This window comes from Mesorhizobium sp. M8A.F.Ca.ET.207.01.1.1 (assembly GCF_004794715.1).
GTDB lineage: Bacteria > Pseudomonadota > Alphaproteobacteria > Rhizobiales > Rhizobiaceae > Mesorhizobium.
In genome coordinates, this window is record NZ_SRUS01000013.1 from 1 (window position 1) to 55,081 (window position 55,081).

The 55,081-nt window shown below is 60.8% G+C and carries 60 protein-coding genes and 1 pseudogene (1 of these 61 cut by a window edge); 40 read left to right on the forward strand and 21 right to left on the reverse strand.

Annotation, left to right across the window (positions count from 1 at the left end):
- The 3 genes from EN850_RS28915 to EN850_RS28920 form a co-directional block, all read left to right on the forward strand.
- Nucleotides 1–194, forward strand: a 194-nt coding sequence (locus tag EN850_RS28915; protein WP_136090334.1) for an adenylyl-sulfate kinase, incomplete at its 5' end; no start/stop codon positions are given.
- A gap of 304 nt (nt 195–498) precedes the next feature.
- A complete protein-coding gene (locus EN850_RS37325; protein WP_246689302.1) occupies nt 499–831 on the forward strand; it encodes a hypothetical protein in 333 nt (110 codons plus the stop codon).
- Nucleotides 828–1,715, forward strand: a complete 888-nt coding sequence (locus tag EN850_RS28920) for a porin (protein WP_246689300.1) — start codon at nt 828–830, stop codon at nt 1,713–1,715. Before EN850_RS37325 ends, EN850_RS28920 begins: the two co-directional genes overlap by 4 nt.
- A gap of 328 nt (nt 1,716–2,043) precedes the next feature.
- Here the strand turns inward: EN850_RS28920 and EN850_RS37330 are convergent, their stop codons facing one another.
- Together EN850_RS37330 and EN850_RS28930 are read right to left on the reverse strand one after the other, a co-directional pair.
- The gene (locus tag EN850_RS37330) at nt 2,044–2,316 is read right to left on the reverse strand and encodes a hypothetical protein (protein ID WP_127275987.1); all 273 of its coding nucleotides are present in this window, start codon (nt 2,314–2,316) and stop codon (nt 2,044–2,046) included.
- Between the two features lie 93 nt (nt 2,317–2,409).
- Nucleotides 2,410–2,994: an alpha/beta hydrolase gene (locus EN850_RS28930; RefSeq protein WP_246689294.1), complete on the reverse strand. Its 585-nt coding sequence runs from the start codon at nt 2,992–2,994 to the stop codon at nt 2,410–2,412.
- Nucleotides 2,995–3,044: 50 nt separating this feature from the next.
- Between EN850_RS28930 and EN850_RS37335 the strand changes: the two genes are divergently transcribed.
- From EN850_RS37335 to EN850_RS28960, 7 genes and pseudogenes are all read left to right on the forward strand, one after another.
- Nucleotides 3,045–3,437, forward strand: a complete 393-nt coding sequence (locus EN850_RS37335) for a hypothetical protein (RefSeq protein WP_246689295.1) — start codon at nt 3,045–3,047, stop codon at nt 3,435–3,437.
- Nucleotides 3,347–3,814 carry a DUF1214 domain-containing protein gene (locus EN850_RS37340; protein ID WP_246689296.1) on the forward strand — a complete coding sequence of 156 codons (468 nt, stop codon included), beginning with the start codon at nt 3,347–3,349 and terminating at the stop codon, nt 3,812–3,814. The genes EN850_RS37335 and EN850_RS37340 overlap by 91 nt, the downstream gene beginning before the upstream one ends.
- A 126-nt stretch (nt 3,815–3,940) precedes the next feature.
- Nucleotides 3,941–6,024: pseudogene (locus EN850_RS28940) on the forward strand (mechanosensitive ion channel family protein); the annotation flags it as partial.
- 128 nt (nt 6,025–6,152) lie between these two features.
- Nucleotides 6,153–6,584, forward strand: coding sequence for a potassium channel family protein (locus EN850_RS28945; protein WP_127275975.1), 432 nt, complete (start codon nt 6,153–6,155; stop codon nt 6,582–6,584).
- Between the two features lie 208 nt (nt 6,585–6,792).
- Complete coding sequence (locus EN850_RS28950) at nt 6,793–7,761, forward strand: helix-turn-helix domain-containing protein (protein WP_127275976.1); 969 nt, start codon at nt 6,793–6,795, stop codon at nt 7,759–7,761.
- Between the two features lie 144 nt (nt 7,762–7,905).
- Complete coding sequence (adh, locus tag EN850_RS28955) at nt 7,906–9,423, forward strand: aldehyde dehydrogenase (protein ID WP_136092748.1); 1,518 nt, start codon at nt 7,906–7,908, stop codon at nt 9,421–9,423.
- A 62-nt stretch (nt 9,424–9,485) separates the two neighbouring features.
- Nucleotides 9,486–9,821: a DUF779 domain-containing protein gene (locus EN850_RS28960; RefSeq protein WP_127275978.1), complete on the forward strand. Its 336-nt coding sequence runs from the start codon at nt 9,486–9,488 to the stop codon at nt 9,819–9,821.
- A gap of 103 nt (nt 9,822–9,924) precedes the next feature.
- Here EN850_RS28960 and hemN read toward each other — a convergent pair whose 3' ends face one another.
- Nucleotides 9,925–11,274 (reverse strand): oxygen-independent coproporphyrinogen III oxidase, encoded by a 1,350-nt coding sequence (gene hemN, locus EN850_RS28965; RefSeq protein ID WP_127873535.1) that lies wholly within the window; start codon nt 11,272–11,274, stop codon nt 9,925–9,927.
- A 162-nt stretch (nt 11,275–11,436) separates the two neighbouring features.
- Here hemN and EN850_RS28970 point away from each other — a divergent pair, with 162 nt between their 5' ends.
- On the forward strand, nt 11,437–12,165 hold the full coding sequence (locus EN850_RS28970; protein WP_127275980.1) for a Crp/Fnr family transcriptional regulator: 729 nt from the start codon (nt 11,437–11,439) through the stop codon (nt 12,163–12,165).
- 1 nt (nt 12,166) lies between these two features.
- On the opposite strand, the gene EN850_RS28975 is transcribed toward EN850_RS28970, so the two are convergent.
- A complete protein-coding gene (locus tag EN850_RS28975; protein ID WP_127873542.1) occupies nt 12,167–12,577 on the reverse strand; it encodes a hemerythrin domain-containing protein in 411 nt (136 codons plus the stop codon).
- A gap of 248 nt (nt 12,578–12,825) precedes the next feature.
- On the opposite strand from EN850_RS28975, the gene ccoN reads away from it, so the two are divergent.
- From ccoN to EN850_RS29025, 10 genes are all read left to right on the forward strand, one after another.
- Entirely contained in the window at nt 12,826–14,436 is a 1,611-nt protein-coding gene (gene ccoN / locus EN850_RS28980; RefSeq protein ID WP_135884094.1) for a cytochrome-c oxidase, cbb3-type subunit I, read from the forward strand.
- A gap of 11 nt (nt 14,437–14,447) precedes the next feature.
- Nucleotides 14,448–15,179, forward strand: a complete 732-nt coding sequence (gene ccoO, locus EN850_RS28985; protein WP_135931010.1) for a cytochrome-c oxidase, cbb3-type subunit II — start codon at nt 14,448–14,450, stop codon at nt 15,177–15,179.
- Nucleotides 15,180–15,191: 12 nt separating this feature from the next.
- Nucleotides 15,192–15,341 (forward strand): cbb3-type cytochrome c oxidase subunit 3, encoded by a 150-nt coding sequence (locus tag EN850_RS28990; protein ID WP_127275983.1) that lies wholly within the window; start codon nt 15,192–15,194, stop codon nt 15,339–15,341.
- Between the two features lie 2 nt (nt 15,342–15,343).
- Nucleotides 15,344–16,207: a cytochrome-c oxidase, cbb3-type subunit III gene (ccoP, locus tag EN850_RS28995; RefSeq protein ID WP_136092749.1), complete on the forward strand. Its 864-nt coding sequence runs from the start codon at nt 15,344–15,346 to the stop codon at nt 16,205–16,207.
- Between the two features lie 178 nt (nt 16,208–16,385).
- Entirely contained in the window at nt 16,386–17,945 is a 1,560-nt protein-coding gene (gene ccoG / locus EN850_RS29000) for a cytochrome c oxidase accessory protein CcoG (RefSeq protein WP_136092750.1), read from the forward strand.
- Nucleotides 17,942–18,439: a FixH family protein gene (locus tag EN850_RS29005; RefSeq protein WP_135884091.1), complete on the forward strand. Its 498-nt coding sequence runs from the start codon at nt 17,942–17,944 to the stop codon at nt 18,437–18,439. The genes ccoG and EN850_RS29005 overlap by 4 nt, the downstream gene beginning before the upstream one ends.
- A complete protein-coding gene (locus EN850_RS29010; RefSeq protein WP_136092751.1) occupies nt 18,436–20,724 on the forward strand; it encodes a cation-translocating P-type ATPase in 2,289 nt (762 codons plus the stop codon). Before EN850_RS29005 ends, EN850_RS29010 begins: the two co-directional genes overlap by 4 nt.
- On the forward strand, nt 20,721–20,876 hold the full coding sequence (gene ccoS / locus EN850_RS29015) for a cbb3-type cytochrome oxidase assembly protein CcoS (RefSeq protein WP_127275575.1): 156 nt from the start codon (nt 20,721–20,723) through the stop codon (nt 20,874–20,876). Before EN850_RS29010 ends, ccoS begins: the two co-directional genes overlap by 4 nt.
- A 205-nt stretch (nt 20,877–21,081) precedes the next feature.
- Entirely contained in the window at nt 21,082–22,188 is a 1,107-nt protein-coding gene (nirK, locus tag EN850_RS29020; RefSeq protein WP_127275574.1) for a copper-containing nitrite reductase, read from the forward strand.
- A gap of 53 nt (nt 22,189–22,241) precedes the next feature.
- A complete protein-coding gene (locus tag EN850_RS29025; RefSeq protein ID WP_136092752.1) occupies nt 22,242–23,111 on the forward strand; it encodes an SUMF1/EgtB/PvdO family nonheme iron enzyme in 870 nt (289 codons plus the stop codon).
- 57 nt (nt 23,112–23,168) lie between these two features.
- On the opposite strand, the gene EN850_RS29030 is transcribed toward EN850_RS29025, so the two are convergent.
- Both EN850_RS29030 and EN850_RS29035 read right to left on the reverse strand, forming a co-directional pair.
- Complete coding sequence (locus tag EN850_RS29030; protein ID WP_136092753.1) at nt 23,169–24,344, reverse strand: NnrS family protein; 1,176 nt, start codon at nt 24,342–24,344, stop codon at nt 23,169–23,171.
- A gap of 99 nt (nt 24,345–24,443) precedes the next feature.
- Complete coding sequence (locus EN850_RS29035) at nt 24,444–24,881, reverse strand: pseudoazurin (protein ID WP_127275571.1); 438 nt, start codon at nt 24,879–24,881, stop codon at nt 24,444–24,446.
- 150 nt (nt 24,882–25,031) lie between these two features.
- Here EN850_RS29035 and EN850_RS29040 point away from each other — a divergent pair, with 150 nt between their 5' ends.
- The gene (locus EN850_RS29040; protein ID WP_135922201.1) at nt 25,032–25,733 is read left to right on the forward strand and encodes a Crp/Fnr family transcriptional regulator; all 702 of its coding nucleotides are present in this window, start codon (nt 25,032–25,034) and stop codon (nt 25,731–25,733) included.
- A 3-nt stretch (nt 25,734–25,736) separates the two neighbouring features.
- On the opposite strand, the gene EN850_RS29045 is transcribed toward EN850_RS29040, so the two are convergent.
- On the reverse strand, nt 25,737–25,952 hold the full coding sequence (locus EN850_RS29045; RefSeq protein WP_135861739.1) for a DUF1858 domain-containing protein: 216 nt from the start codon (nt 25,950–25,952) through the stop codon (nt 25,737–25,739).
- Nucleotides 25,953–26,121: 169 nt separating this feature from the next.
- On the reverse strand, nt 26,122–26,817 hold the full coding sequence (locus EN850_RS29050) for a VIT family protein (RefSeq protein ID WP_127873525.1): 696 nt from the start codon (nt 26,815–26,817) through the stop codon (nt 26,122–26,124).
- Nucleotides 26,818–27,144: 327 nt separating this feature from the next.
- On the opposite strand from EN850_RS29050, the gene EN850_RS29060 reads away from it, so the two are divergent.
- From EN850_RS29060 to EN850_RS29070, 3 genes are read left to right on the forward strand one after another with little or no spacing between them, the layout of a single operon-like run.
- Entirely contained in the window at nt 27,145–27,906 is a 762-nt protein-coding gene (locus EN850_RS29060) for an FMN-binding protein (protein ID WP_127275567.1), read from the forward strand.
- A gap of 25 nt (nt 27,907–27,931) precedes the next feature.
- On the forward strand, nt 27,932–28,654 hold the full coding sequence (locus EN850_RS29065; protein WP_246689297.1) for an FAD:protein FMN transferase: 723 nt from the start codon (nt 27,932–27,934) through the stop codon (nt 28,652–28,654).
- Nucleotides 28,651–30,162: an RnfABCDGE type electron transport complex subunit D gene (locus EN850_RS29070; RefSeq protein WP_135931003.1), complete on the forward strand. Its 1,512-nt coding sequence runs from the start codon at nt 28,651–28,653 to the stop codon at nt 30,160–30,162. The genes EN850_RS29065 and EN850_RS29070 overlap by 4 nt, the downstream gene beginning before the upstream one ends.
- A gap of 7 nt (nt 30,163–30,169) precedes the next feature.
- On the opposite strand, the gene EN850_RS29075 is transcribed toward EN850_RS29070, so the two are convergent.
- From EN850_RS29075 to EN850_RS29085, 3 genes are read right to left on the reverse strand one after another with little or no spacing between them, the layout of a single operon-like run.
- Nucleotides 30,170–31,513, reverse strand: a complete 1,344-nt coding sequence (locus EN850_RS29075) for a HAMP domain-containing sensor histidine kinase (protein ID WP_136092755.1) — start codon at nt 31,511–31,513, stop codon at nt 30,170–30,172.
- On the reverse strand, nt 31,513–32,178 hold the full coding sequence (locus EN850_RS29080) for a response regulator transcription factor (protein WP_127275563.1): 666 nt from the start codon (nt 32,176–32,178) through the stop codon (nt 31,513–31,515). The genes EN850_RS29075 and EN850_RS29080 overlap by 1 nt, the downstream gene beginning before the upstream one ends.
- A complete protein-coding gene (locus EN850_RS29085; protein WP_245464237.1) occupies nt 32,178–32,447 on the reverse strand; it encodes a hypothetical protein in 270 nt (89 codons plus the stop codon). Before EN850_RS29085 ends, EN850_RS29080 begins: the two co-directional genes overlap by 1 nt.
- Before the next feature lie 185 nt (nt 32,448–32,632).
- Between EN850_RS29085 and EN850_RS29090 the strand changes: the two genes are divergently transcribed.
- From EN850_RS29090 to EN850_RS29100, 3 genes are all read left to right on the forward strand, one after another.
- Nucleotides 32,633–32,866 (forward strand): hypothetical protein, encoded by a 234-nt coding sequence (locus tag EN850_RS29090; protein ID WP_127275561.1) that lies wholly within the window; start codon nt 32,633–32,635, stop codon nt 32,864–32,866.
- Between the two features lie 115 nt (nt 32,867–32,981).
- Nucleotides 32,982–33,449 carry a DUF2231 domain-containing protein gene (locus EN850_RS29095; protein WP_246689298.1) on the forward strand — a complete coding sequence of 156 codons (468 nt, stop codon included), beginning with the start codon at nt 32,982–32,984 and terminating at the stop codon, nt 33,447–33,449.
- A 135-nt stretch (nt 33,450–33,584) separates the two neighbouring features.
- Nucleotides 33,585–34,283, forward strand: a complete 699-nt coding sequence (locus EN850_RS29100; protein ID WP_127873541.1) for a CBS domain-containing protein — start codon at nt 33,585–33,587, stop codon at nt 34,281–34,283.
- A gap of 76 nt (nt 34,284–34,359) precedes the next feature.
- Here the strand turns inward: EN850_RS29100 and EN850_RS29105 are convergent, their stop codons facing one another.
- The 4 genes from EN850_RS29105 to EN850_RS29120 all read right to left on the reverse strand — a co-directional run bounded on the left by EN850_RS29105 (nt 34,360) and on the right by EN850_RS29120 (nt 38,826).
- On the reverse strand, nt 34,360–34,908 hold the full coding sequence (locus EN850_RS29105) for a hypothetical protein (RefSeq protein ID WP_135861757.1): 549 nt from the start codon (nt 34,906–34,908) through the stop codon (nt 34,360–34,362).
- Between the two features lie 107 nt (nt 34,909–35,015).
- On the reverse strand, nt 35,016–35,285 hold the full coding sequence (locus EN850_RS29110; protein ID WP_127275558.1) for a DUF6455 family protein: 270 nt from the start codon (nt 35,283–35,285) through the stop codon (nt 35,016–35,018).
- 113 nt (nt 35,286–35,398) lie between these two features.
- Nucleotides 35,399–38,017 carry a magnesium-translocating P-type ATPase gene (gene mgtA, locus EN850_RS29115; protein WP_245511862.1) on the reverse strand — a complete coding sequence of 873 codons (2,619 nt, stop codon included), beginning with the start codon at nt 38,015–38,017 and terminating at the stop codon, nt 35,399–35,401.
- Nucleotides 38,017–38,826, reverse strand: coding sequence for a universal stress protein (locus EN850_RS29120; protein ID WP_167531550.1), 810 nt, complete (start codon nt 38,824–38,826; stop codon nt 38,017–38,019). Before EN850_RS29120 ends, mgtA begins: the two co-directional genes overlap by 1 nt.
- 187 nt (nt 38,827–39,013) lie before the next feature.
- Between EN850_RS29120 and EN850_RS29125 the strand changes: the two genes are divergently transcribed.
- Complete coding sequence (locus tag EN850_RS29125) at nt 39,014–40,570, forward strand: PAS domain S-box protein (protein WP_127873518.1); 1,557 nt, start codon at nt 39,014–39,016, stop codon at nt 40,568–40,570.
- A complete protein-coding gene (gene fixJ / locus EN850_RS29130; RefSeq protein ID WP_127275555.1) occupies nt 40,557–41,171 on the forward strand; it encodes a response regulator FixJ in 615 nt (204 codons plus the stop codon). Before EN850_RS29125 ends, fixJ begins: the two co-directional genes overlap by 14 nt.
- A gap of 9 nt (nt 41,172–41,180) precedes the next feature.
- Here fixJ and EN850_RS29135 read toward each other — a convergent pair whose 3' ends face one another.
- Nucleotides 41,181–41,393: a hypothetical protein gene (locus tag EN850_RS29135; RefSeq protein WP_127873540.1), complete on the reverse strand. Its 213-nt coding sequence runs from the start codon at nt 41,391–41,393 to the stop codon at nt 41,181–41,183.
- Between the two features lie 4 nt (nt 41,394–41,397).
- Nucleotides 41,398–41,652: a hypothetical protein gene (locus EN850_RS36525; RefSeq protein ID WP_189591242.1), complete on the reverse strand. Its 255-nt coding sequence runs from the start codon at nt 41,650–41,652 to the stop codon at nt 41,398–41,400.
- 34 nt (nt 41,653–41,686) lie between these two features.
- Here EN850_RS36525 and EN850_RS29140 point away from each other — a divergent pair, with 34 nt between their 5' ends.
- Complete coding sequence (locus EN850_RS29140; RefSeq protein ID WP_135922207.1) at nt 41,687–41,926, forward strand: lipoyl domain-containing protein; 240 nt, start codon at nt 41,687–41,689, stop codon at nt 41,924–41,926.
- Nucleotides 41,927–42,025: 99 nt separating this feature from the next.
- Here the strand turns inward: EN850_RS29140 and EN850_RS29145 are convergent, their stop codons facing one another.
- Together EN850_RS29145 and EN850_RS29150 are read right to left on the reverse strand one after the other, a co-directional pair.
- On the reverse strand, nt 42,026–42,316 hold the full coding sequence (locus EN850_RS29145) for a cytochrome c (RefSeq protein WP_127275552.1): 291 nt from the start codon (nt 42,314–42,316) through the stop codon (nt 42,026–42,028).
- A gap of 76 nt (nt 42,317–42,392) precedes the next feature.
- On the reverse strand, nt 42,393–42,776 hold the full coding sequence (locus EN850_RS29150) for a phasin family protein (protein ID WP_127873514.1): 384 nt from the start codon (nt 42,774–42,776) through the stop codon (nt 42,393–42,395).
- 214 nt (nt 42,777–42,990) lie between these two features.
- On the opposite strand from EN850_RS29150, the gene EN850_RS29155 reads away from it, so the two are divergent.
- From EN850_RS29155 to EN850_RS29175, 5 genes are all read left to right on the forward strand, one after another.
- Nucleotides 42,991–43,815, forward strand: coding sequence for a universal stress protein (locus EN850_RS29155; protein ID WP_127275550.1), 825 nt, complete (start codon nt 42,991–42,993; stop codon nt 43,813–43,815).
- A 136-nt stretch (nt 43,816–43,951) separates the two neighbouring features.
- Nucleotides 43,952–45,229 carry a 5-aminolevulinate synthase gene (gene hemA / locus EN850_RS29160; RefSeq protein ID WP_136092756.1) on the forward strand — a complete coding sequence of 426 codons (1,278 nt, stop codon included), beginning with the start codon at nt 43,952–43,954 and terminating at the stop codon, nt 45,227–45,229.
- Nucleotides 45,230–45,413: 184 nt separating this feature from the next.
- Nucleotides 45,414–45,848, forward strand: a complete 435-nt coding sequence (locus EN850_RS29165) for a DUF2267 domain-containing protein (RefSeq protein WP_127280177.1) — start codon at nt 45,414–45,416, stop codon at nt 45,846–45,848.
- Nucleotides 45,849–45,851: 3 nt separating this feature from the next.
- A complete protein-coding gene (locus EN850_RS29170; protein ID WP_135920296.1) occupies nt 45,852–46,550 on the forward strand; it encodes a phosphoribosyltransferase in 699 nt (232 codons plus the stop codon).
- Complete coding sequence (locus tag EN850_RS29175; RefSeq protein WP_135861761.1) at nt 46,550–46,996, forward strand: pyridoxamine 5'-phosphate oxidase family protein; 447 nt, start codon at nt 46,550–46,552, stop codon at nt 46,994–46,996. Before EN850_RS29170 ends, EN850_RS29175 begins: the two co-directional genes overlap by 1 nt.
- A 74-nt stretch (nt 46,997–47,070) precedes the next feature.
- Here EN850_RS29175 and EN850_RS29180 read toward each other — a convergent pair whose 3' ends face one another.
- The gene (locus EN850_RS29180; RefSeq protein WP_135920298.1) at nt 47,071–47,907 is read right to left on the reverse strand and encodes a universal stress protein; all 837 of its coding nucleotides are present in this window, start codon (nt 47,905–47,907) and stop codon (nt 47,071–47,073) included.
- A gap of 175 nt (nt 47,908–48,082) precedes the next feature.
- Here EN850_RS29180 and EN850_RS29185 point away from each other — a divergent pair, with 175 nt between their 5' ends.
- On the forward strand, nt 48,083–48,481 hold the full coding sequence (locus EN850_RS29185) for a c-type cytochrome (RefSeq protein ID WP_136092757.1): 399 nt from the start codon (nt 48,083–48,085) through the stop codon (nt 48,479–48,481).
- Nucleotides 48,482–48,594: 113 nt separating this feature from the next.
- Nucleotides 48,595–50,088 (forward strand): bifunctional aminoglycoside phosphotransferase/ATP-binding protein, encoded by a 1,494-nt coding sequence (locus EN850_RS29190; RefSeq protein ID WP_245525137.1) that lies wholly within the window; start codon nt 48,595–48,597, stop codon nt 50,086–50,088.
- A gap of 19 nt (nt 50,089–50,107) precedes the next feature.
- Here EN850_RS29190 and EN850_RS29195 read toward each other — a convergent pair whose 3' ends face one another.
- The gene (locus EN850_RS29195) at nt 50,108–52,789 is read right to left on the reverse strand and encodes a bifunctional acetate--CoA ligase family protein/GNAT family N-acetyltransferase (protein WP_136092758.1); all 2,682 of its coding nucleotides are present in this window, start codon (nt 52,787–52,789) and stop codon (nt 50,108–50,110) included.
- A 165-nt stretch (nt 52,790–52,954) separates the two neighbouring features.
- Here EN850_RS29195 and EN850_RS29200 point away from each other — a divergent pair, with 165 nt between their 5' ends.
- Together EN850_RS29200 and trxC are read left to right on the forward strand one after the other, a co-directional pair.
- Complete coding sequence (locus EN850_RS29200; protein ID WP_136092759.1) at nt 52,955–54,808, forward strand: heavy metal translocating P-type ATPase; 1,854 nt, start codon at nt 52,955–52,957, stop codon at nt 54,806–54,808.
- Between the two features lie 28 nt (nt 54,809–54,836).
- Nucleotides 54,837–55,081, forward strand: partial view of a thioredoxin TrxC gene (trxC, locus tag EN850_RS29205; RefSeq protein ID WP_136092777.1) — the 5' portion only. It continues 205 nt past the right edge of the window; only the first 245 of its 450 coding nucleotides appear in the window; it begins with the start codon at nt 54,837–54,839; the stop codon falls past the right edge of the window.

Genomic DNA, 55,081 nt, shown 5'->3' on the forward strand with positions numbered 1-55,081 from the left:
TCTACGCCCGCGCGCTGAATGGCGAGATCAAGAATTTCACCGGTGTCGATTCTCCTTACGAAGCACCGGAGAAACCGGAGATCCATCTCAAGACGCTCGGCAAGTCGGCCGAAGAGATGGTAGATACCCTGGAACACTGGCTGGACGAGCGTGACATTGCCGAAGAGCAATATGACAATGGCGGCGGCATCTGACGCTTTTTGCTTTAGAATACGAGTGACGCGTCGATTGAAGGAGAACGCTGGCATGGTTCGGGTCGTTGGCTTCCTGCACTGGCGTGTGCCAAGCCCGGCATGCTGATTGGCAAGCGGAACCCGTCGCCAGTTGCGCCCGTGGCACGGTCGTTCTCGAACGCTGCAAGCCTTTCGCAGGATGACAAAGAGGGCCGTCGGAAGCTGGGCGTGTTACGTGCGCCTGGCTCATCCGTTGACGCAAACAAGTCGCATGACGGTGTGTCGGGATCCATGGGACTGCGCCAAAACTCCGGCGAGGTAGTATTTGGGCCACGTTCGCCGCTTTTGCATGATCTGCTTGTGTCTCTTTCGCTTGTTGTCGCCGGCCTTCGCGCAGGACGATGGCGAGGACGAGGACGAAGAAGATAGCGCCGTGTGCGACATCGATGTCGGCGGGTCCGGCTCGGAAAGCAAACCGCTCAGCGCAACCGATGGCACGGGGTCGCATCGCTACCTCGTCAACGGCGTTTGCTACGATCTATCCGGAAGCCTGCAGGGCACCCTGCAACACACCAATGCTCCGGAGCCGCATTTGGGACCTGGTTCAAGAACCGCCCGGACTTTCAGCTCCGAAGCGGATTTGCGGCTGCGCGGCTGACGGGATCCGGACCGTTCAAGTTCGTCTTCGGTACTTCCTGGAGCTATAACTCCGACGATGGTTTCGACGCAGCGCCCACCTTGTCCGAAGCAACAATCGAATACGCGGGGGTAAAAGTTGGCTACGCTGAATCCCTCATGAACGCCTGGTCGGGCGATTTCCAGTTCACCGCGTCGTCGCCGTCGCTGAGCAGTTATCTGGCTTCCTACAAATACGAGATCACCGACGATCTATCGTCCTCTGTGGCGGTCGAGGCCGGTCCTCCGACCAGCCGCGGTGCAACCACCTGGGAATTCCCCAAGACGCCGCCGTATTTCACGGCGCAGCTCCATTACGAAAAAGACGACTGGATCATGCAGGTTTCGGCGGCCGCTCGTCGGCAAGAGACGCCGGCCGCGCGCTTGCTCGATTTGTCGGCCGGCAGCCGATTCGGTTGGGCAGCGACAGCCGGCCTTACGGCGCCGGTTAGATTTGCCGGTGAAGACGATAATTTTAGCGCCGGCCTTGCCTATTCGGTAGACGCGCCTGCTTTCCTTGGCACCGAAGCCGACGCCGCCGCTTTCGCCGCGCGCTTCCCCACCGTCGGCCCGATACAGGGTTGGAGCGCCGTGGCTTCGTACCATCATGAATGGTCGGACAAATGGGAGTCGAACGCGTTCGTAAGCTATGTCGCGGTGAATCTCGACCTGTTCGCGACCAACCCCTCGATCAGAACGAAGCGATACGGCGTAAATTTGATCTATCAGCCCACGGAAAAGTGGACGATCGGCACGGAAGTGGATGCGCTTAGCACACATGTCGCGCTCAACGGCGCGGTCGGTCTTATTCCGGGTGCCGATTTGAAAGGGACGACGGACTTCCTGTGGGTTACACGTGAATTTTGATCGGTTCGATGTAAACACGATCATCAAAGCTGTTGCCTCGCGGGATCTTCGACTTTTCTCCGCGCTACGAGAGCAAGAAGCCCGACAAACCTATCGTGCTAATTAGTGGCCGTTTCGGATCGCCGGCTGAAGCTCCTGGGCGGCATCCCCGCCCAGGAGCGAAAGGCGCGCGTGAACGTCCCGTGATCAGCAACAGCGCTGCGCTCCGGAACAAATGGGGCTCCTTCGGCGCAAACTGGGACGGTGGGACCGCAGAAGGCTGGCACGGCCCCAACGGACAGGCGCATCGCGCCTGTCCGGGAGCACTATTGCCAGAAGCCACCCAAAGTCACTGTATGTTGACGACGACGTAGCGCCCGCTGGAGGCCTGATAATACCTGCCGCCACAGTGCCACAGTACGGGGCCGTAGACGGTGGTTTTCACGCATGCGGCCGGGAGGCTGTTCACGTAGACACTCGTCCGACGGATTGTTCGGCGGGTGGTGCGCCTCGCAACGCCAGCGACGCTGCCGGGCGTGAGCGGATGGCCAACTCGCGCCTGCGCGTCGCCGACGAAAGAGGGGAGCGGTACAACTGTGTCGATCAGTCCGCCAAAAATCATGGCGACGGCGATCGCAGCCGCACCACCGGCCAATCTCAAGCTAAGTCTTGTCATCGTTCATCCTCTCTATAAGTCAAATACCTGCGGCAAGCGCTACTTGGCCGTCAGGATCTTTATCGGCGCCGCGACGGGTAAAGTAAGAACGCGGGTCGTGGCGCCGGCCAGCCCGCCCTCTTCCTGATCTGGAATACCCTGCGCCAGGGCCTTGCGAAGATCCGGCGCAATTTCCGCGACTTGGGCGAACTTGCCGTGATTGGTCGCATCGTTGGCTTTCACATCAGGCAAGTCAACGACTATCGCGCCGAGTTCTGCGAGTTCCGCCGTGTTGCTGCTCGCCCCAATCCGATCTTTGCCGCCAGCGATAAGCCTCGACAGACCCAATGCTTTGTCGTCGCGCGAGACAATGATCAAAAACGGCTTTTTTGGTTTCCCAATTCGCTGCATTTCCGATTTGAATACGTCCTCGTCGATGTCGGGGGCGGCGAGTATCACCGTACCAAGCTTGCTGGCGGAAGTGAGGTTTCCCGATATCTTGATTTGCCGAAATGCCTCGACGGTCACCCAGTTGCCCATCGAATGCGCGAGGACGTTGATTTCATCGGCATCGCTGGCCAGCAAAAGGCGCAGCGTCCGCTCCAATCCGTCGCGAGCGATGGTCGCGCTGTTGTTGTCGTACACGCAGTCCAGCGTCTTGCCCCGCGAGGCCCAAACGCGATAACCCGCCGAAGATGGAATTCATCAGCGGATCGCGGAAGCCGGTGAACACCATCCACGCCATCGACTACGAGTTCTATGAAGAGCTCCACACGGTCATCGAGCGTGAGCCGAAGTCGATGCTCGATCCGGAAATGCTGGGCCTGTTTGCCTCCATCGGCATCCAGAAGGGCAAGCCCTTCGCGCCGGACGAGCGGATGAAGAAGCTGCTGGTCGAAGCGCTCGCTATCGGCAACGCAACCGCCCGCGCGCTGGCCTTCCGCCCTCGCCTCGACGGCGCCCAACTCTATCCAAACAGCTCCTGGAACGCGGCTTCGTGGACGGCAGCTATGAATGGCTCCGGGACGGCGGCGAGGGCGGCCGCAATCTCGACTCCAGGACCATGTTCTTCTACCAGGCGACGGTGAACACGCCCGCCATGGTGCAGAAAATGATCGGCGTCGGTTCCCAATACGCCTATGCCTCAACCGACGTGAACGGCGACTATCTGGACGGTGCCAAGACGTACAGCCTCCACATTCCCGCTAATCCGCCGGTCAAGGATTTCTGGTCCGTGGTGATCGGCGATCCGCAGACGCGCTCGGAGCTTGAGACGGGCCAGACCTTCCCGAGCAAGAACAACAAGCGCGACAAGCGCGCCGAGAACTCCGACGGTTCGGTCGATCTCTATTTCGGCCCGAAGGCCCCTGAAGGTAAAGAGGCGAACTGGGTCCAGACCGTCGCCGGGAAGGGATGGATGGTATCCGATTCTTCGGCTTTATGGCCCGCTCGAACCCTGGTTTGACAAGACCTGGCGGCCGGGCGAGTTTGAGGTGGTCAAGTAGCAGGGTTCCGCGTTCGATCCGGCATGGTTCGTTTGATTGCGGGAACGTCTGGTCGTACTGTCGATCGAAACTTGCCGGAGCGCTCGATGAGCAATGCACTGCCCACTCGAATTGGTCTTCTACTGTCGGCCGTCATTCCGATTTTCCTTTGGGTGCTCCTTGGAGCTTCCTGGGCCCAGCAGCCTCCGGACGGCGTGCCGCCCGAAAAGGCACGGCAATTCCTCGACCTGCTGTCCGATCCGGAGGTCAAGGTATGGCTCGAAGGAAAGATACCGGTAGCCGCCGAGGAACCGTCTGCCGCATCGCTGGCCGACGCAATCTCGAACTGGGAGCTGGCCGTTCGCGCACGTCTCGTCGCGCTCACCGATGCCATTCCTCGCATCCCGCAGGAGGCAGCTAACGCCGCCGGCGTCGTCTCGCGCGACGTGAATTCAGGTAGGCCCGGGCTGGTGATCCTGATCCTGGCAGTGCTGACTGTCGTCGGCTTCGGCGCCGAGTGGCTGGTTCGCCGGGCTTTGTCGCCTGGCGGTTCTGACCCGACAATTGATCCCGGACAGGCAGCCCTGTCCGAGGTCGCTGCCTTGCTGACATTTGCTCTGGCAGCCATCGGCTCGTTCCTCGCGTTCGACTGGCCGCCTTTGCTGCGCCGCATCGTGCTGACTTTGCTGCTCGCCTTCATCGCCGTGCGTGTCGTCCGCGCAATTGTCAGGTTGCTGTTTGGACTCGCCGGCGCGGAGAGCAGGACGCCGGATGAGACGCTGACAACAGTTCCTGTTGCAAACTCGACCGCGCAGCGTTTCTGGCTTCGGCGCGTGAGCCTCATCGCAGGCTTTCTGCTGTTTGGCTGGGCCGTGGTCAGCCTCATGCCGAGCATCGGTTTCTCGGTCGACGTGGCGCGGGTGGTTGCCCTGCTTTGTGGCCTGGGCATGTTGGCCATCGCCATCGAAATCGTCTGGCGGCGGCCGGGCAGCGCAGCTTCCGCTGCCAGGCATTCGCTGCTGACGCTCTATCTGATCGCGCTTTGGCTGGCCTGGGTGGCAGGACTGCTCGGCGTGCTGTGGCTCGGCCTCTATGCGCTGCTATTGCCGGTGGCGGTGCGTGGGGTTGGCAACGTCGCACAGGCCTTCGCCAGCAGAGCGCAGCGCAGCGGCGCCCTCGGCATCATGCTGAACGTGCTGATCGTCAGGGGAGCCAGGGCAGCGATGATTGGCGCGGCGGTCGCTTGGCTCGCCTATGTCTGGCGCATCAGGGCTGCTGCCCTTGCCGGCAGTGAAACAGGCGCGATCGTGATTTCGGGCCTGCTCAATAGCATCATCATCCTCCTGGTAGCGGATCTGCTGTGGCAGCTGGCGAAGGCGCTGATCGCTTATCGGATGGAGCTCGCGTCAAAAGACGGGTCAAGCGCGGACGACCTTGCCCGCAGCGGCCGGCTGCGTACGCTGCTGCCGATATTCCGCAACGTGCTTGCTGTCTTCATCGCGGCCGTCGCAGTGCTGACAATCCTGTCCGGACTGGGCGTGCAGATTGCACCTTTGATCGCCGGCGCGGGCATTTTCGGCGTCGCTATCGGCTTCGGTTCGCAGACACTGGTCAAGGACGTGCTGAGCGGCGTTTTCTATATGCTCGACGACGCCTTCCGTGTCGGTGAGTATATCCAGAGCGGCAGCTATAAGGGCACAGTCGAATCGTTCAGCCTGCGATCAGTCAGGCTGCGGCATCACCGCGGCCCAATTTTCACCGTGCCGTTCGGCCAGCTCGGCGCCATCCAGAACATGAGCCGTGACTGGGTGATGGACAAGATGGCTCTCAGCATCACCTACGATTCTGACATAGACCTCGCTCGCAGGCTCATCAAGAAGATCGGTCAGGAGCTGGCCGCGGATCCTGAGTTCGCGGCCGATACGATCGAGCCGCTGAAAATGCAAGGTGTCGACAGTTTTGGCGACTCCGGGATCGACATCAGGATGAAGCTGATGACCAAGCCGGGAGGTCAGTTCGGCATCAAGCGGCGAGCCTTCATGATGATCAAGAAGGCATTCGACGAGAACGGCATCAAGCTCGCTGTTCCCACCGTGCATGTGGAGGGTGGCGGCGACAACGCGGCCGCCGCGCAGCAACTACTCAAGCTGAAGCAGGTTAAGAGCTAGCGGCAAACCCGGCGCCTGATGGCACTTCCGAATCCGGCCCGCTTTGTGACAACGCCACTGCGAGACTTGGCGAAAAAGGCCGGGACACCCCCTGCACTGCAGATTTGATCTGGCACAAATTGTGTCGTGATTTCGATCGGTATGATTATCTATGGTTCTAAATCTGCTCATCGGCACAATCGTCATAAGCCTGACGGTGCTGGTTCATACCTTTGGCCTTATCGCCGTCACACATGCGATGGGATACCTTGTGTCCCGCTTTCGCATGCACGGGCGCCGCAGCCGCATCGTCGCGATGATCAGCGTGGTGATGGGTCTCTTTGCCGTCATGACCACGGAGGTCTGGCTTTGGGCTGGGCTATACCGGATGCTCGACATCTTCGCCGATTTCGAAACTGCCTTGTACTTTTCCACCATCACTTTCTCGACGGTTGGTTACGGCGACATCGTGCCCGCCCATGCGTGGCGCGTCCTGGCGGCACTCGAGGGCGTGAACGGGTTCCTGCTAATCGGCTGGTCGACAGCCTACCTGATAGCAGCAGGCACCCGCATCGGGCCCTTCAAGGCCGGCGAGCATTTTTGACCGCAGCAGATGCTCCCATTTGCTCCCGATCAATGAACGCGCGTCAATCTGTCGGTAGGCTTTCTGTCGATGGTAACCACGAATTGCTCAGAGACAGGCGAGAGGAAGACATCCGCTTTCTGCTTCTTTCGACGAATTGACTATGTGCTACGGGAACCGCAGACCGGTCAGATCGGGAGGAAAGACATCAGGTTGGGAGGATTTAAGCATGGGCGAGGATCTATACGGCCATCATGCCGACCGCATCCAGGCGGCGATTGCCTCGGACGCTGCAGCGAAGTCCGCACTGGTTGCTTCCTGGCGACGGTCTTCCAATTTGCATCGGCTCGATCCAGCCGACTGTAGCCCCCCACGCTATCTGACGGAGGCGGAACTGGGACAGGCCGGGCAACGCATCGAACCTCTCGTCCAAGCTGCCCAATCGAGTCTCGACCGGCTCTATCTCGCGGTTGGCGGCGTCGGGTGCTGTGTCCTGCTTGCCGATCGTGACGGGGTGCCGGTCGAACGGCGCGGTGCGCCCGTCGATGACGAGACGTTTCGTTCCTGGGGTTTGTGGACTGGCTCCGTCTGGAACGAGGAAAGCCAAGGCACCAACGGGATCGGCACCTGTCTGGTCGAGCGGCGCGCTCTCACAATTCACCGTGACCAGCATTTCCATACGCGCAACACGCTGCTCAGTTGCACCACCGCTCCTATCCACGATCATGAAGGGAATCTTGTAGCCGCGCTTGACGTGTCTTCCTGCCGGGCTGATCTGACCGAAGCCTTCGCCAATCTCATCTCGATGGCTGTGGTCGACGCGGTGCGTCGGATCGAAGGTGAAAACTTCAAGATGGCATTCCCAAAGGCGCGAATTCTGCTCGCCCCAGTGACTGACAAAGGCTCCGGAGCGCTGATCGCCGTTGACGCGGACGATCTCGTGGTCGGCGCGACCCGTTCGGCGCGCCTGGCGCTTGGCATTACCCAGCAGTGTCTCGACAAGCCGATGCCCGCCGCCGATTTGTTCGGCTGGGCTGAGCGCGGCTCCAAAATTCTCGCTGAGGCAGAGCGCGGGGCTCTCCAGCGTGCACTCGCGCGCGCTGACGGAAATGTCTCGGCTGCAGCTCAGGCGCTAGGGATCAGCCGCGCGACGCTCCACCGCAAGCTCAACCGCCTGGATGTCCATCGGTCTCACTGAACTCCCTTGGCGACCATGACTGTCGCAATTCTGCGACACATCATGTCCGACCGCGGTGACCAGTGCGGTGACAACTACGGGCGAAAATCGCAAGTCTCTTCCGAAGCGTCGCATCCCGCGACGTCAGCTTTGGGAGGAAGACACATGAACAAGGTTGAATTTTCACGCTCGGTCAAGGCGCCCTTCGACAAGCGCTATGGCAATTTCATCGGCGGCAAATGGGCCGAACCGCGGTCCGGCCGCTACTTCGAGAACCACTCGCCGGTAAACGGGCAGCTGCTATGCGAGGTGGCGCGCTCAGATGCCCAGGACATCGATGCGGCCCTGGACGCGGCCCATGCCGCCAAGGATGCCTGGGGACGGACCAGCGTGGCCGAGCGGTCGCTTATCCTCAACCGCATCGCCGACCGCATGGAGGAGAACCTCGATCTCCTCGCCTGTGCAGAAACCTGGGACAATGGCAAGCCGATCCGGGAAACGACCGCGGCCGACCTGCCTCTGGCCATCGACCATTTCCGCTATTTCGCCGGCGCCGTGCGCGGCCAGGAAGGCAGCCTTTCGCAGATCGACGACGACACCGTCGCCTATCACTTCCATGAGCCGCTCGGCGTGGTCGGTCAGATCATCCCGTGGAACTTCCCGTTGCTGATGGCATGCTGGAAACTTGCTCCCGCGCTTGCGGCCGGCAACTGCGTGGTGCTGAAGCCAGCCGAGCAGACCCCGGCCGCTATCCTGCTCTGGGCCGATCTTATCGGCGATCTGCTGCCGGCAGGCGTGCTCAACATCGTCAACGGTTTCGGCCTCGAGGCCGGCAAGCCGCTCGCTTCGTCACCGCGCATCGCCAAAATCGCCTTTACCGGCGAGACCACGACGGGTCGGCTGATCATGCAATATGCCAGCCAGAACCTCATTCCCGTCACGCTGGAACTGGGCGGCAAGTCACCCAACATCTTCTTCAAGGATGTCGTCGCCGAAGACGACGATTTCTTCGACAAGGCTATCGAAGGCTTCGTCATGTTCGCGCTGAACCAGGGCGAGGTCTGCACCTGCCCCAGCCGTGCGCTCATCCAGGAATCAATCTACGACAGATTCATGGAACGCGCCCTCAAGCGCGTCGAGGCGATCGTGCAGGGCGACCCGCTCGATCCGGCGACGATGATCGGTGCTCAGGCCTCGTCTGAGCAGATGGAAAAGATCCTGTCCTACATCGACATCGGCCGCCAGGAAGGAGCGGAGTTGCTGACCGGTGGGGCGCGCAATCTTCTGCCGGGCGACCTCGCCGGCGGCTACTACGTCCAGCCCACGGTGTTCAAGGGTCACAACAAGATGCGCATCTTCCAGGAGGAAATATTTGGGCCGGTGGTATCGGTCACGACCTTCAAGGACGACGACGAAGCCCTCAGCATTGCCAACGATACGCTCTACGGTCTGGGCGCAGGCGTCTGGACACGCGATGCCAACCGCGCCTACCGCTTCGGCCGGGCAATCCAGGCTGGCCGCGTCTGGACCAATTGCTACCATGCCTACCCCGCGCATGCGGCCTTCGGCGGCTACAAGCAGTCCGGCATTGGCCGGGAGACCCACAAGATGATGCTCGACCACTACCAGCAGACCAAGAACATGCTGGTCAGCTACAGCCCGAAGAAGCTCGGCTTCTTCTGATCGCTGCGCCCATGCGCGCGGCCCCAAGGGACCGCGCGCATGACTGGAAACCGGATAAGACCATGCATGCAAAAGTCACAGCGACGCCGGCAGCCCTTGAACTGATCACGGAGATCGTCACCGATCATGGCCCGGTGCTGTTCCATCAGTCCGGTGGCTGCTGCGACGGCTCTTCGCCAATGTGCTATCCGGTGGCTGGCTTCATCATCGGTGACCAGGATGTGTTACTCGGCCACATCGGTGAGGCGCCATTCTACATCGGGGCCTCGCAATTCGAAGCCTGGAAGCACACCGATCTCATTATCGACGTGGTGGCTGGTCGCGGCGGCATGTTCTCGCTCGACAATGGACGCGAGAAGCGATTCCTGACGCGGTCGACGATTTGCGCTGTCAGATGAGGATGTGGGTCATCCATCGGGTCATGGACACGGCCGTCATAGGCTTGACGGCCCTGACACAACGTTCGGTCCCATCGCATTCAGTTCGCGACCAAGCCGCCGCTCAGACCGCTACCGAATGTCTCGCCTTGCCGGTTTCGAAATACTTGTCGAACTTCGCGGCGACGCTTCTGACAAAGGGCCGGCTTTCCACCGGCACGACGAAGTGGTCACCGTTCAATTCAAGCATCGGCGCTGGATCAAGCAGGGCGGTCGAGCTTGCCTTGCTGAGAAGCTTCTGGCCGGCTTCGCCGAAGCGCTCAACCAAGTCGATCGCGGAAAAGGCGAAGTCGCACATCAGCCGTTCGATGATCCAGCCGCGAACGCGATCATCCACGGAGAACGCGATGCCTCTGACGGTCGCCAGCCCGCCGTCAGCCACCATGCGGCCATACTCTGTGGTCGAAGGCATGTTCTGTGCATAGCCTTGCCGATACTGGCTGATGGATGACGGACCGAGGCCGATCAAGGTTTCGCAGCGATCCTCGGTATAGCCCTGGAAGTTGCGGTGCAACGTCCCTGACCGCGCGGCCAGCGCCAGCGCATCGCCTGGTTTTGCGAAATGGTCGAGCCCAATTGCTTCATATCCTTGGTCGAGGATGGCGCGCGCTGCCAGTTGCGATTGGGCGAACCGCTCCTCCGGGCCTGGCAACCAGGCGTCGTCGATCATTGTCTGATGTTTCTTGAACCATGGCACATGAGCATAGCCAAAAAGCGCGATCCGGTCCGGCTCCAGCGACAGCGCCTGTTGGACCGTGGATAGGACACTCTCCCTGGTCTGGTGCGGCAAACCGTAGAGCAGGTCCAGGTTGACCGATTCGACACCGCGCGAGCGAACGCCGTCGACGACGGCTTTGGTCTGCAAAAAGGTCTGCTCGCGATTGATGGCCTTCTGGACCTTGGGGTCGAAATCCTGGACGCCGAGGCTCGCTCTCGTCATGCCTATTTCGGCAAGCGCGTCGAGGCGGGCTTCGTCCATGTCGTTGGGTTCGATTTCGACGCTGATCTTGGCGCCGGGGAGGAATGCAAAGCTGTTGCGCAGCACTGTTGCCAGCGCCACTATGTCCTGCGGTTTGAGCATCGTCGGCGAACCGCCGCCGAAATGGACGGCATGCACGCGGCCCTTGCCTCCGACAAGACTGGCAACGGTAGAGATCTCGGCATGCAGTGAGCGAAGATAGGCCGTCACGGGCTCGTAGTGGCGCGTCTGCTTGGTATGGCAGGCACAGAACCAGCAAAGCTTGTCGCAATAGGGGATGTGCAAATAGAGCGAGATCTCGTCGCCCTCGTTGAGCGCCTGCAGCCAGCCACGACAAGCGGCAGCATCGACGCCCGGATGAAAATGCGGCGCCGTTGGGTAGCTGGTATAGCGCGGCACGTTCTCACCAAGTCTGGCAACTAGATCTGGCCGCATGTCGCAATCAACTCCGGGCTGTGTCGCGCGATACTGCTCACCAGGGGCGACAACCGCCTTGATCTCGGTCAATGCCCATCGGCTGCGGACAAACTGCCGCAAGGCTTTTTGCTGGGCCGATGCTATATCCTGACGGGACCTTTGGTTCCGCGGACGACCACGATGACAGTGCGCCAGGATGTACACAGCGCCGGCATTCCCGTGCTTTGCCAATCATGCGAAGCGCGGCACCACGGTGTTTGCGGAGCGCTCGATCCCGAACAATTGGTCGGCCTCGCCAAGACCTCGTCGAAGCATACCGTTGAACCGGGCGTGGAATTGATTGGCGACGCCGAAACCGTCGACAGTTACTCGAACGTGCTTTCCGGCGTGGTCAAGCTTACAAAGAGCCTTTCGGACGGGCGCCAGCAGATTGTCGGGCTTCAATTTGCTCCCGATTTTCTGGGCCGGCCCTTCAAGGTGGAAAGCGCGATCAACGCCGAAGCCGCAACGGCAGTCTCCCTGTGCTCGTTTCCGAAGGCCGCCATCGAACGGATGATGAAGGAATCGCCGGAACTGGAGCACCGTCTCTTCAAGCAGACGCTGAATGAACTCGATGACGCCCGCGATTGGATGGTGACGCTGGGCCGCAAGAGTGCTTCGGAAAAGGTGGCGAGCTTTCTTCTCATGATCGCCAGAAACATCGACCCCACGCTTGACCCGGCCGCCCAGTCGACAAGTTTCGACCTGCCTTTGACCCGCGCCGACATCGCCGATTTCCTTGGTCTGACCATCGAGACCGTCAGCCGCCAGCTGACCAGGCTGCGATCAGATAGCGTAATCCGGATAGAGAACAATCGGCATGTTGTCGTGGATAGCTTGGACCGGCTGCAGCGACGCTCCGGCGCCTAGATCAATCGACGATCCCGATCATCGGGAGGACGTGCTCGCGTTCAAACGCTATGTGCCGGCGCAAGTTCTCGAACAGGCCGCGTAACATGAAGCCGATGGCCTCGGGGTTCTCGACTGTCTCGCCATGACCGATGGCCAGCAGAATTTCGGTCACCTCACCGGCAAAGCACTCATCTTCCACATGTTCAGCCCGCAGTCGCCGGGTTGAAGCAAGGTTCGCATTACTGCCGACCACGGCCTCCTCGTAGGCGGGGAAGATGACTGTCTCTTCATATCGATGGATGTCGCGCAGCAGCGGGACGATGGCGTTGGCCGTGCCGAGGCACTTCAGACGATCGACGCCGGGCAATGCATCCGCGATTCTCTCCAAGGCATCGCAGAGTTGCAACTTCTCCCTGTGCGCGCGCTTCATCACCGCGGCCGGGACCACTTCTGTGGATCGGTCAGTTGGTGCGGTGTCTCCATCGCGTACTTCGAACAGCGACGACCCTGGCCCTTTCTTGCGGCTCAACGGCGACCTCCAGTCATTTGCAGACCAACGCTGCCCAATCCGAAAGCACTGAGCTTTGACATGGATCAAGGCGGCGACAACGCAACTGCTGAATTGGTGTCCACGCGGATTGGCGTCCGCGCATCGGTATCCAAGGTCGGGGGCATCTCATGAAGTTCGGCACACCAATCTTCGCTTTGGGCCTGTTCACATTTGCGGCTCTGGTGGCCGCCGGCTTCGGTGCAGATGAGCCTTTCCGACAGCATATGTGGGTGCTTTTTTTCGTGCTGCTCGGTTTTGTCGCCATCCTCCTCCGCAACACGAAATTCGACGTGGCCGCGCCGGTCGACCCCTCCGCTTACATGGACGGACCCATCCGCTACGGCGCCATCGCTACAATGTTCTGGGGGGTGGTCGGCATGCTGGTCGGCGTCGTCATCGCGCTGCAGCTTGCCTACCCTGATCTCAATATCCAGCCCTGGTTCAATTTCGGCCGCCTGCGGCCGCTGCATACGTCGGGCGTCGTCTTCGCCTTCGGCGGCAATGCGCTGCTGTGCACATCATTATACGTCGTGCAACGCACCTGTCGCGCCCGGCTCTTCGGTGGCGATCTCGCCTGGTTCGTGTTCTGGGGTTACCAGCTCTTCATCGTGATGGCCGCGACCGGCTACCTGCTCGGTATCACCGAAAGCCGCGAATACGCCGAACCCGAATGGTATGTCGACATCTGGCTGACAATCGTCTGGGTTGCCTACCTCATCCTGTTCCTTGGCACGATCCTGAAGCGCAAGGAACCGCATATCTATGTCGCCAACTGGTTCTATCTGTCCTTCATCGTCACCATCGCGATGCTGCACGTCGTCAACAATCTGTCGATGCCGGCTTCTTTCCTTGGATCGAAGAGCTACTCGGCGTTCTCGGGTGTCCAGGACGCCCTGACGCAATGGTGGTACGGCCACAATGCCGTCGGCTTCTTCCTCACGGCCGGCTTCCTCGGCATGATGTATTATTTCGTTCCCAAGCAGGCGAACCGGCCGATTTATTCCTACCGGCTGTCGATCATTCACTTCTGGGCGCTGATCTTCCTCTACATCTGGGCCGGTCCGCACCACCTCCACTACACGGCCCTGCCCGACTGGGCGCAGACATTGGGCATGGTGTTTTCGATCATGCTTTGGATGCCGTCATGGGGCGGCATGATCAACGGCCTGATGACGCTCTCGGGCGCGTGGGACAAGATCCGCACCGATCCAATCATCCGCATGATGGTGATGGCCATCGCCTTCTACGGCATGTCCACCTTCGAGGGACCGATGATGTCGATCAAGACGGTCAACTCACTGTCGCACTATACCGACTGGACCATCGGCCACGTCCATTCCGGTGCGCTCGGCTGGGTCGGCATGATCTCGTTCGGCGCGATCTACTACATGGTGCCGAAGCTCTGGAACCGTGAACGTCTTTATTCGCTGCGGCTGGTCACCTGGCACTTCTGGCTGGCGACGCTCGGCATCGTTGTCTACGCGGCGGTGATGTGGGTATCCGGCATCATGCAGGGCCTGATGTGGCGTGAATACGACGAGCAGGGTTTCCTGGTCTACTCCTTTGCTGAAACCGTCGCCGCCATGCACCCATACTATGTCATGCGTGCCATCGGCGGGGCCATGTACCTCTCCGGCGCCCTGATCATGGCCTGGAACATCACCATGACCATCCTTGGATACAAGCGCGCGGAAGAGCCGATGCCGGGCTCCGCACCCTCCCTGCAGCCTGCCGAATAAGGAGCCAGAGAATGAGCCTGATGGACAGACACGCACTCATCGAGAAGAACGCCACGCTTCTTCTCGTTGGCTCGCTTCTTGTGGTGACCGTCGGCGGCATCGTCGAGATCGCGCCGCTCTTCTACCTCGACAACACGATCGAGAAGGTGGAAGGCATGCGCCCCTATTCGCCGCTCGAACTTGTCGGGCGCAACATCTACGTGCGCGAAGGTTGCTACCTCTGCCACAGCCAGATGATCAGGCCGTTTCGCGACGAGGTCGAGCGTTACGGCCACTACAGCCTGGCTGCGGAGTCGATGTACGACCACCCCTTCCAGTGGGGATCCAAACGCACCGGGCCAGATCTCGCCCGGGTTGGTGACCGTTATTCGAATGCCTGGCACGTCGCGCACCTTGCCGATCCACGCTCGGTGGTGCCGGAATCGGTCATGCCGAGCTATGCCTTCCTGAAGGACGCGCAGATCGAGGTGAAGGATTTCTCTACGCACCTGATCGCCAACAGGCGTGTCGGTGTCCCCTATAGCGATGACATGATCGCCAACGCCAACGCCGATCTGATGGCGCAGGCCGACCCGAATGCCGACACCTCCGGCCTTCAGAAAAGATATCCCAAAGCCAAGGTCGGCGACTTCGACGGCAATCCGCAAAAGGTGACCGAAATGGATGCCCTCGTTGCGTATCTGCAGATGCTCGGCACATTGGTCGATTTCAAGAATTACGACGAAGCCGCCGGCTACCGTTGAGGAGAGTTATCCATGCAATACAATTTGATGCGGGAGTTTGCTGACAGTTGGGGCCTGGTCGCCATGGCGCTTTTCTTTGTCGGGGCAATTGTCTTCTCCCTCCGCCCTGGCAGTCGCAAGCTGGCCGACGAGGCTGCCCGGATTCCCCTTGAGGACGAGTAATCATGAGCGACGAGCACATCGACGAAATCTCTGGCGTCTCAACCACGGGCCACGAATGGGACGGCATCAGGGAGCTGAACAATCCGCTTCCGCGCTGGTGGGTCATGACTTTCTACCTCACCATCGTCTGGGCGATCGGCTACACGATCGCCTATCCGGCATGGCCACTGCTGCACTCGGCGACGAAGGGTGTGCTCGGATATTCCAGCCGCGGCGAGGTCAAGAACGAGCTGACCACGGCTGAAGCCGCCAAAGGCAAATATGTCGCGGCGGTGCAATCCAAGAGCGTCTCGGAGATAGCCGCGGACGATGCCTTGCGCGAATTCGCAGTCGCTGCAGGTGGCGCCGCATTCAAGGTCAATTGCGTGCAATGTCACGGCTCCGGTGCCCAGGGCTCCAAGGGCTTTCCCAATCTCAACGACGACGACTGGCTTTGGGGTGGCAAGGCTGAGCAGATCCAGCAGACGATCACGCATGGTATCCGCTTCGCGTCCGATCCGGACACGCGCTTGTCGGAAATGCCTGCCTTTGGCGACATCATAACCGCCGACCAGATCTCCCAAGTCAGCGCCTACGTTGCCAGCCTGTCCGGCAAGGTCCACGATGCTAGTCTGATCCAGCCCGGGGCCAAGGTCTTCGCAGAAAACTGCGTTGCCTGTCATGGTGACAACGCGAAAGGCAACAAGGAGCTCGGCGCCCCCGACCTAACCGACGCGATCTGGCTCTATGGCTCAGGCGAGACGGCAATCGCCGACCAGGTTCGCGCACCCAAGCAGGGCGTCATGCCAGCCTGGGGAGCGCGTCTTGGCGAAACCAAGGTCAAGGAACTGGCCGTCTACATCCATTCGCTTGGCGGTGGGGAATAGGAAGCGGGGACCTGTTCTCGACCCTTCACCTTCCAGGCGACGAGGCCCGGCCCAGCCGGGCCTCGACTCTTTTCCGCAACGCCAAGATTGACTTGCATCAACGCGGGCAGGTCCACCGGGCGGCATTGTTGCCCGGCGCATTCAAATCGCCGTCTGCGTGTAGAGCGGAGAAAAGTCGTTGCTGGACAATACGCAGGTAGAGCGGTTGGAAGCCGAGGCGGTCAATTCCGCCAAGATCCGTCAGCCTCTTTATGCGCCGCGCAAGAAGATCTTTCCAAAGCGCGCCTCAGGCAGCTTTCGCCGCTTCAAATGGCTGGTGATGGCGATCACGCTTGGCATCTACTATCTGACGCCGTGGCTGCGTTGGGACCGTGGTCCGTTTGCACCCGACCAGGCGGTGCTGCTCGATGTCGCCAATCGGCGCTTCTACTTGTTCTTCATCGAGATATGGCCGCAGGAATTCTTCTATGTGGCGGGCCTCCTGGTCATGGCCGGCGTCGGTCTTTTCCTGATCACCTCGACTGTCGGCCGTGCCTGGTGTGGCTATGCGTGCCCTCAGACGGTGTGGGTCGATCTGTTCCTCGTCGTCGAACGCGCGATAGAAGGCGACCGCAATGCCCGCATGAAGCTCGATACGGGTCCCTGGACCGCCCGCAAACTGGTGCTGCGCGTATCAAAGCATGCGATCTGGCTGGTCATCGGCGCGGCGACTGGAGGCGCCTGGATTTTTTACTTTGCTGACGCACCGACACTGCTCGGCCAGCTCTGGACCGGCAGCGCCGCACCCGTGGCCTACATCACCATCGCCGTGCTGACGGCAACCACCTACACGTTCGGCGGCCTGATGCGTGAACAGGTCTGCACCTATATGTGCCCATGGCCGCGCATTCAGGCGGCCATGCTTGACGAAAATTCTCTCACCGTCACCTACAACGACTGGCGCGGCGAACCGCGTTCGCGTCACGCCAAGAAAGTGCTGGCGGTTGGCCAGCCCGCAGGTGACTGTGTCGACTGCAACGCCTGTGTCGCGGTCTGCCCGATGGGGATCGACATTCGCGATGGCCAGCAGCTCGAATGCATCACCTGCGCGCTTTGCGTCGACGCCTGCGACGGTGTCATGGACAAGCTCGGCAGGGAGCATGGGCTGATCGCTTATGCGACGCTGTCCGACTACAACGCCAATATGATGCTGGCGACAGCAGGCGGCTCCAGCCCAGTCAATCCATCGCTCGTCAGGACCGCTGGCGGCGCTTTCTCCGACAAGGTAGCGCATTTTCACATTCGCAAGATCTTTCGGCCGCGCACCTATGTCTACATGGGCTTGTGGTCGCTGATCGGCCTTGGCCTGCTCTATTCCCTGCTGACGCGCGATCGGCTCGAACTAAACGTGCTGCATGATCGCAATCCTCAGTTCGTCACGCTTTCCGACGGGTCTATCCGCAATGGCTATACCGTCAAACTGCTCAACATGATCCCCGAGCCGAGGACGATTGTCGTCACGATTCAAGGCTTGTATGGAGCTGACATGAGCGTGGTCGGCGAAGACATCCCGGCAGGCCGCTCCTTTGCCATTCCGGTCGAACCCGACCGCCTGAAAATGCTGAAGGTCTTCGTCCGCCAGCCGGCGGACCAGATCCGCGCCCCGGCGCAGACCTTCAAATTCCGCGTCGAGGACAAGGCCAGCTTCGAGTCCAACGAATACACCGCCACTTTCAACGCTCCAGAGGCCGCCAGATGACCGCCAATGCCCAGAAGCCTCGGGAATTCACGGGCCGGCACATGCTGGTCATTGTCCTCGCCTTTTTCGGGGTGGTGATCGCGGTCAACCTGACCATGGCAACGCTTGCCAACACCAGTTGGACCGGCCTCGTCGTCGAAAATACCTATGTTGCGAGCCAGCAATTCAACAAGCAGGCGCAGGAGGGCCGGGCGCAAGCGGCACTCGGCTGGACAGGCAAGCTAACCATCGCATGGGGCGAAGTCCGCTACAGCATCGCCGACGCAGCCGGCAAGCCGGTTCCTCTGCACGGCGTGAAGATGCTGTTTCGTCATCCCGCATACGAGAAGGAGGACAAGTCGGTCACGCTGGCCCTTGCTTCAGGCCAGGAATTCGCGGCGCAGCATATGCCAAAGGACGGCGTCTGGATCGTCGAGGTCGACGCCGATGCCGGCCTGGACAGGCCGTACCGCGACGTCCGTCGAATCATGATTTCCCATGGAGGGCTGCAATGAGTTGTTGTGCACCGGGCGCCGAAATGGCGCTGGACCTGGGCAGCTCCGCATCGACGCTGCCATCCAGCCAGGAGATCCGGCTCGCCAGCCGCTCGCTTGGCGACAATCTTCGGCAGACCGATCTTTCAGTGCCGACGGTTCATTGCGCCGCCTGCATCCAGACGATCGAGACGGCGCTGGGAAAGCTCGGCAATGTCGAAGGCTCGCGTGTCAACCTTTCGACGAAACGCGTCGCGATCCGGTGGCGTGGGGACGAGGTGCCACCCTTCGTCGCCGCGCTTGGCAGGCTAGGCTACGAGGCGCACCTGTTCGAAGCCGACGCTGATAGGAGAGACGGAACGCTTGCCGAACTGATCCGCGCCGTCGCCGTTGCCGGCTTCGCGGCCGGAAACATCATGCTGTTGTCGGTCTCGGTCTGGTCAGGCGCCGAAGGGGCCACCCGCGACCTGTTTCACTGGGTCTCCGCGCTGATCGCCATTCCGGCGCTCGCCTTCGCCGGCGGTATCTTTTTCCGATCGGCCTGGAATGCGCTGCGCCATGGCCGCATGAACATGGACGTTCCGATCGCGGTCGGTGTTTCACTTGCCTACGCGATGAGCCTCTATGAGACGATCAACCATGGCGAGCACGCCTATTTCGATGCTTCGGTATCGCTGCTGTTTTTCCTGTTGATCGGCCGCACGCTGGATCACGTAATGCGGGAACGTGCCCGCACCGCGGTGAAAGGCCTGTCGCAGCTGGCCTCGCGTGGCGCCATGGTGGTTCGCGGCGATGGTGCGCGCGACTATCTACCAGTCGGCGAGATCGAACCGGGCATGCGGTTGTTGATCGCAGCTGGCGAAAGAATCCCCGTCGACGGCAAGATCATCCAGGGAGCGTCGGATCTCGACTGCTCGCTGGCTTCAGGCGAAAGCACGCCAAAAAACGTAGGGCCCGGTGAAGCCGTGCAGGCCGGCGTGCTCAATATCACCGGCCCGCTGACCATCGAAGCCACTGCCGCCGCAAGGGATTCGTTCCTGGCGGAGATGGTGCGGCTGATGGAGGCCGCGGAGGGCGGCCGCGCGCACTATCGCCGCATCGCCGACCGCGTCTCGGCGCTCTACGCCCCCGTGGTGCATCTCACCGCCTTCTTGACATTCCTTGGCTGGGTGGCGGCGACCGGCGACTGGCACCGGGCCATGACGATCGCTATCGCTGTTCTCATCATCACGTGCCCCTGCGCGCTTGGCCTGGCAGTGCCGATCGTTCAGGTGGTCGCCGCGCGGCGCCTGTTCGAGAACGGCATCATGGTCAGGGACGGCTCGGCCATGGAGCGCCTGGCAACAATCGACATGGCTGTGTTCGACAAGACCGGCACGCTGACGCTCGGCCAGCCCCGACTCGTCAACGCGCCATCGGTCAGCCCAGATATGCTGGCCCTGGCAGCCGACCTGGCCACGCATTCGCGCCATCCGTTCTCAAAGGCCATAGCCGGCTTTGCCACTCTGGGCGGCCGGTTCAAATTCGAGGCCGTCACCGAGCATCCTGGGTTCGGAATCGAGGCCACTGCAGCCGGGAGCACATGGCGCCTGGGCCGACGCGGATGGGCCGGCTGGAAGGCTCGAACTGGCGGCGAAGGCAAACACGGATACGGTGGAACGGTCCTGACAAAGAATGGGATGATTGTCGCATCCTTCATTTTCGACGATGTGCTTCGCGCCGATGCCACACCAGCCATCGATCGGTTACACGACGCCGGGGTATCTGTCGAAATGCTGTCAGGGGATACAGCGGCAGCCTGCGCCGATGTTGCGAAAGTGCTTGGTGTCGAAGACTTTGTCCCCTGCCTGCTGCCATCCGGCAAGGTCGAACGCATCGAGACCTTGGCGAAAGACGGACACAGGGTTCTGATGGTTGGCGACGGTCTCAACGACACGCCGGCACTAAGCGCTGCGCATGTATCGATTGCACCGGCGACCGCCGCTGATATTGGCCGCAACGCTGCGGACTTCGTCTTCCTGCGCGAGAGTCTTATGGCCGTCCCGCTGGCGTTGGACGTCTCGCGCCAGGCAGGACGCCTGATCCGGCAGAACATCGTCATCGCGATCGTCTACAATGCGGTCGCAGTACCGATAGCGATCCTCGGGCACGTTACGCCCCTGATCGCGGCGATCGCCATGTCCGCCTCATCGCTGCTTGTCATTGGCAATGCTCTACGCCTGCGATCGTCGCAACCGTTCTCAACGGCCAAGGATGTTCGCCGCAACAGGGTGTCCAACTTCAACAACCTGGTCCGATCGTCATGACCACTCTCACCTACCTCATACCCGTCGCTCTCTTTCTTGGTGCACTTGGCTTGGGGGGATTCCTGTGGGCATTGAAGAGTGGCCAATACGAAGATCTCGACGGAGCCGCCGAGCGAATCCTGATTGATCTGGAAGACAAAAGCGGCGACTGATATTCAGAAAGACGCTGGTGGCAGCGCACCGTTACTGAAAACCGCGACACCGAACTTTCACATGTCAAATCGTGACCCACAAGACCTCTGCATCCGAGCTGTTGTTCCTGCGATTAACAACACAGTTTGAGCCAGCGCAAAGAGGGCTAGCGTCAGGTCATGTACCTTCTGCTCATCCGCAACGGTCGAGAGACAGGAGATTGACATGATTACGCGACGCGAAGCCCTTTTTGGAGCCGCGCTTGGCGCTGTTGCTGTTGCAGCACTGCCCGCATTGTCGGCCACGGTTACAAAGGCAGAGATTCGCGGGCTGCCCCGCGAGAAGATCACGCTCGTAGCACCACCGTTCGTGCATCCGCATGATCAGATCGCCAAGGGCGGTCCGAAGATCGTCGAATTTACCATGACGATCGAGGAAAAGCCTGTCGTCATCGATGCCGAAGGCACGAAGCTCAATGCGATGACCTACAACGGCTCGATCCCTGGCCCACTGATGGTCGTGCATCAGGACGACTATATCGAGCTGACGCTCATCAATCCCGATACCAACTCGCTAGCCCACAATATCGATTTCCACGCGGCTACCGGCGCGCTGGGTGGCGGCGGCTTGACCTTGATCAATCCCGGTGAACAGGTGACCCTTCGCTTCAAGGCGACGCGGACGGGAACGTTTGTCTATCACTGCGCACCTGGGGGCGCGATGATCCCATGGCATGTCGTTTCCGGCATGAACGGCGCCATCATGGTGCTGCCGCGTGACGGGCTCAGGAACGACAAGGGCGAACCGGTCAAGTACGACAAGATCTTCTACATCGGCGAGAGTGATTTCTATATTCCGCGCGACGAGAAGGGCAATTTCAAGAGCTACGAATCCGCCGGCGACGGCTACGACGACACCGTCAAGGTCATGCGCGGTCTCGTTCCGACGCATGTGGTGTTCAACGGCAAGGTCGGATCCCTGACCGGCGACAACGCCATGAAGTCGAAGGTCGGCGAAACGGTGCTTATCGTCCATTCACAGGCCAACCGCGATACGCGGCCGCACCTGATCGGCGGCCACGGCGATTACGTCTGGGAACAGGGCAAATTCGCCAACCCGCCGTCCAAAGATCTCGAGACATGGTTCATCCGTGGCGGTTCTGCCGGCTCGGCGCTCTACACCTTCCTGCAACCGGGCGTCTACGCCTACGTCAACCACAATCTGATCGAGGCCGTCGAACTTGGAGCCACCGCTCATTTCAAGGTCGAGGGCGAGTGGGATGACGACCTGATGACGCAGGTCGAAGCGCCCAAACCCATCGCCACCAATTGAATGGCACTCCGATATGCCCGGACAGAGACACTCTCCGGGCATGGAGAAAACATATGTCGCCTCTCATAATGAAGCTCGTTCCGATCGCTGTGGCAGCCTTAGCCTTGCCGGTTGGGCTCTCGATGCAGGCAGCCGGCGGTCATCGGCCGCCCGACGCCGTTGCCAGGACGGTCAGCATTGATCCCCATTCGATCGTCTATCCGATGCCGGGCGAGTATCTTAAGGACGGACGCCCTCAGGCCAATCCCAAGGTTGAGCGGCACCTGGAAGGCCCCCTGGAGATCATGGCGTACCAAGTCAGCGCGGCCGATTACGCAGCTTGTGTGTCGGCCGGCGCCTGTCGGCCGGCGGAGGAAACCCGCTCAGTCCCGCGTGACGCACCCGCAACCGGCGTGAGTTACCTCGACGCCGTTGCCTACGCCCGGTGGTATACTGAAGCAACCGGCAGTCAGTGGCGGTTGCCATCCGACGAAGAATGGGCCCTTGCGGCAGCCGAGCAGTTCGCTGGCGAATTCGAGGGTGTCGAAAACGATGCCAACAACCCCGCCAGGCGTTGGCTGACTAGCTATCAGGCGGAGGTCGAACTCAATCGCAAACCGGACCCGTTGCCCAGGAGCCGCGGCTCTTTCGGACTGAATTCGCGCGGTCTTGCCGACTTTTCCGGCAACGTCTGGGAGTGGACTTCAACCTGCTATGTCCGCACCACGCTCGCCGAAGACGGCAGCGATGTTGCGAGCTCGGTCAACAATTGCGGGGTTCACGTCCTGGAAGGCCTGCACAGAGCCTATATGTCGAATTTCGTCAGCGACGGGAAAAGCGGAGGTTGCGCCGTTGGTTTGCCTCCCGACAATCTGGGGTTCAGGTTGGTCTTGGACCATCGGGGGTGGGTGGGCCGTATCCTCGCCCACCTCAGCTTCGGCTGACAAAATCAGGAATAGCTCCGCTCCGTTCTCGTCTTGGGGGTCGCCTGTTCTGCCGCCTCACCGCGCCTTGGGCGTCATCAATGCCATCCCGCAGACCAGGATGAAGCCGGCAAATGCCGCGACCCATGCGACGCCCGCCATGTCGATTACCGCGCCATAGGGGACGAAGGCGGCCAGAATTCTCAATAATCCCGCGAGAAGGATGGCTACGAAGATAAACAAGGCGCCTTTTCCAGCCTTCAGCTCTCGGCCGGTGTGCCCGAGCGTCGCGCGGGTCATGACAGCAAGCGTCATGGCGCCGACCGCACCAGTTCCAAGCGCGTGGAGCCCTGCAGCGGCCGGCACGATAACAGGAAAGAAAATCGCCGCCGAAACCAAGGCGAGACCGATCGGCACAAAGGCGTATGCAAGATGGAGCATGAGCACCAGCGGATCCGGCAAGGTGCGCTCGCCAGCCCAGCACGACAAACGCCACGCCTGGCAGGTTGCGGCAATGGCCATGAGCGTTCCTGAGGTGGCGCTGTCGGGGGCGAACGTCCATGTTGCCAATGCGATGGCCGAGATGGCTATCGAAGCGATGTCGAATCGGTCAAATGGCGCCGGCAGCCTGCCGGGATTTTCGCGCACGAGCCAGTTGCGTGTGAAGCTCGGAATAATTCGCCCGCCGATCAGCGAGATGAGCAGGATCGCCGCAGCCATGCCGAGTCTTCGGCTGATGTCCGACACGCCCTCAACATGGGCCTCGATGTGGAACGCGCCGTTCGCGGACGCCAGCACGACGAGCGGCAGCAGCACCTTGAGGTTTCGCCAGTTGCGTCCCGCGACGATTTCGCGGGCTGCCGCGGCAGCCACCGCAAGCAGAAATGAGCCATCGACCATAGCTGCTGCTTCCCAGCCAATGTCTGCCGAGAAGAAGACAGCGGCGCGGCCGGCAAGCCATAGGACGACCAGCGCCAGCAGCGGCAGTCCTTGCACGGGAAGCCGGCCGGTCCAGTTGGGGATGGCTGTCAGCAGAAACCCGGTCACGATCGCCGGCAGATAGCCGAACAGCATCTCGTGGACATGCCAGTCGACCGGAACAAACACACTATGGGCTTCGAGGCCGCCCGCATACATCGGCAGCCAGAGCAGAATGGAGAGCCCCGCATAAAGCGACCCGAGAAAGAAGAAGGGTCTGAACCCATAGGAGAGAAAAGCCGGACCGGAATAGTCCCGCAGACGTGGAATTGCCATGACCTACATCCTGAAATGAACAGGGCCGGATGAACCGCCGCCCTCGGTCCGTCCGGCCCATGCCTGCCCGTTTGTGGCAGGCAGGCTATCTCATGCCGATCAGTTGGCGGGAATCTGGGTGAACAGATCCGCGAACACCGTCTTTGCCTTGCCAGGATGCTTGACCGCTTTCGCGGTATCGAGATTGACCGGCTTGCCGACGACGATCATCGCGACCATGCCCATGCCGTAGTGGGGCGCGCATTTGACGCCATAGACACCCTCCTTGGTCAGCGTGACGGTGATTTCCTCACTGGGCTTGCCCTTGAAAGGCTCGGCGCCATCCGGGATCATGCCCTTGATCGACTCGGCGTCGTGGCTCTTGTCGGTCGGCACGAACTTGACGGTGTCGCCGGGTGCGGCCTTGACGAAAGCCGGCTGGAAAACCATTGCGCCCTTTTCGCCCTTGTTGAGCATCTGCACGACGTGCTCTTCGGCGCTTGCGCCGCCAGCGAGCGCGAGAAGGGAGATTGCGGCGGCGAAGATAGTGCGTTTCATCGAATTGTCCTTTGTCTCATGTTCGCGGCGTTGCGCCGTTCCCTCTCATTTAGCCTGATGCCCCCGCGAACAATTTGCGCTGGCGCAAACTCGCGATAAGAATGGTTGGCGCGTCCTGGCGCGGTGTCTTGGGGTCCTGAGGAGATACGTTTGGCTGCTCTGGACCGATCTCTGATATCGCAGCTGCCGCTCTTCCAGGGGATGACTGCGGAAGAACAAAGCGAAATCCTGCGAAGCGCACGGTCGTCACGCTATGCCAAGGAATCCACGATCTTCGAGCAGGAGACAGAGGCTCATTCGTTTTTTGTGCTGATTTCTGGCCATATCCGCGTCGTTCGCACTACGCCGGACGGACAACAGGTCATTGCCAGATACATCAGTGAAGGCGAAATCTTTGGTGTCGCCGCGGCGCTCGGCCGAACGACCTATCCCGCCAGCGCCCTCGCGGCCGTCGACTGCGTGGTACTGACGTGGCCCAACGCTCTGTGGGCGGAGATGGCGCGACGATTCCCGGCATTTGGGGCAACCACCTACAGAACCGTCGGTACCCGGCTGCAGGAGACCCAGACGCGGGTGGTGGAGATGTCGACCGAACAGGTCGAGCAAAGGATCGCGCATGCCTTGTTGCGGCTGGCAAACCAGACCGGCCGAAAGACCGAAAGCGGTATCGAAATCGACTTCCCGATTTCGAGACAGGACATCGCCGAGATGACAGGCACGACGCTGCACACCGTCAGCCGGGTGCTCAGCAGGTGGGAAGACATCGGAATAATCGCCAGCGGCCGCCAGAAAGTCACGGTCAAGGATGCCCATCGCCTTGTGGTTCTCGCCGAGAACCCGGGCAAACACTGACGATCACCGTTCGCCCCGGATAGTCGCGTCCAGATCGGCCAGGAAACGCGCCTCATCCACGCAGTGCTCATGGCACGCCTCGGCCACGGTGTGGAACGTGCCGATCGGACAGCCGACACAAAGCATCCTGTAGCTAAGCAGCACGGTCACGCTTGCCGGCCATTTCCTCATCATCTCGTCAACCACCGTATTGGGAGTGATAGACCTGGGTTTCTTCACGACGCAGTCCTCCGCGATTTGCGAAGCCCTCGTCATAGTTCGCTCAGGGGACGGCTTCGTTGCGCTTTCGCAACTTCATGGAACCAGCGCTGAAACGTCTTGAGGCAATACTATCTTGCGTGACGAAAAAGGACTCGCAGCCATCGGAGCGGATGTGGCTGCCGCGCCGTCATATGGCAGTGCCGACGAGCGCGCCGATACCGGCGGTCAGCGCCATTGCCGCCGCGCCCCAAAAGGTGACGCGAACCGTTGCTTTCAGCACATTGGCTCCGCCGGCTTTGGCTCCGATGGCGCCCAGGACCGCCAGGAACAGGAGTGAGGCAACAGACACCGTTGCGGCAAGCCAGGCGGCCGGCGAAACAAGCACCATCGCCAAAGGCATGGCCGCGCCAACCGAAAATGCTGCCGCCGAGGTCAGCGCGGCCTGGATTGGTCTGGCCGTGGTGACTTCGGAGATGCCGAGTTCGTCGCGAGCGTGGGCGCCGAGCCCATCCTTCGCCATCAATTGGTCGGCGACCTGCGAGGCAAGGGTCGGCTCGACGCCTCGTCTGACATAGATCTCTGCAAGTTCCTGCCGCTCGAAATCTGGTTGTGTCGCCAATTCCTCTCTCTCACGCGCAAGGTCGGCTCGTTCGGTGTCGGACTGCGAACTGACCGAGACATACTCGCCTGCCGCCATCGACATCGCACCGGCGACCAGTCCGGCGACGCCGGCCACCAGAACATTGGAGGCAGCGGCATCGGCTGCCGCCACGCCAACGATCAGGCTTGCCGTCGACACGATGCCGTCATTGGCGCCGAGCACGGCAGCGCGCAACCAGCCGACGCGGGATACAAGATGGTTTTCATTGTGCAGCCGGCTCATGATATCACGGCGCCCCGCCGTTCAGGTCGCAGCATCCCCAGCGCCGCAATTGTCCAATGCAGCAATATCTGGGTTCCGGTGTATCCGGCTGGCTTGTTGGCAACAATCATAGGCAGTTTACCTGGTTTGAGAGAACCTTCCTACATCGCCGCTCATGCGGCAATCTTGATCTAGGCAAGCCAATCTACCGTCCCCCTAGAGCTTTCACTGTCCCCTCGCAGTTCGACCTCGGCTGACAGCCAGTTGTCAGCTTGGTTGTGGGATATTGCCTCCGAAGCGGACCAGACGGGTCGCGTTTGCAAGGTTCAATGTGGAAGCACAATTCCGATGAAAGAGATTGCCCTGTCACTTTTGGTGATCGCCGCCTCGGGCGTTTATGTCTGGGATCAGGCCGGCAAGGATTCGGCAAACGATATGCTCGGCGAGGCGCTGCCGGCCGACGCAGCCGAAGCGCCTTCCGTGCAGCCAAAAGAACCCGCATCCGCTGCGGCTTTGCAGCTGCTTCGCACCTCGCCGGCGCCCCTCGATCTCCGGTTTAGAACAAGGTTCCCGATTTCCGGGGAAACGACAGCTGGCATAGGAACGCCTGCCGAACGCCCCAATGATCCAGTCAAGCCGACAGTGGTTCCGGTGGCGCCACAACCGTCCCCAACGCCAGTGGCGCCGTCTGTCGCCGATCCTGCCTCGTCAGCGCCTTCCTTCGCCGTTACGCCCGCCGTCTACATACCAGTCCCGCAGCCGAGGCCGGCATATCCGGATGCACCAGCACGGGTCGTCCGGGTGGGCATGAAGCTCGCCGCAAAGAGCTATGCCGACGGCGTCTACACCGGCCCGACGGCCGATGCCTATTACGGCATCATCCAGATTCAGGCCCTCGTACAGGGCGGGCAACTGACGGCGCTGAAAGTGCTGAAATATCCCTCCGACCGCCGCACCTCCGTCAACATCAACAGGCAGGCGCTCCCCATGCTGCGCGACGAAGCGATCAGCGCCCAGAGCGCCGATGTCGATATTATTTCGGGCGCGACGCTAACCAGCAGGGCTTTCATCCAGTCGCTGCGCGGCGCGCTGAAGAAAGCGTCGTCGTAGGTCCATGCGCGACACGCGAATTTTGATGGGCATGCCCATTGCCGTCGACCTCGGCGGCGCGTCGAATGCTGAACTGATCGAAGCCGTCTTCGGCCATTTCGAGCACATCGACCGGCGCTTCAGCACCTACCGGGCCGACAGTGAAATCACGGCCATCAACCGAGGCGACGTTCCGGTCGTCGACTGGAGCGGCGAGATGATGGAAGTGTTCGCTCTCGCCCGACAGACGAAAGACGAGACGGACGGATATTTCGATATTCGCAAGCCCGACGGGTCGCTTGATCCTTCCGGCATCGTGAAGGGCTGGGCCATTCGCAATGCAGCGGAGATTGTTCAGCGAGCCGGCATCAGCGATTTCTTCATCGAGGCGGGAGGCGATATCCCGTCCTGCGGCAAGAATGCATCGGGCCATGACTGGAGCGTCGGCATCCGCAATCCCTTCAATGCGGACGAGATCATAAAGATCGTCTATCCCCGCGGTCGCGGCGTCGCAACCTCCGGCACCTATGTCCGCGGTCAACACATCTACAATCCGCATGGAATTGGCAGTCAGATACAGGACATCGTCAGCCTGACCGTGATCGGCGCCGATGTGCTCGAAGCCGATCGTTTCGCCACCGCGGCCTTCGCCATGGGACGTGACGGCATTCTCTTCATCGAGCAGACGCCTGGCCTGGAAGGCTATCTCGTCGACGCCAATGGCCGCGCCACGCCGACAACCGGGTTCGGAGCCCTTTGCCTGCCATGATCAAGACCATCGACCGATTTCTCGATCACCTGACCATGTACAGGTTGGTCCTCTACTATCTGATGACGCTGGTCGGCGCAGCGTTCGTGCTCGGCTTCGTCAAGCTGGTGCCACACGATCCGATTGCGCTTGCCTTCACCACAACGCTTGCGCTGGCCGCCTGCTGGATCACCAACAAGGTTTTTGCGCATGTCTTCGCAGTTCCGGCCAACAACGAGTCCGTCTACATCACCGCGCTCATCCTGACGCTTATCCTCGATCCGGTTGCGGTCACGGACATCAAGGGGATTGCGGCAGTGGTATTCACATCCGTCTGGGCGATTTCATCCAAATTCATTCTCGCCATCGGCCGGAAGCACCTTTTCAACCCGGCTGCGCTGGGCGTGGCGCTGTCCGCGCTGCTGCTCGACCAGCCAGCCACCTGGTGGGTGGGCGGCAATCTGCCATTGCTTCCGATCGTGCTCGTCGGCGGCATGCTCATTGTCCGGAAACTGCGCCGTCTTGACCTTGTCTCGACCTTCGTTGTCGTGGCGCTGGCGACCATTCTGGCAACCACGGACCCATCGCAATACTGGACCGCGCTTGCAGAGACACTGGGTTCATCGCCGTTGCTGTTCTTTGCCTTCGTGATGCTGACCGAGCCGCTGACCGCGCCGACGATGCGTTGGCCGCGTATCGCCTTTGCCGCCATTGTCGGCTTTCTGTTTGCTCCCAACATCCATATCGGCTCGTTCTATTTCACGCCGGAACTGGCGCTGCTTGCCGGCAACGTGTTTGCCTATGCGGCTGGCCCCAAGGCACGCTTCGTGCTGACCTTGGAACGCATTGAGCAATCGGCCGTCGACAGTTTTGACTTCGTCTTCCGGTCGCCACGCAAGCTCGCATTCGAGGCCGGCCAGTACCTCGAATGGACGCTTGGCCTCGATCGTGCCGACAATCGCGGCAACCGCCGCTATTTCACAGTCGCCTCGGCGCCGACGGAGGAAACAGTCCGCCTCGGCGTCAAGTTCTATCCGCAATCAAGTGCCTTCAAGCGCGAGCTGATGACCATGAAGCCAGGCAGCACGATCCATGCCGCGCAACTGGCCGGCAATTTCACGCTGCCCGCCCGGCGTGAAACCAAGATCGCGTTCCTGGCCGGAGGCATCGGCATCACGCCGTTCCGCTCGATGCTGCAATATCTCATCGACCGCAAGGAGTGGCGACCGATCGTCATCCTCTACGCAACAGAGAGACAGCAGGACATCGCTTATCGCGACGTGCTTGGCGCGGCCAGGCAGGAGCTTGGCATCAAGACGATCCACGCTGTGGCGCACGGTGGCGAGCGCGGGCAATATCCCGGATATATCGACGAGCGCCTGATCCGTCTGGCCATACCCGACTACCTCGAGCGCACTTTCTACATTTCCGGCCCGCAAGCGATGGTCAAGGCGCTGCGCCAGAAACTGCTGGCCATGGGCGTTCGCCGCTCGAAGATAAAGGTCGACTATTTCCCGGGTTTTGCCTGAAGCAGGCTCAACTGTGTCGCGGCAAGAAAATGGTCACCACAAGGCCCGGATCGGCGTTAGCCATGGCAAGGCGTCCGCCATAGGCTTCGACGATGTCGGAAACGATGGCCAGGCCAAGACCGCTGCTGCCTCCCTTGCTGTCGAGCTGGACACCACGTGACATCGCGGACTCCCGATCGGCATCCGGTATACCTGGGCCATCATCAGCAACACTGACGGTCACCTCGTCCCAGGCAGTGGATGCACCGACACGGACTGACGATTTTGCATAGCGCGCGGCATTCTCGACCAGATTGCCGAGAACTTCTGACAAGTCGCCTTCGTCGATTGGGGCCGTCAAATCTTCCGCGATATCCAGCTTGAAAGAAAGCTGCTTGCCGCTTGGTGTCCGTTTGACGACGGCAATGACGCCAGCCGCGACGTCCGACACAAGGCAGGATGCCTTGCCGGAAACGCCGGGGGCGAGGCGCGCTCGCGCGAGCTCCCGCTCGACATGGCGCCGGATCGCTCCGGCGCTCTTTTCAATCTCGTCAGCCAGAACCGTCTCGCCTTTCTTGCGCAAGGCCCGGATGTCGGCCGACAGCACTTGCAGCGGTGTCTTGAGGCCATGCGCCAAATCGGTGGCGCGCGAGCGGGCTCGCGCAAGCGCCTTCTCCTGGGCATCGAGAAGACGATTGATTTCGTCCGCGAGCGGCTGCACCTCGCTCGGCGCCACCACATCGAGCCGTGCTGATCGCTGCGCAATCACGTTTCTGACCGAAACCCGCAAGGTCTCCAGAGGCGCAAGACCGACGGTGATCTGGATGAAGAAGGCGGCCATGAGGGCAATGGCGAGCAGAACAAGGGCTGGCGCAAGGTCGCGGACATACCCATCGACGGATTCCTTCACCGTTTGATGGTCTTCCGCCACGACGGCGCGAAACGATCGCCCACTGGCGTCGATGATCGTGCGCTCGACGGCGATGGTGAGCTCCCCTTGTGGCCCCTTGAATTCCTTGATCTCCCTGAATTCGCCGTTGGTTGCGCGATCAGGCAAGGCAAGCGTCGCGTCCCATAGTGAACGCGAGCGGACAAGGTTGCCGGATCCGGCATCCTGCACCTGCCAGTAGTGGCCGGAAAAGGGAATGGAGAAACGTGGGTCGGCCAAGGTCGCCTGGACCGAAAGACGGCCATCGGCGGCAAAATTGGTCGCGCCAATAAGATCGTTCAGGTCGACTGTCAGCTCGCTGACAACGCGCCGCTCGACGTTAAGTTCGAACAGATAGCGCAATCCAACGCCGGCGATGGCAAGAGCAACCAGGATCGAGATCGTTGCCGCCAACCAGAGCCTGAACCGGATCGAGTTGCCCATCAGCGGGAATCGTCGGGCATCAGATACCCGAATCCGCGCCTCGTTTCGATGACGTCGCTCCCGAGCTTGCGACGCAGGCGCGCGACGATCACCTCGATCGTGTTCGGATCGCGGTCGTTGCCTGAATCGTACAAATGCTCGGCAAGTTCGGTCGGCGCCACCACCCGGCCGGCGTGGTGCATCAGAAACGCCAGGAGCCGGTATTCCAGCGGCGACAGCGCAACGGGAATGCCGCGAAGCGAAATGCGCATCTGGCGTGTGTCCAAGAGCAACGGCCCGGACCTCAACACGGGTGCCGCCTGCCCGGCCGAGCGACGCAGGATTGCCCGTAACCGGGCGAGCAGTTCTTCCATTTCAAAAGGTTTGGGAAGATAGTCGTCGGCACCGGAATTGATGCCGTCGACGCGTTCGGTCCACATGCCTCTTGCGGTCAGGATGAGAACCGGGAACCTGCGCGCATTCGCCCGCCAACGTTTCAAGACCGTAAGACCATCGAGCTTGGGCAAGCCGAGATCCAGAATCGCGGCGTCATAATTCTCGACATCGCCTGCGAACCAGGCAGCTTCACCATCCTTTACGATATCGACCGCCATTCCCGATGCTTTGAGGGCGGTCGCGATATCGGCAGCGATACGGGGCTCGTCTTCGGCCAGGAGGATCTTCATCAGTCACCCTCCCCATCGCGCATGATGACACCGGCACCGGCGTCGACGTCGACGGTCTTTCGCCGGCCATCGGCACCCACGACCTGAAAACGGTAGACCCATCTGTCGGCCTTGCGGATGAGATCGACCGCAACAACATCGCCGGGAGCTTTGGTGCGGACAACGTCCAGTATATTGGCAAGGCCCTTGATTTCGCCGCGTTCGTACAAATCCCGCGCCCGGTCATGGTCGCCGTCATCGTCCTCGTCGGCACGGGCAGCGAGAGGCATGGCCAAGACAAGTCCCGCGAGAACCAGCACCGCCAAACGCTTCCATTGTCTTTTCATCGGCAAGGCATGTCGCACGTTGCAGCTTTCAATTTGCTGTCAGTTATCCTCAGCCCACAGCAAGCAAGGGGACCATATCAGGGCATCATCGCGTCCAATCATGGCCGCGCCAAGAAGGATACGAGACCATGCGCAATTCCATGCTTGTCCTTGCAGCACTTGCAAGCCTCACGATCTTCGCGCTGCCGGCGGCCGCTGAATCGGACGAAGGATCATGTGGGGCGTCATCGTCTGTTGTCCCATCCGGTCCGATCGATCTGCAGGCCATCCCGATGCAGGACGCCTCCACCCCGAAAGCCATCAAGGGTGGCGACGATGCGTGTGACGACCAACAAGGCGATGAGGCCGACGAAAACGACTAGGTCTCCCACGGCGCGTGGCCGCCACCGCACATGACGGTTGCCAATGTCGTGGCCCAAGGCTCGCTGCAAAGCCGGCAAATTATCCAAGCTCCTTGCCAATTTCTGGAGAGTTTTCGTGATCCCTATTCAACATATCCACCCAATTCTTGTTCATTTCCCTATTGTTCTGATCTACATGCTTGTGGCTATCGACCTTGTGGCGCTGGTTGGCGGCAGCGCCGTTACCAAAAGATCTGGCGCCGGTACGATCTCTACTTTCGTAGCCCTGTCTGCCGGAGTGTTCGCCATTGGGACCTGGTTCTTTGGAGGTCTTGCCCTGGATCATGCCGAAGCGGCCGGCTTCAGCAGCGATATCGCGGAGATCCACGAAAGCCTGGGAGGTATCACTGCCTTTGCCTTCCTGGTCTGGGGAATTGTGCGGTTCGCGCTTTGGATGCGGAACCGTGACATGCGGGCTGTAACGATCGCCATTCCTCTGATCGAAGTTTGCGGTGCATTCCTGGTCACTGCGACAGCCTACTACGGTGGGCTGCTTGTCTACGAACTTGGTGTGAACGTCGCCAAGACCGCGGTCGCTGGTTGACCGGTTCGCGCCCAGTCATTCAAGGTTCCAATTTTGGATGACCATTTGCCTCGACCGAAAAATGATTCAGATCAAGGCGCTTCGTGCATGTGCAATCTAAGAAGCCGGAGGTTGGAAAAACTCTGGAGAACGACCATGCAAGCCGAAGCCATAATGAGCAGGCCAGTCGTCGGCATAGACCCGTCCGCATCGATCGCCGAGGCTGCCGGGTTGATGCTCTCCAAAAAGGTCAGCGGCCTCCCCGTCATTCGCAACGACGGCAGGCTGGTGGGGATCGTCAGCGAGGGCGATTTCCTGCGACGCGGGGAACTGGGCACGGAGCGCAAGCGCTCGCGCTGGCTGGAGTTTCTCGTCAGCCCCGGAAAGGCCGCCGACGAATATGTCCGCGCCAATGGTCGACGGGTTGAAGAGGTGATGTCGCAAGATGTCGTGACGGCATCCCCTGCAGCATCACTCGCGAAAGTCGTCGAGCTCATGACGCGTCACCATGTCAAACGCATTCCGGTCGTCGAAGCTGGGAAAGTCGTTGGCATCATCACCCGCTCTGATCTTCTGCGGGCATTGCTCGACGTCCTTCCGGATGGAGCCGCTACGGTCATCGATGACGAACAGATTCGGCAGAACATCGCTACCGAGCTTGCGAGGCAGAGATGGGCCGGCAACGATTTGATCAACGTGACGGTGGACAAGGGTGTGGTGACACTGAGCGGCGCCATCTTCGACGAACGCGAGCGCCAGGCAGCGACAGTCGCCGCCGAAAACGTCGCCGGCGTCAATGCTGTCAAGGACAATCTCTTCTGCGCCGATCCCGTGTCGGTCGTCCTTGTTTCGTAGCGGAGCTGACATTGGTCCGCAGCGAGGCACCATTGCCTCTCTGTGTTGCTGGTCCTTGCCCAAGGCTTCGCCGCGCTTAGGGCGCGACCAGGGGAATCAATGGTCGAAGGAGTAACAGGGCAAAGGCAAGAAGCGCGGCGCCCGCAACTTTTTCTGCCAGTGTTTTGCCTCCGCAGAAGCGCCGCCCCAGCAAAAGCCACACCGATCCGCTGGCAGCTGTCATCACCAGAAGCGCAATCCAAAAGATCCCCAGTTCGCGCGGTTCGATGTTCATCGGCACGATAGCCAGGCAATAGATGAAGGCCTTCGGATTGAGAGCACTGGTCACCGCAACAGAAATGGCGTCGCCGCTTTTGGCAGCGTTGATCCGGGCGCTTGCCGTCAGACGCAGGCCAAGAATGACGAGCCACCCGGCCGCTACCAGCCTGAGTATTTGAATGGCGTCAGGCGACACGAAGGGACGCAGTGAAAACCAGCACGCGGATGCGATCCCGTATCCGCATGCCTGAGCGGCCAAGAGCCTGACCGCTTTCTCCCGCTTGACCGACCCTGTCAGCAAAAGAGCGTTGGTTGGCCCTGGTGCGACAAAGAGCAGGAATGCTTCCAGAAAAAATAGAGTGTCCAACTGCCTGGTCCCGTGGAATGCAAACCTGTCAACTGGAAGACTCGGTTTGCGTTGACTCTGTCAAAACACGGGCAGCACGACATCGTCCAGGCTGAGTACTCGAATGACTAGCGTTGGCCGGCCGCATGCTGCAGTCGAGCGATCAGGTCGCCGTTGCGGCAATAGTCTGGCGGGTTATTGGCTTGCTGATGTTCGTCGAGCCAGACCGAGCATTCATCCTGATGTCCGCAGGAACGGCAGCGATCCACTGCCCTGCTGGTGACGGCGGCATGGTCGGCTACGACTTTCAACTGTCTGTCGACGCCGAGCTTCCGCATCATGCGGTCCATCAAGGTGGTTCTGGCATCAACTGAAATCAGGTAATCGAGAAAGGTCATGGTAATCACTCCTGCCTGCTGGCCATCATGGCATGTTGGCGGCAAGCGGCGTTGATCTCGATCAACAGGCGGTATCGTTGCCGATCCCTGAGCCCCAAACAGGGAGCATGGCGCTAAACCTTGGCCACAAGGCGATCGAGAAAGGACCGCTGACCGGCAAGCAACTTCTTGCGGGCCCGGCTCTCTTGTCCGAAGAACCAGCGCTTGGTCGCTTCCGAGGCGCATAGGTAGAGTGCGGTAATCGCGACAAGCGCGACAAGTACGGGCAGAGGCAGTGGCACGAAGCCGAACCAGGCTGCAAACGGCAGATAGGGGATCATGATCGCCATAATCCCGACGGCCAATGTAAGCCAGGCAAGCAACGGGCTTGGACGGCTCGCCCAGAAAGCCCTGTGCGTGCGCACGATGAGCACGATGGCAAGCTCCGTCAGCAACGACTCGACAAACCAGGCGGTCTGGAATGCGGCCTCCGTGGCGTGCGCAAAAAACAGAAGGAAAACGAAGGTCGCGAAGTCGAACAGCGAACTGACCAGGCCAAAGCTGATCATGAACCGCCGCACAAAACGGATATCCCAGTGGCGAGGCCGGCGCAGTTGGTCGGGATCGACGTTGTCGCTTGCAATGGCGAGTGAAGGAACGTCAGAGAGGAAATTGTTGAGCAGGATCTGCTTGGCAAGAAGCGGAAGGAAAGGCAGGAACAGCGAGGCGACAGCCATGCTGATCATGTTGCCGAAATTGGCGCTGGTGGTGATTGAAATGTACTTCATCGTATTCGCGAAGGTCTTGCGGCCATCGTCGACGCCGCGCACCAATACGCCGAGGTCCTGCTTGAGAAGGATGATATCGGCCGCCTCGCGCGCGACATCGACAGCGGTGTCGACCGAGATGCCTATGTCTGCCTCATGAAGGGCAGGCGCATCATTGATGCCGTCGCCAAGGTAACCAACGACATGGCTCCTGCTCCGCAAGGCCTGAACGATGCGCTCCTTCTGGTTGGGGTCGATCTCGACGAAGAGGTCGGTGTGCTGCACGCCCGCGAAGAGCGCGCTCTTCGTCAATTTCGAAAGCTCCTCGCCGGTCATGATCCTGTCGGCGCGCAAGCCGATCGCCTGGGCGAGATGCGCGGCAACGTAACGGTTGTCGCCAGAAATGACCTTTACCGCGATGCCGCGGTGGGCGAGCTCGGCAAGCGTCTCCTTGACGCCCTTCTTTGGAGGGTCGAGGAAAAGCAGGAAGCCAGCGAAGGCGAGATCGATCTCGTCTTTCCTGCTGAACGTTTTCTGGCTCTCGAACTGACGGATTGCCAGGCCCAGAACGCGGTAGCCGTCCGCGCTCCAGCGCCGGAATTTTTCGTCGATTGCCGCACGGTGCGTTTCATCGAGGGGTTCCAGCCCGGTGGCTGCTCGGGCGAAGCTGCAGGTTTCGAGGACATTTTGTACGGCACCTTTGGTAATCAGAAGGTTCTGGGCGTCCTTGGTCCGGACCACAACGGATAGCCGCTTGCGAATGAAATCATAGGGGATTTCGTCGACTTTCGTGAAGGCCGCCAATAATGCGCCTTCGCCCGGCGAGCCGGCGATTGCTTCGTCCAGCGGGTTCTTCAGTCCGGTCTGCAGGGTCGCGTTGAGACGTGCCCAGAGCAGGATATCGGTTGACGGATTGCCGTCGACATCGAGCCATCCATCCAGGTGGATAACGCCTTCCGTCAGCGTCCCCGTCTTGTCGGTGCACAGCAAATCCATGCTGCCCAGATTCTCGATGGCATCGAGACGGCGCACGATGACGCCATTGGCTGCCATCGCGCGAGCCCCTCGAGCCAGCGTCACGCTGATGATGGCCGGGAGAAGTTCGGGCGTAAGACCAACCGCCAGTGCCAGCGAAAACAGCAGCGATTCAATCAGCGGTCGATGCAGCAGCAGATTGGCGAAGAACACCAGGATGACGATTGCCAGCATGATCTCGGTCATCAGATAGCCAAACAGCCTGATACCCCGGGCAAACCCTGTTTCGGGGATTTGTCGCTCCAGGGCGGCGGCGATCGATGCGAATTCAGTGCTGGCGCCGGTCGCTGCCGCAAGCACGGTTGCAGTGCCGCTGCGGACCGACGTGCCCGTGAAAACGGCATTGCTGCGCTGTGCTATGGAGGCCTCGGGCGCCGACCGCCCCGGTGCCTTCACGACGGGAAAGGTTTCGCCGGTCAGTACAGCCTCGCTGACATTGAAATCGCGCGCGTCCAGAATGATACCGTCCGCGGGAATGAGGTTTCCGGCCGAAAGCCGGATCACGTCGCCCGGCACGATATCTTCGGCGGCGACCGAGCACTCGGCGCCATCGCGCAACACAATAGCCTTGCGCGAAATGCGCTGTTTCAGTGCTTCGGTCGCCAGCGACGCACCGTACTCTTGGGTGAAGCTCAGGACGCAGCTTGCCAGCACGATCGCGCCGATGATCGCAGCCTCCTGGCCCTCCCCGACGAAGGCTGATACGCAGGCCGCGAAAATGAGGATCAGGACCAGCGGGCTGCGGAACTGGCGGGCAAACACTGCCAGGGCCGACGCGCCTGACGTCGACGCGGGTGTGTTTCGGCCGAATTTTGCGAGCCTCGATGCCGCTTCGGACGAAGCAAGCCCCGAGACTGAGGTCTCAAGACCTAACAAGAGGTCATTGGTCTCGATCGACCAATAGGCACCGTCCTCTGGCGAGACGGATTGCTGGCCAGCTTCGCCTATCATCAATACGACATGAAGCGGTTGATGCCGCTCTCTTCGATCAGCGTGCGGGTGACGCCGCCGAACGCCCATTCCCGCAAGCGGCTATGGCCATAGGCGCCCGAGACGATGAGATCCGCATGGATCGAGCGTGCGAATGTCAGCAACCGGTCGCCATCAGCCTCACCGGCGATCAGCTCGGTTCGCGCCTTGATGCCATGGTGCTCGAGAAAGACCGCGACATCGGCGAGGCTGTCGCGAATGCTTTCGTCGCGCTCGGTGTCGATCGTGGCAATCACGACTTCGCTGGCTTTGGCCAGGAAAGGCAATGCGTCAGCCATCGCTCGCCGAGCCTCCCTAGTGTCCTTCCACGCTACGAGAACAGTTTTTGCAAGGACGTGCTCGACGTTGGTTGCGGCGACCAGGACCGGACGCCCGGCGCCCAGTGTCAGACTGCCGACATCCACGGCGCGAAACACATTGTCTCCTGCCTGGCCGGTAACGATAAGGTCGGCTGCTCTGGCCGAAACGCTGAGGAACCGGGTCGGGCTGCAAACAGCTTGGCCCCATTCGCTAAAGATCGAAGCAGGAACCAGCCTCTCGAACTCGGCACGCAGTTCGGCAAGCCGCTTTTCGATTTCTGTTCGCTGGATCTGCATGATCTCGCCTTCGTAGACCATGCCTTGGCCGGTCGCGACCAAGGGCGGAACATCGGCTGCCGCCAAGCCGATAAGACAGGCTCCGAACCGTTCCGCGAGTTCGACCCCCACCTTTACAATAGGTGCAGGAGGCGCATCGATGGCGAGGTTGACGATGATTGACTTGTAAGACATTGCGGACGCCTTTCGCTGAACTATGGAATGCGTGATGAATTGCATTCGCCAGCGTCCAATGCCTTGACGCGCGTCAAAGATCGCCAACTGCGCCTGCGCACGAAAACGTCGGCTCGATCCGTTTTGCGTGAGCGGCGAGAAGTGATAATTAGCCCCGGTAGCACCGTCTCGAACTCAGGAACCTCAGGTGATCAAAGACGAAGCGCTCAGTTTGTCGCCCGGCGGGACGACACTCAAATCACTGCTGTCGCGAATGTTCGATCAGGCTCCGGGATTTATAGCGCTCATGCGCGAGCCAGGTCACGTTTTCGAACTGACCAATGCCGCCTACCAGCAATTGATCGGCAACAGGCAAGTGATCGGAAAGTCCGTGCAGGATGCCTTTCCCGAGCTCGAAGGATATGAGTTTTTCGACCATCTGGACCAAGTCTACACGACCGGCGAGCCCTATAGGGGCCACGGGGTGAAGGTTGGCCTTCGCAACACAGCCGACGGCCCGGTCGAAGAGCGCATCCTTGATTTTGTCTATCAGCCGATCAAGGCTGACGATGGCCGTATCACCGCGATCTTCATTGAAGGCACGGATGTCAGCGAACTCTCCTTTGCAAACGCCGCACTTCGGCTGCGCGAGGACCATTTGCGATCCATCCTGGCAACAGTGCCGGACGCAATGGTCGTCATTGACGAACAGGGCCGGATCCAGTCCTTCAGCACCGCTGCCGAAACGCTGTTCGGCTATCAGTCAAGCGACGTCATTGGTCAAAACGTGAGAATGCTGATGCCCTCGCCCTACCGCGACGAGCATGATGCCTATCTGCTTCGCTATCTGACGACGGGAGAGCACCGGATCATCGGACTCGGCCGCACCGTTACCGGCGCGCGCAAGGATGGCACGACATTCCCAATGGAGCTTTCCGTCGGCGAGATGCATCCGGGAACCGGACGTTTCTTTACCGGCTTCTGCCGCGACCTCACCGAACGCCACCGGGCAGAAGCAAGAATCCAGGAGCAGCAGCAGGAACTGCTGCACATGGCGCGGTTTACAGCACTCGGCGAAATGGCTTCGACGCTTGCTCATGAGATCAACCAGCCACTGACGGCGATCACGAACTACCTCAAAGGCAGTCGTCGACTGCTCGAGAAAAGCCAGGACGAGAATGCGCCTATGCTTCGGGATGCTGTCGAAAAGGCAGCTGAGCAGGCATTGCGAGCAGGCGACGTCATCCGTCATCTGAGGGATTTTGTGGCCAGGGGCGAAAGCGAGCGCCAGGTCGAACGACTGCCGGTTCTCATCGAGGAAGCCGCGTCCCTGGCCCTGGTCGGCGCGAGGGAGATAAATCTCCTTGTCAGCTACAAGCTTGACCCTGCCGCCGAACTGGTCTTGACCGATCGCATCCAGATTCAGCAGGTTCTGCTCAACCTGATGCGCAACGCGGTGGAGGCTATGCAGGACGCGACGCGACGCGAATTGAAAGTCACAACCGTTGCCCGGGATGATGGGATGGCCGAGGTAAGCGTAATCGATACAGGTCCGGGTCTCGCGCCGGAGGTCTCGGCCCAGCTCTTCCAGCCGTTCGTAACGACCAAGAAGCAAGGCATGGGTGTTGGCCTTTCCATTTGCCGTACCATCGTTGAATCGCACGGTGGCCATATATGGGCCGAGGTAACGCCGGCCGGCGGAACCGCTTTCCGGTTCACCTTGCGCATCGTAGAGAAGGAAGAGGTCACAAATGGCCGACAGTGATCTGGTGCACGTGGTCGACGACGATGTCGACGTCCGCAAGTCGCTCGGTTTTCTTCTGGCCACAGCGGACTTCGCCGTACGCCTGCACGAATCGGCCACGGCATTTCTTTCGACGGCAAAAGGCAACCTCGAGGGCTGCATTGTCACCGACGTACGCATGCCGGGCATAGACGGTATTGAGTTCCTGCGGCAACTCAGGGCGGGCGGGCATACAATTCCCGTCATTGTCATGACGGGCCATGCCGATGTGGCGCTTGCCGTTCAGGCAATGAAGGAAGGCGCTGCCGATTTCATCGAGAAGCCGTTCGACGACGAAATGCTGATCGAAGCGATTCGCTCCGCGCTGGCCAATCGGAACCAAGCAAACGCGGCGCATCCCCAGTCTGCGGATATCCGCACGCGTCTGTCGGCCTTGTCAGAGCGCGAGCGGCAGGTGCTGGATGGACTTGTTTCGGGTCTGCCTAACAAGACGATCGCCTACGATCTGGGCATCAGCCCGCGCACGGTCGAGATCCATCGCGCCAATGTCATGAGCAAAATGGGCGCAAGCAGCTTGTCACATCTTGTGCGCATGGCGCTGATCGTGGAATCCCGACCCTAGGAAGAGTTTTCAAGAGGGTTTGCGAATTCCGACCTGGGCCCGCTCCAAGTCCCAATCGCGCCAGTGGGTCGGCCGGATGTCGACACGGGCACCGCTGGCAGCATTCTTCCAACCCTCCGTCACCCTTCTGCAGGCAAACACAAGCGCGTGCTCGCCGTCTTCGTCGAAGACGGCGAGTTCGAGATCGCGACCAAACGGAGCGCTTAGGATTGGTTTCCACATCGCATCAAAATCTTCGCAAACGGTGCGTTGCGCATTGATCTGCATCATTTTCTGGAATCGCCGAACAGGCATGCGCGTTGCCGGGCGCCGAGCTGATCTGGCTAATAGCTGCTGCGGCAGACGCCATATCGTCATCGGTGCCAATCACATGCATGGCGCGGGCAGCCCAATTGATTGCCAACGCAGCGCTGATACCTGATCCGGCGCCCATCGCGACGCTGGACGCCGATTGATCGGGATCAAGGACCGTGCTGCGCAAGCGCATATCATCAGACGGTATAGGGAGAATTGGGATGCACTATATCAAGGCCGATGAAGCCCTGTGGGCCTCCAGCATGTTGCCGGAAGGCATCCTGGAGCGCTGGTTCATTACGAGCGGCGACACAATCAAGGCCGGCGAGCGAATAGCCGAAGTTAGCGTTGAAGACGCGCTGCACGAGATTGTAGCGCCGGCAGGTGGCCGCGCGACGATTGTCGCCACCGCGAATACCGTCATCGAACCAGGCTCGATTCTGGCAACGCTGGAGTCTTAGCCCGGTGAGGACGCCTCACCGGGTTGATTGCGCTCATTCCTCCCTTGTAGCCTCAAGGAGAGCATCAGGCTTGGTCGCCAGCTGCGTCCGCAGCTCCGATCACGGTTTCTGCAAGGTGTTGATGTAAGCGATTATTGCATCGATCTGGTCGGGGCTGGCGATCCACTCAGGCATGTCCGGATGGCCCGTCGAAATCCCCTCGGCGAGGGCTTCCTCGAGATCGGTGATCGGATAGCGCTTTGACAAGGTGCGAAACGCCGGGGCGTCGGGATGACTGCTCTTGTCGGTTTTTCCAATGGCGTGGCAGCGGGCGCAATTGACTTCCACCAACGCCTTCCCGTGATCCGTTAGGCTATCGGCACGGGCTGGGTGCACATATCCGAGCAGCATCAGTGCAAGGACGGAAGCCGGCAGACGACGATGCCCACAAAAGCTGTTCATGTCTGACGACCTCTGCATTGCCGATCTACGCGACTGTCTTCGCCGCTGCGTCCTCGATCGCGGTTCTGGCTTCCTCGCGGACCCGTTTGGCCGTTTCCGAAGCAAGCCTGGAGGTCAGTGCGGCGACCTTGCCGGCTTCGCTGACGTATTGCGATGTCGCATTCTGCAGAAAAGCAGAGAAGATGTCGAAAGCGTCATTGAACTCCGGACAGGTGATGAGATCGTCGGCCAGCTTGATGTCCTGTTCGCAACGATGCTTCAGAAATGCCAGCGTTTCGACGTTATAGCGCATCATCGCCTTGAAGGCGTGGACTTGAAGAGACGCGGCAGCAAGGAAGAACGTCTGGCCATTTCCCGCAATCGGCAACAATTGTGTGCCGAATGAGGATGGCTCGGGCTGAGTGTGCATTATCGACTACTCCATCCTGAGGCATGCGAACATAATCTCCACAGCGCAACGTTGACGCCATTCGTCGCCGTGTCCTTGATCAGGATCAACCCTCTGACCTTGCGGACTGTACGAGCGACCCGGCACCAACCGGTCTCGTTGCGGTTTGACCCGCATCAAGGTGCTTGCCTCTATTTGATGGCCAAGTCGCGTCAACCGCAGATGGAATGACGCGATGGCTTTCAAGACGATCATGGTTCAACTGGACGTGGACGCAATCGCAGCGCCACGCATCGCGATGGCGTGGGATCTTGCTCAACGGATCGAGGCCGACCTGATCGGCTTCTGCGCCGCCGAGCCGCATTTTGTCCTCCCAACCAGCACTGATGACCAGGCCGCGACCAAGGCGTTGTGGCGCCAGGTAGAGGAGATAGAAGGTCGCCTCGACTGCCTGAGGGAGGAATTCCTGAGCATCGTCAACGGCAGCAATCGTGCCTCGTGGCGCGGAGAGGTAGGCAATCCCACGCGCCAACTTGCACTCAATGCGCGTGCCGCCGACTTGATCCTCGCTGGCCCGCCGACGGCCGATCTGGTGGTCGACCGTCATCGTGTGCTTGATCCGGCAAGTCTCATCCTTGCGGCGGGCCGTCCGATACTCGTGGCATCGGAACCCCTTGCGCCGATAAGAGCCGAAAGCATCCTGATTGCGTGGAATGACACGCGGGAAGCGCGACGTGCCGTCGTCGACGCTATGCCTTTCCTGATCACCGCCAGGGATGTCGTGATCGCCACCGTGGACAATGGGAATACTGGACCCAGGGAAAATGCAGCGGATGTCGAACTCTTTCTGACGCGCCACGGTGTGAAGGCGCGATCCGAAATCTTGGATGCGTGCCGCTCCGAACCGGCGGAAATCCTCCTCCAGATCGGACAGGATATCGCGGCCGATCTCATCGTTCTCGGTGGCTACGGTCATAGCCGGGTACTGGAGAGGACCTTTGGCGGCGTGACGCGTTCTGTGCTGCGCAGCGGATCATTGCATCGGTTCATATCGAACTGAGGAGGTGACACCTCCAAATCGTGGTTTTGACATAAATCAAGGTCTTCCGCTTCCGCAAACGGTTACGTCTAACCTTGCCAAGTTCGGTGTAGCTGATGCCCGCAGCGCAACCGCGAGCAAATAAGGAAATTCGGACATGAATTACCAGCGGTTCTTCGAGGACGCGATCGACCAGCTCCATGCCGAGCGTCGCTATCGCGTCTTCGCCGACCTCGAGCGCATCGCGGGCAAGTTTCCGCGCGCCATCTGGCGTTCCAACGGCCGCGCCGAGGAAATCACCGTCTGGTGCTCCAACGACTATCTTGGCATGGGCCAGCACGCCGACGTCATCGCCGCGTTCCAGAGCGCGGCCGGCAAGATGGGCTCTGGCGCCGGCGGCACCCGCAACATTTCCGGCACGTCCAACCCGTTGGTCGAACTCGAGCATGAGCTGGCCGACCTGCACGGCAAGGAAGCCGCCCTGGTCTTCACCTCCGGTTTCGTCTCCAACGAAGCCTCGATCTCGACCATCGCACGGCTTTTGCCCAATTGCCTGATCATCTCGGACGAGTTGAACCATGCCTCGATGATCGAAGGCGTGCGGCGCTCGGGCGCCGAGAAGAAGATCTTCCGCCACAATGACGTCGCGCATCTGGAAAGCCTTTTGCAGGCGGCCGGGCGCGAACGCGCCAAGCTGATCGTCTTCGAAAGCGTCTATTCGATGGATGGCGACATCGCACCGATCAAGGAGATCGTCGAGTTGGCCGAGCGCTACAACGCCATGACCTATATCGACGAGGTCCATGCGGTGGGCATGTACGGGCCGCGCGGCGGCGGCATCACCGAGCGCGAGGGCCTCGCCGACCGCATCGACATCATCGAGGGCACGCTGGCCAAGGCGTTCGGCACGCTGGGCGGCTACATCACCGGCACCAGCGCCGTCATCGACGCGGTGCGCTCCTATGCGCCGGGCTTCATCTTCACCACCGCGCTGCCGCCGGCCATCGCCGCCGCGGCCACCACGTCGATCCGTCACCTGAAGCGCTCGCAGGCCGAACGCGACGCCCAGCAGCAGCAGGCGAGCCGAACCAAGCAGATCCTGTCCGCCGCCGGCCTGCCGGTGATGAAATCCTCCACCCATATCGTGCCGGTGCTGGTCGGCGATCCGGAGCTGTGCAAGATGGCCAGCGACCGCCTGCTCGGCGTGCACGGCCTCTATATCCAGCCGATCAACTACCCGACCGTGCCGCGCGGCACCGAGCGGCTGCGCATCACGCCGACGCCCTTCCATTCCGATGCGCTGATCGCCGAACTTCAGGACGCGCTGGTCGAGACCTGGGACGCGCTCGGCATCCCCTACGGTTCGGCGGGACGGCCGGCCGTCGCGAAAAGCGACCGGATCATTCCGCTGCTGGTGCAAAAATCCGGCGGCTGAAACCCGCCGCTTGCGCAAACGGTGTTCGTCCCCTTTGCCAGCTGGTGCGCGGCCCCCTCGAACTGGTCGAGGCGGCTGTAGAAAACAATCGGGGCGATGCACTTTTGAACGATTTGATCCTGCTCAATGCTCAAAGCCTTTCGATGCCTGAGAATGGAGTTCAAATCTTCGAGGAGCATCCGCCATGGGTCATATTTCCCACACGTCCTTTGCTGACTTCACGCACGCTGGCCAGCAGGCGCAACAATGGGTCAAGGAGCTCGCCAAGGACCTCTGCTGGAGCGAACCGAGCGCGTGCCGTCTCCTGAGATCCGTTCTACACACGGTGCGGGATTGGCTTTCGCCAGCAGAAATGGCCGATCTCTCGGCGCAACTGCCTGTTTTGGTCCGCGGCATCTATTTCGAAGGCTGGAACCCCGCGGTGCCTGCGCATGAGCGCACCAAGCGCGACTTTATTATCAGCGTCAGAAACAGTTTCGGCTACGATGAGGAGATCGATTTCGATGTCGCGATCAGTGCCGTTTTCAAGCTTCTCGACCGTCACATTTCGCATGGCGAGATCGTACAGGTCAGAAACTCGATGAAGAAGTCGCTGCGAAAACTGTGGCCGGTGGATTGACCGATGTTCCGCGACCGGGAAGAGGCTGGAGTCAAGCTTGGCCTGGAACTGAGCAGGCTTCAATTGCATCACCCGATCGTACTGGCATTACCGCGCGGCGGCGTGCCCGTCGCAGTGGAAGTGGCCAAAGCCCTCCACGCTCCTCTTGATCTGCTTATCATCCGCAAGGTGGGCGCCCCGGGCAATCCCGAGCTGGCTGTTGCCGCAATCGTCGATGGCGACCCTGGGGAGGTCGTGCTGAACCGTGAGATTGTCGAGACCTATGCACTCGACGAAAGCGAGCTACGTGTCTTGATTGCAAATGAGCGGCCAGAACTCGAACGCCGGCGCGCTGCCTATCGCTGGAAGACCAGACCGATCTCGATTGCGGGAAAGACCGCGATCATCGTCGATGACGGGGCCGCGACCGGTACGACCATGAAAATCGCGATCCGCGCCCTCAAGCGCCGGTCACCGAGGGAAATCGTCGTGGCAATTCCTGTTTCACCGCAAGAGACGGTCGTTGAACTGGAACAGGAAGCGGACCGTGTGGTTTGCCTTAGTCAGCCAGGACAGTTCCGGGCCTTGGGCCACCACTATCTGCGGTTCCCGCGGCTCTCTGACAACGACGTTGTCTTCGCTATGGACGAGGCTGCCCAACTGTACAAAACTGGCCAGCGGCACGTTTCCGGCCTAGCCGTAAAGAACAGGAGATCGCACTAATGCAGATCCGCACGCTTTCGGCTTTGGAATGTACCAAATTGCTGACGGCCAATCGTGTTGGCCATCTGGCATGCGCTAAGGATGGGCAGCCCTATGTCGTGCCCTTCCACTACGCCCATTCGGACGCTCATCTTTACGCGTTTTCCATGCCGGGCAAAAAGATCGAATGGATGCGGTCCAATCCGCTGGTGTCCGTCCAGGTGGACGAACATGGCCAGGGCCGAGGATGGAGAAGTGTCATTGTCGATGGCCGATATGAAGAGCTGCCCGACCGAATCGGCCACAAGCTTCAAAGGGACCATGCCTGGTCGGTGTTGAGCAAGCACACCGACTGGTGGGAGCCCGGCGCACTCAAGCCGGTCACTCCTCCCGCGGCCGACAATGCACCGCATGTTTTCTTCCGGATTCTGATCGAGCAGGTGTCCGGTCGAGAGGCGAGCGAGTAAGTCCGCAACCCTTCGCTACAGGAACGAGAGCGGGCCGGCGCAAACTGCGCCGGCCCGCTCTTCCCTGTGAATTGCTATCGCGCCATGAAGACCGGCAACGATTGACCTTCAAGCATCGACTTGGTGACCCCACCGAAAATCCGTTCGCGCAACCGGGAATGACCGTAGGCGCCCATGACCATCAGCTCAGCCGCAACGTCGCCGGCATGCTGGCGAAGCACATCGGCAACCGAATGGTTCGCGCTCGGCAGCCGGTCGACCGTAACCTTCACGCCATGCCGGGCAAGATAGGCCGCGGCATCTGCACCCGGCTCCTCGCCATGATGGAACTCATCTTCAATGGGATCGACGATGACAAGGCGCACATCTTCGGCGCCCTTCAGCATATCGAGGGACTGGCGGACGGCGCGCGATGACTCAAGGCGGGCGTCCCATGCAACGAGGACGCGTTTCGGCTTCAGCGTCGGCCGCGTGCCCTCGGGAACGAGCAGAATAGGCTTTCCCGACGAGAACAGCGTGCCCTCGATGACTTTATCCTTCAGCGTATGGCTTGCCAGCAAATCTGGCCCGAGAATGGTCAGATCGGCGTAGCGGGCACGCCTTCCGATGACGTCGTCCGCCCACCCCGTGTCGGGATAGTCGTCGCTCAGATCGGCCGATACGGCGCTCTGGGAGAGAAAGCCGGCGACATCCGAAATTCTCTTCTCGAGCCTTTTCAGCTCGGCCTGGCGTTCCTCCAGCCAGGCAGGCGAAACGACAGCGGCATACTCGCCGCCTGAGGGCGGCGCGGCAAGCTCGAGAACGAGCACGGAGAGATGGGCGCCGACCTGTTCGCACAGCGAGGCGGCTAGCTTTAGATCACCTTCACCCTGGTTCGGCCCGGTAACCGTAAGCAATGTCCTGAAAGTCACGGCGACAACTCCTGATTTCGATTGAAGGATCAGTCGTGGTTTCAGTCATTAGCGAGGCTGCCCGATGCGTTCATTGCGCTGAATCAAATACCGTGACCGCGGCGGCATTTGATCCGCATCAACGCACTAGCAAACCAGGGCTGTAGGTTTCAGTCGATCAATCGGGGAAACGCAGATGAAATTCCTGATCGCGGCGATTTTGGGGGGATTGGCCCTCAACGCAGCTGGCGCCCAGGAACTCGGCAACGGCAAGGCGGAATACATGAACTCATGCGCCGTCTGCCATGGCCTTGAAGGCAAGGGGGACGGCCCGTTGGGCGACGAGTTGTTGAAGCGGCCAAGCGACCTGACGCGCCTCTCCAGGCGCAATGGCGGCGAATTCCCTTATTGGCGCGTCTTTGCCGTCATCGGCGGCCGCGGCATGGTGCCGGCGCATGGCAATCGCGACATGCCGGTCTGGGGTCGGCAATTCCTTCCGGGTGACGTGAAGAAATATGGCCCGAATGCCGGGGAAATCGTCACCAGGGAACGGATCCATGATCTGGCCGGTTATGTCGAGACGTTGCAGCAATGAAAACAGAGGGCGCAAACAGTCTCCGCACGACACAGGCATCGATGAGGCCGGACATGGTCGTTGACGAGCAGCAATCCGCTACGGCGTTCCTGCTTGATCCCGCCTCCTATGGCATGGCCGGACAGGTCGAAGCGATCGAGACTCATATCTCGCGAATTTTCTTGATCGATGGACGTGCCTTTAAGATGAAACGGGCGGTCAAGCTGCCCTATGTCGATTTCTCGACGCCAGCACTAAGGCTGGCCGCTTGCGAAAAAGAGGTGGAACTCAACGCCAGGACCGCACCCGGCCTCTATCTGGGCGTGCGGCGCATTACCCGCGAAGTCGACGGCAAACTCGTTTTCGATGGCGCTGGCCAAATGGTCGATGCGGTGATCGAGATGGTCCGGTTTGATCAGTCGAGGCTCCTTGATCGGATGGCGACCGCGGGAGAACTGACGCCAGCGCTGATGACGGCGGTCGCACGCATGATCGTGGGACATCACCGTGCGGCGCCGAAGATCCACAACGGAACCGGCTCATTCAATTTGATGGGCGTGCTCGACATCAACGAGGCCGGCTTTGGCACCAGTCACGTTTTTACAAAACGAGAGATCGAGACGTTTGCCCGGGCTTTCCGCACCGCACTCGCGCGCCATTCCGGATTGCTGGATCGCCGGGAGGCCGCGGGCAAGATCCGCCAGTGTCATGGCGATCTGCACCTGCGCAACATCTGCCTTTTCGATGGCGAGCCTCGCCTCTTCGATTGCATCGAATTCAATGACCAGATCGCCAGCATCGATGTTCTGTACGACCTTGCCTTCTTGCTGATGGACCTTTGGCATCGCCGTTTCCCAGAGCTCGCCAATCTCGTGATGAACCGCTACCTCGACGAGGCCGATGACGAGGATGGCTTTGTCCTGCTGCCTTTCTTCATGGCGGTGCGGGCGGCTGTGCGCGCGCATGTCACCGCCACCCAGGTCGAGGAAGGCAGCGCCGATTCCGGCAAATTGACTGCCGAGGCCCGATCCTATTTCGAACTGGCCCGAACATTTCTGCAGCAAACGCCGCCCAGGCTCGTTGCCATCGGCGGTCTCAGTGGTTCAGGCAAGACGACCATTGCCGAGGCGCTCGCCGCCCATATCGGTGCGCCGCCCGGTGCGCGCATAGTCGAAAGCGACCGCATCCGCAAAGCGATGCACGGCGTGCCCGCCGAGGCCAGGCTGCCGGACAAGGCCTATCGTCCTGATGTGTCCGATCGCGTCTACAACGAAATGGCATGGCGCGCCGGCTTGATTCTCTCCGAGGGTGGCTCGGTTGTAGCTGATGCGGTTTTCGACAGACCGGCCGATCGTGAGCGGATCGAGAAGGCGGCGCGAGACCGGGGTATTCCATTCTTCGGTTTCTGGCTGGAGGCGGATCCACTCGTCCTTTGGCGACGGGTCAGCGAACGCAAGGGCGGTCCCTCGGATGCAACGGTCGATATCCTTTCGCGTCAATTGCAGCGAAAAGCCGGCCAGGCCAGCTGGCGCAGGACCGATTCCGATCGAAAGCCCGTCGACATTGCCGCGGAACTGAGGAGATGTTGGCAGCGCGATGCTTCCGAAACCCTGTGCACGGCCTCCTGACTGTTGCGGATGATTGACCTCAACCGAGTTCGAGCTTGGCCTCGACAAGCCTTGGCTCGTTCGGAAGATGCATCAAGGAGAAGCCGAATTCACGGCACATTGCCAGCATCTTGCTGTTTTCACCGAGCACGATACCTCCGATGCGGCGGATCCCATCGGCCTTTGCATAATCGACGATCTGGCTGAGCAACTCCCAACCTAGGCCATGACCCTGCAAGTCCGTCCGCACCAGCAATGCGTATTCGGCGCTGACGTGGTCGGGATCGCAGGACAACCGGCTGATGCCCGCCAGCGCGCCAGTGCTCTTGTCCAATGCTACGAAAGCCATATTGCGGTCGTAGTCGAGCTGGGTGAGCCGCTTCAACACCTGATCGGAGAAGCTTTTTCGCGGCGAAAGGAAACGCAGGCGCAAATCGTCAGACGAAATTTTGGCCAGGAATTCGGGATAGAGCGCGATGTCGGTCGGCTTGATCGGCCGGACGTGATAATGCGCGCCACCTGCCGACGTTTCCTTCTCCCAACCTGACGGGTAGGGCCGGATGCACAGTGCAGGATTCGGCCCAGGTTCCTCCACCCGCTTCGGTTCGATCTCGATGCGTGCATCGAGCGCGATCACGCCGGCGGTGTCCGCGAGCAACGGATTGATGTCCATTGATACGAGGCACGGAAAGTCGACAACCATCTGCGATAGGCCGTTGAGCGCCGCAACGATCGCCTGCCGATCCGCGGGTTTGCGATCGCGGAATCCGTCGAGCAGCCGACCGATCCGCGTTTGCCCGATCAGGTCACCGGCAAGAACTTCGTCGAGCGGAGGCAACGCGATCGCGGTATCGTCCACCACCTCAACGGCGACGCCACCCGCCCCGAACAGGAGAACCGGACCGAAAATCGAATCATGGCTGACACCAAGGATCAGTTCCTGAGCCTGTTTTCGCACCACCATCGGCTGTACGGCATACCCCTCGATATCGGCCTGAGGATCGTGCTTATGCAACCGGGCCTCGATTGCGCGTGCTGCCTCCTCGGCTGCCGCCGCGGCTGCAATGCCGAGCACCACCCCGCCAATGTCCGACTTGTGCGAGATCGCCTTTGACAGCAGCTTGACGACGACCTGCTCGGATGTCTTGAGAAGCCGGCCGGCCGCCTGCCCTACTTTGGCAGGGGATCTGGCGATGATCGTTTCGGGCACCGGGATGCCGTAGGCGGAAATCGCCGCCTTGGCCTCGGGCTCGGTCAGCATGCGCCGGCCTTCCCTGGCGACCTGCCTGAATAGGGCAAGCACCGCTTCTCGACCGCTCGTGGCGGCCTCGCCGTGGCTCGACGGCGTACGTAGCAGGGCCCGCTGGGCTCGCGACCAGTCGGCGAGGTAGGATACGGCCGTCGCGGCATCGGCGGGTGTCTCGAGGCTGGCAATCCCCGCGTCCTGAAGGATACGTCGCCCTTCGCGCGCCGTGTGTTCGCCAAGCCAGCAGGTCAGGACCGGTTTGCCGCCGATCTTACCGTCCTGCGCGAGCGTTGCCACCGCGCTTGCCGCGCCGAGCGGCGAGCCGAGCCCGGTCGGGCAGTTCATGACCAGGACAACGTCGGTCCCGGCATCGGCCGCGATGGCCCCGACCGCGACCCGGTAGCGCTCAGGCGGAGCGTCGCCGATGATGTCGACCGGATTGGCATGCGACCATGTGGCCGGCAGGACGGCATCCAGGCGGGCAATCGTTCCCGGCGCGAGTTCGGCCAACTCCCCGTTGCAGTCGATAAGTTGGTCGACGGCAAGCACGCCGGCGCCACCGCCATTGGTGACGATGCCGACGCGGGCTCGCTCCAGCGGAGCAAAGCGGGCGGTCGTTTCAACCGCGTCGAACAACTCGGCCAGGCCTTCGACGCGCAGGATGCCCGCGCGCCGCAATGCGGCATCGACGACACGATCCGCGCCCGACAGCGCGCCGGTATGGGTCGCGGCCGCTTTGGCCGCCTGCTCGTGCCGGCCCGACTTGATGACGATCACCGGCTTGAGGCGCGCGGCGGCGCGCGCCGCCGACATGAACTTGCGCGGATTGGGAATGGTTTCGAGATACATCACGATGGCGTGGGTGTGCATGTCGCCCGCCAGCATGTCGAGGCAGTCCCCCACATCGACATCGGCCATGTCGCCAAGGGAGACGATCTGCGAGAAGCCGACATTGTTGTCGGCCGCCCAGTCGATCAGCGATGTGGCAATGGCGCCGGATTGCGACAGCAGTGCGATGTTGCCGGACTTCGCGGCCATATGCGCAAATCCGGCATTTAGCTTCATCGGCGGGATCATCAGCCCGACCGTGTTCGGCCCGATGATGCGGAAGAGCGTGGGCTTGGCAGCGTCCAGCATCGCCTGACGCAGGCCATTCTCGCGCGTAAGCCCGGCAGTGATCACGACCGCCGTCCGCGTGCCCTTTTCAGCAAGGTCGCGCACGATGCCGGGAACTGTCTCAGGCGGTGTAACGATGACACCAAGGTCTGGGACGTCAGGCAAATCCGCCGCTTCAGCATAGCATTGCCGATCGGCGATCTGCGAATATTTCGGGTTGACCGGCCAGATGTCGCCCTCGAAGCCACCGCTGACGATGTTGTCGAAAACGACATGGCCGACGGAGCCTTCGCGCACCGACGCACCGAAGACAGCAACGGACTTCGGGGCGAACGCATGTTCGAGATTTCGGATCGTCACCCCTTGTGTCTCCTGTTAGCGGCGATAATCGCCGGTCGATCTTGCCCGTTCGTTGCGTTGGATCAAAGCGTTCTGTGGTTCTCGCGACTAGCTGTTGCCCGAGTTCGACGCGCTCGTCAGCGCTGACGAAAATTGGCGAGCATCGATCAGATCGGAAGGCATCGCATGAACGAGTCCATCCTGCGACGCGCATTGCTGGTGATTGCCATCCTGGGTCTCGCCGTTGGGATCGGAGCGTGGCGAACCGGGCTCGGGCCCCTTGAGGCCGACACGATCTGGACGGTGGCGACGTTGCCCGTGGTAGCGGCTCTCGCCATCTCCATCCTGCGCGATTTCTGGATCGGCCGCTTCGGTGTCGATGCTATTGCGCTGGTGTTGATGTCCGCCGCGCTGTTTCTTGGCCAACCCTTGGCGGCAGTGGTGGTCGCGATTATGTATGCGGGCGGCACGGTGCTTGAGGATTTCGCTCGCGGCCGCGCGGAACGGAACCTCAAGGCATTGACCGACCGATCGCCGCGTGTCGCCCACCGAACGTCAACGCTGGGGACAGAAACCATCTCCGTCGAGGACGTTGATGTCGGCGACGAGATTCTGGTCCGGGCCGGCGAACTGCTCCCCGTCGATGGCATCCTGCTTGATGCTTCGGCCTCTCTCGACGAGTCCGCAGTGAGCGGAGAACCCCTGCCGGAACGGCGCCGCGCGGGGGATGTGCTGCGCAGCGGCACCGTCAATGCGGGCGAGACCTTCAGCATGCGGGCTTCTGCCCTTGCGGAGCAGAGCACTTATGCCGCGATCGTACGCATGGTCGCTGCAGCGCAGACCGCGAAATCTCCATTCATTCGCATGGCCGACCGGTTTGCCCTGTTCCTTCTGCCAGCCACTCTGCTGGTTTCCGGCGCCGCCTGGTATGTTTCCGGCGACCCAATCAGAGCGCTTGCGGTGCTGGTCGTCGCAACGCCCTGCCCGCTCATCCTTGCTGCCCCCGTTGCATTCATCGGCGGCGTCTCGCGTGCCGCGCGTGCCGGCATCCTTATGAAAGGCAGCACGGCGCTGGAGGCTCTAGCGCAAGTCCGAACCGCGATCTTCGACAAGACGGGGACCTTGACCATCGGTGGCGCCGAGCTCATCGAAATCGAAGCCGCACCCGGCCTTGACGCGAACCATCTGCTGCAGCTGTTGGCATCCCTGGAACAGGCCTCACACCATGTGCTCGCCGACTCGATCATCCGGGAGGCGCGCGGCAGACAGCTGATGCTTTCGCATCCGCGTGATGTCCGCGAGCATCGCGGCGCAGGCCTGAAGGGCCGGGTCGAGAACATTGCGATCGCCTCCGGATCGCGGGCTCTTGTGCTCGCCGACAGTCCCCTGCCCAACTGGGCGAAAGGGGGCGAAGAAAAATACCGGGACGAGGCGGTGCTCAGGGTCTTTGTAGCACTCGGCGGGCAGCTTGCCGGTGTTTTCACGTTCGGCGACGCCCTGCGTGTTGATGCGCATGATGCACTCGGCAAGCTGCGCTCCGCTGGCATTGGTCGCATGATCATGCTCACAGGCGACGACGGCGTGGCGGCCAAGCGCATCTCCGCCCGGCTCGACCTCGACGCCCTGGTCGCCGATGCGACCCCTGCCGAAAAAGTCGCGACGGTCACAGCCGAGAAAGCCTTGGCGCCGACGATGATGGTCGGCGACGGCATCAACGATGCACCCGCCCTTGCCGCCGCGACGGTCGGCGTCGCCATGGGCGCGCGTGGGGCGACGGCCTCTTCCGAGGCGGCGGACGTCATCGTGCTGACCGACAGGCTGCTGCCTGTCGCCGATGCCGTCCGGATTGCACGGCGAACGCGATCGATCGCCTTGCAAAGCATCATTGCCGGACTGGCGCTGTCGGGGCTGGCAATGATCGCAGCGGCCATGGGGCAGATCACGCCGGTTGCCGGAGCGCTACTTCAGGAAGGGATTGACGTGGCGGTTATCCTGAATGCTTTGCGGACCCTTGGTGATGGACATCTGTGGCGCGCATAGTGGTCGAGAACAAGTTCGGTGAATGGCCATGGCACAGCAAAATCTGGTGGTTTGCAGCAAATGCGGCGGAGTCAATCGCCTGCCGCCGTCACGAAATGCCAGTGAGGCAAAATGTGGAAAGTGCCGGACCAGACTGTTTTCAGGTCACCCCCCGGACGTCGACGCCAAGACGTTCGATCACCAGATTACGCGAAGCAGTATTCCCGTTGTCGTCGACATCTGGGCACCTTGGTGCGGCCCCTGCAAGATGATGGCGCCGGCCTATGAAGCGGC

Excerpts from the sequence above, each read along its gene's own strand:
- EN850_RS28975 (WP_127873542.1), bottom strand. The coding sequence starts at position 12,577 with ATGAAGCGCGCGCACAGGGAGAAGTTGCAACTCTGCGATGCCTTGGAG.
- nirK (WP_127275574.1), top strand. The coding sequence starts at position 21,082 with ATGATTACGCGACGCGAAGCCCTTTTTGGAGCCGCGCTTGGCGCTGTT.
- EN850_RS29165 (WP_127280177.1), top strand. The coding sequence starts at position 45,414 with ATGGGTCATATTTCCCACACGTCCTTTGCTGACTTCACGCACGCTGGC.
- EN850_RS29150 (WP_127873514.1), bottom strand. The coding sequence starts at position 42,776 with ATGCACACTCAGCCCGAGCCATCCTCATTCGGCACACAATTGTTGCCG.
- EN850_RS29155 (WP_127275550.1), top strand. The coding sequence starts at position 42,991 with ATGGCTTTCAAGACGATCATGGTTCAACTGGACGTGGACGCAATCGCA.
- hemN (WP_127873535.1), bottom strand. The coding sequence starts at position 11,274 with ATGCGGCCAGATCTAGTTGCCAGACTTGGTGAGAACGTGCCGCGCTAT.
- EN850_RS29050 (WP_127873525.1), bottom strand. The coding sequence starts at position 26,817 with ATGAGCCGGCTGCACAATGAAAACCATCTTGTATCCCGCGTCGGCTGG.
- ccoP (WP_136092749.1), top strand. The coding sequence starts at position 15,344 with ATGAGCGACGAGCACATCGACGAAATCTCTGGCGTCTCAACCACGGGC.
- EN850_RS29070 (WP_135931003.1), top strand. The coding sequence starts at position 28,651 with ATGATCAAGACCATCGACCGATTTCTCGATCACCTGACCATGTACAGG.
- EN850_RS29110 (WP_127275558.1), bottom strand. The coding sequence starts at position 35,285 with ATGACCTTTCTCGATTACCTGATTTCAGTTGATGCCAGAACCACCTTG.
- EN850_RS29060 (WP_127275567.1), top strand. The coding sequence starts at position 27,145 with ATGAAAGAGATTGCCCTGTCACTTTTGGTGATCGCCGCCTCGGGCGTT.
- EN850_RS37330 (WP_127275987.1), bottom strand. The coding sequence starts at position 2,316 with ATGATTTTTGGCGGACTGATCGACACAGTTGTACCGCTCCCCTCTTTC.
- EN850_RS37335 (WP_246689295.1), top strand. The coding sequence starts at position 3,045 with ATGGAATTCATCAGCGGATCGCGGAAGCCGGTGAACACCATCCACGCC.
- EN850_RS29085 (WP_245464237.1), bottom strand. The coding sequence starts at position 32,447 with ATGCCTCTCGCTGCCCGTGCCGACGAGGACGATGACGGCGACCATGAC.
- EN850_RS29010 (WP_136092751.1), top strand. The coding sequence starts at position 18,436 with ATGAGTTGTTGTGCACCGGGCGCCGAAATGGCGCTGGACCTGGGCAGC.
- EN850_RS29170 (WP_135920296.1), top strand. The coding sequence starts at position 45,852 with ATGTTCCGCGACCGGGAAGAGGCTGGAGTCAAGCTTGGCCTGGAACTG.
- EN850_RS29035 (WP_127275571.1), bottom strand. The coding sequence starts at position 24,881 with ATGAAACGCACTATCTTCGCCGCCGCAATCTCCCTTCTCGCGCTCGCT.
- hemA (WP_136092756.1), top strand. The coding sequence starts at position 43,952 with ATGAATTACCAGCGGTTCTTCGAGGACGCGATCGACCAGCTCCATGCC.
- EN850_RS28950 (WP_127275976.1), top strand. The coding sequence starts at position 6,793 with ATGGGCGAGGATCTATACGGCCATCATGCCGACCGCATCCAGGCGGCG.
- EN850_RS29030 (WP_136092753.1), bottom strand. The coding sequence starts at position 24,344 with ATGGCAATTCCACGTCTGCGGGACTATTCCGGTCCGGCTTTTCTCTCC.
- EN850_RS29135 (WP_127873540.1), bottom strand. The coding sequence starts at position 41,393 with ATGTGGAAACCAATCCTAAGCGCTCCGTTTGGTCGCGATCTCGAACTC.
- EN850_RS29100 (WP_127873541.1), top strand. The coding sequence starts at position 33,585 with ATGCAAGCCGAAGCCATAATGAGCAGGCCAGTCGTCGGCATAGACCCG.
- EN850_RS29185 (WP_136092757.1), top strand. The coding sequence starts at position 48,083 with ATGAAATTCCTGATCGCGGCGATTTTGGGGGGATTGGCCCTCAACGCA.
- mgtA (WP_245511862.1), bottom strand. The coding sequence starts at position 38,017 with ATGATAGGCGAAGCTGGCCAGCAATCCGTCTCGCCAGAGGACGGTGCC.
- ccoS (WP_127275575.1), top strand. The coding sequence starts at position 20,721 with ATGACCACTCTCACCTACCTCATACCCGTCGCTCTCTTTCTTGGTGCA.
- EN850_RS29145 (WP_127275552.1), bottom strand. The coding sequence starts at position 42,316 with ATGCTGCTCGGATATGTGCACCCAGCCCGTGCCGATAGCCTAACGGAT.
- EN850_RS29200 (WP_136092759.1), top strand. The coding sequence starts at position 52,955 with ATGAACGAGTCCATCCTGCGACGCGCATTGCTGGTGATTGCCATCCTG.
- EN850_RS29080 (WP_127275563.1), bottom strand. The coding sequence starts at position 32,178 with ATGAAGATCCTCCTGGCCGAAGACGAGCCCCGTATCGCTGCCGATATC.
- EN850_RS29005 (WP_135884091.1), top strand. The coding sequence starts at position 17,942 with ATGACCGCCAATGCCCAGAAGCCTCGGGAATTCACGGGCCGGCACATG.
- EN850_RS29120 (WP_167531550.1), bottom strand. The coding sequence starts at position 38,826 with ATGTCTTACAAGTCAATCATCGTCAACCTCGCCATCGATGCGCCTCCT.
- EN850_RS29175 (WP_135861761.1), top strand. The coding sequence starts at position 46,550 with ATGCAGATCCGCACGCTTTCGGCTTTGGAATGTACCAAATTGCTGACG.
- EN850_RS29190 (WP_245525137.1), top strand. The coding sequence starts at position 48,595 with ATGGCCGGACAGGTCGAAGCGATCGAGACTCATATCTCGCGAATTTTC.
- EN850_RS28960 (WP_127275978.1), top strand. The coding sequence starts at position 9,486 with ATGCATGCAAAAGTCACAGCGACGCCGGCAGCCCTTGAACTGATCACG.
- EN850_RS29090 (WP_127275561.1), top strand. The coding sequence starts at position 32,633 with ATGCGCAATTCCATGCTTGTCCTTGCAGCACTTGCAAGCCTCACGATC.
- ccoN (WP_135884094.1), top strand. The coding sequence starts at position 12,826 with ATGAAGTTCGGCACACCAATCTTCGCTTTGGGCCTGTTCACATTTGCG.
- EN850_RS28945 (WP_127275975.1), top strand. The coding sequence starts at position 6,153 with ATGGTTCTAAATCTGCTCATCGGCACAATCGTCATAAGCCTGACGGTG.
- fixJ (WP_127275555.1), top strand. The coding sequence starts at position 40,557 with ATGGCCGACAGTGATCTGGTGCACGTGGTCGACGACGATGTCGACGTC.
- EN850_RS29075 (WP_136092755.1), bottom strand. The coding sequence starts at position 31,513 with ATGGGCAACTCGATCCGGTTCAGGCTCTGGTTGGCGGCAACGATCTCG.
- EN850_RS28970 (WP_127275980.1), top strand. The coding sequence starts at position 11,437 with ATGACAGTGCGCCAGGATGTACACAGCGCCGGCATTCCCGTGCTTTGC.
- ccoO (WP_135931010.1), top strand. The coding sequence starts at position 14,448 with ATGAGCCTGATGGACAGACACGCACTCATCGAGAAGAACGCCACGCTT.
- EN850_RS29140 (WP_135922207.1), top strand. The coding sequence starts at position 41,687 with ATGCACTATATCAAGGCCGATGAAGCCCTGTGGGCCTCCAGCATGTTG.
- EN850_RS29025 (WP_136092752.1), top strand. The coding sequence starts at position 22,242 with ATGTCGCCTCTCATAATGAAGCTCGTTCCGATCGCTGTGGCAGCCTTA.
- adh (WP_136092748.1), top strand. The coding sequence starts at position 7,906 with ATGAACAAGGTTGAATTTTCACGCTCGGTCAAGGCGCCCTTCGACAAG.
- EN850_RS29065 (WP_246689297.1), top strand. The coding sequence starts at position 27,932 with ATGGGCATGCCCATTGCCGTCGACCTCGGCGGCGCGTCGAATGCTGAA.
- EN850_RS28990 (WP_127275983.1), top strand. The coding sequence starts at position 15,192 with ATGCAATACAATTTGATGCGGGAGTTTGCTGACAGTTGGGGCCTGGTC.